A 57,671-nucleotide genomic window follows, 5' to 3' on the forward strand; every position below is an offset into this window, starting at 1 on the left:
AGACTTTGCGATGATCCGCGACCGGACTACCAGCCCATTTCAGAAAAAAATCTACGGTATCCTTAGTTTTGGATGGAGTGGCCGTGTAAAGGATTGGCAGCGTTTTGAAGAAGTTTCCCTTGTTTTGGCAGGTTTGGCAACGCCTTTGGTACTTTCGGTACACACAATTGTATCTTTTGACTTTGCTACCTCGGTAGTTCCTGGATGGCACAGTACCATTTATCCGCCGTATTTCGTTGCGGGAGCAATTTTCTCAGGATTCGCTATGGTGCAGACACTTTTGATTGTAATGCGGAAAGTATCAAACCTTGAAGCTTATATTACAATTGTTCACATAGAATATATGAACAAGGTAATCCTACTTACCGGCGGTATTGTTACCACAGCATACATTATTGAGTATTTTATCGCTTGGTATTCTGGGGTGCCTTATGAAAACTATGCCTATCTTTCTTTCGGTGCTGCAACAGGTCCATATTGGTGGGCATTCTGGGCATTGATTATCTGTAACCTTATAGTGCCGCTTACACTTTGGGTAAAAAAATTGAGAAGAAATATTATATGGACCTTCATCGTAGCTTTAATCATTAACATTGGGATGTGGTTTGAGCGTTTTGATATTATCGTTATCGACTTGAGTAAAGATCGATTGACTTCTTCCTGGACTATGTTTCAACCAACTTTCGTAGATATTGGAACATTTATGGGAACCATAGGCTTTTTCTTTGTGCTTTTCCTTCTGTATGCACGTACATTCCCAGTAATAGCACAGGCTGAAGTAAAAACAATTTTAAAATCTTCAGGAGAATCTTTTAAAAGATTGCGAGCGGAACATGGAGACGATTACAGTCATGTGCAAACGGTAGAGCAATATCCTGCTGATGCAGGCCCATCTGCTAATGTAGAAGATAAAGAGATTGACTCTTCATTTAATGAGCTTGATGAAGATGCAGAAAATACTGAAGTAGACTATCAAGCTAATAAAGGCAAAATAGACAGCTTGCTAAGTGGTATTGGTGCATTTGACCCTGCAACCCAGACGCAAGACGACCTTACAAAGATTAGCGGAGTTGGGCCAGTAATGGAACAAAAACTTCATCAGTTGGGAATCTTTACTTTTGAACAAGTAAGCCGAATGACTGATCGCGAATACGATTTACTGGACGAGATAATTAGTGAATTCCCTGGAAGAGCCAAACGTGATGATTGGGCTGGGCAGGCGCTAACACTAAAAAACAAAAACTAATTATGGCTTCAAAAAAGATACACGCTATTTATACTGATGACGATCTGTTATTGCAGGCCGTTAAGCAAACTCGGGCTGCAAACTATCACATTTCTGAGGTTTTTACCCCTTTTCCCGTGCACGGTCTTGACCATGCAGTAGGATTGGCTCCAACACGAATTGCAATAACCTCATTTTTATATGGACTAACGGGTTTGAGCGTTGCCGTGCTGATGATGAATTTCATAATGATTGAGGATTGGCCGCAAAATATTGGAGGTAAGCCTAGTTTTACCTACTATCAGAATATGCCTGCCTTTATCCCAATTATGTTTGAGCTAACCGTATTTTTTGCTGCGCATTTAATGGTTATAACGTTTTATATGAGAAGTAAAATTTGGCCATTTAAAAAAGCTGAAAATCCAGACGTGCGTACAACAGATGATCATTTTCTTATGGAAGTTGACGCAGACAATCATGACGTTGAAAAGTTGACCAAATTCTTGTATGATACAGGTGCATCGGAGATTAGTTTAATTGAAAACGAGCAAGACCATTAATATGAAAACATTAATAAACATAGGAATTGCCATTATTGCTTCTGCAAGTTTGGTATCGTGTTTTGAAAAAAGGGAACCCAATTACCAATATTTTCCTAATATGTATGAGCCAGTGGGCTATGAAGCTTATGGGGCTTATGAAATATTTCCGGACCAGCAAGAAGCTATGATTCCTCCTGATAATACAGTGCCTAGAGGGTATACTACTTATGACTATGAAAATAGTACAGCTGGTTTACAGTTGGCAAAGGCAGAATCAACAAGTCCTTATGATGTTACTCAAGAAAACCTTGCCACAGGAGCACAATTGTATACCATCTATTGTGCAGTATGTCATGGTGATAAAGGAGACGGGAAAGGAATTTTGGCAACCCGTGAAAAATTTCTAGGAATTCCTAGTTATGCAGATCCTGGACGTACCATAACAATGGGAGGTGTTTATCATGTTGAAACTTTCGGTTTAAATGCTATGGGCTCCTACGCAGCCCAGGTAAATGAAAAGGAACGTTGGCAAATAGCAATGCATGTCATGAATCTAAAAGCAGCCCTAAACGGCGAGCCTGGAATTTTAGAAACTGCGCAGTCTGCTAATGATTCAACAAGTGTTGCAGAAGATAAAAATATGGAAGCGGTTACTGCCTCCGAAGTAGAACAAGAGTAAAGAATTAAAGAGAATAGCTAAAGATATGTACACGCTACCTAGTAAATTAAAACTGTTTTCTATCATTATTATGGTTCTTGGCCTTGTAGGAATTGCCTATGGGTTTCTTACAGCACCAAAAACTATAGAGGATGTTAAAAAAATAATGGCTGAGCAAGAGGCCCATCACGGTGAAGGACATGCGGTTGAAACCCACGATCAGGAACACACGGCAAATTTTGTTGACGTGGCCCGTGGTGAAGAAGGTTATTCTGAAGCTGCAATGAAACAAGCCACAGACTTAAAACCGGAAGGCCACGGAGCAGCTTCACATGAAGAGCATGTGTTGCATCAGTTGCAAACCAGACCTTGGTCTGCAACATTTGTAGGAGCATTCTTCTTTTTAATGATTGCATTGGGAGTATTGGTTTTTTATGCCATTCAATATGTATCACAGGCAGGGTGGTCTCCCGTTCTTTATAGAATAATGGAAGGTATCACCGCTTATTTGCTTCCTGGTTCAATAATCGTTTTCTTGATTGTTGTTTTTGCGGGAACTCATTTCTTCCCTTGGCAGAATGAAGAATTGGTAGCTCACGATAAAATTTTACAAGTCAAATCGGGATATTTAAATTTTCCATTCTTTGTAATTCGTGCGGTCATCTATCTTCTAGGTTGGAACTTGTACAGATATTACTCAAGAAAAAATTCTCTAGCACAAGCTGAAACGAATAACTATGGCCCTTACAGAAAGAATTTTAAGGCTTCCGTATTATTTTTAATATTCTTTATAGTAACTGAAGCTACTATGTCTTGGGATTGGTTTATGTCCATGACCCCACACTGGTACAGCACCCTTTTCGCTTGGTATATTTTTGCAAGTATGTTTGTTTCGGCAATCACAGTTCTTGCCTTAACTACAATACACTTAAAAAGCCGTGGATTGATTCCTTTTGTGAGTGATAAACACCTTCACGATTTGGCAAAATTCATGTTTGCTTTCAGTATTTTCTGGACGTATTTATGGTTCGGGCAGTTCATGCTCATCTGGTACGCAAACATTCCGGAAGAAGTAACCTATTTCATTATAAGAATTCAGGAATATAAAGTATTGTTTTTCGGAATGCTTATCCTTAATTTTGTATTCCCTATTCTAGTACTTATGAATAGCGACTATAAGAGAGTGCCTTGGTTCGTTGTTATTGCTGCTGTATTCATCTTGATAGGCCACTATATAGATATTTTCCTTTTGGTGATGCCTTCAACCGTAGGCCACAATTGGAGTTTTGGTATTCCAGAGATTGCAGCATTATTATTCTTTATGGGGCTTTTCATTTTTGTTGTGGGCACAGGACTTGGCAAAGTTTCCTTAAGACCGAAAAATGATCCGTTTATTAAAGAAAGTGAAAACTACCATTTTTAATCATTTAGTTTAAAGAAGATATTTTAAGATGACCGCATTTTTAGTTGTATTAGTAATTATTCTTTTTGGAATTTCTGTTTGGCAAATGAGCAGAATATTTCAATTGGCACAGGGCAAGACTTCAATCCACTCCGAAATAGCTTCGGACAAGGACAATAACACGAACGGTTATTTGATGATGGGTTTTTTGGCCTTTATGTATATTTTGGCCATCCTTAGCTTTTGGCTATGGGGAGATGTTCTTTTGCCAGATTCAGGTTCGGAACACGGTTCCAAAATAGATAACCTGATGCTGATTTCCATGATTATCATTTTTCTGGTTGGAATACTTACACAATGGCTGCTCCATTATTTCGCTTTCATTTATAGAGGAAACAAAACTAAAAGAGCAACATTCTATGCAGATAATGATAAGCTGGAATTCATCTGGACCATCATTCCGGTAATTGTTTTGGCGGGGCTTATTATCTACGGTCTTTTTACTTGGACTGATATTATGAATGTAGATAAGGATGATGATCCATTGATTGTTGAACTATACGCTCAGCAATTTAACTGGAAAGCGCGTTATGGTGGAAATGACAATACCCTTGGAGAAGCAAATGTTCGTTTAATAGAAGGTGTTAACCAATTGGGTGTTGATCCTGCAGATCCAAACGGACAGGATGACAAAATAGTAACAGAATTGCATTTGCCAGTGGGTAGAAAGGTTTTGTTCAAAATGCGTTCGCAGGATGTATTACATTCGGCTTATATGCCACACTTCAGGGCGCAAATGAATTGCGTTCCCGGTATGATTACGCAATTTGCCTTTACACCTACCGTTACCACGGCGGAAATGAGACAAAACGATAAGATTGTAGATAAAGTAGCTCGCATTAATGAAATACGCAGAGAGAAAAGCGTAGCACTTACTGCTGTTGGTGATGAAGCCTTAGAGCCATATGAATTTGATTATATACTACTATGTAATAAAATTTGCGGTATAAGCCACTACAATATGCAGATGAAGATTATAGTAGAGTCTGAAGAAGATTATAAAACGTGGTTGGCAGAACAACCAACCGTTGGAGAACAACTTAGCAACGAAACTAAATAATATTAGCTTAAATAGATATGTCAGCACACGCACAGGTTCACGGAGTAGAAGATCACCACGACGATCACGGGCATCATCATAAAGAAACATTTATCACTAAATACATCTTTAGCCAAGATCATAAAATGATTTCTAAACAATACCTTATTACAGGATTGTTTATGGGAGTTATTGGTATATTGATGTCTTTATTGTTCAGATTACAATTAGCCTGGCCAGACCATAAATTCACAATTTTTGAAATATTCTTGGGCAAGTGGGGTACAGACGGAGTTATGGATCCCAGTATATATCTAGCTTTGGTTACCATTCATGGTACCATTATGGTTTTCTTCGTTTTAACAGCAGGATTGAGTGGAACCTTTAGTAACTTATTGATTCCCTTACAGATTGGAGCACGAGACATGGCTTCTGGATTCCTGAATATGGTATCATATTGGTTGTTTTTCCTTTCAAGTATTGTAATGTTGTTTTCGCTCTTTGTAGAAGCTGGCCCAGCTTCTGCCGGATGGACCATTTATCCGCCATTGAGTGCTTTGCCACAGGCCATTCCAGGTTCTGGTGCAGGGATGACACTTTGGTTGTCATCAATCGCAATCTTTATTGCTTCTTCATTATTAGGTTCATTAAATTATATTGTAACCGTAATTAATCTTCGTACTAAAGGAATGTCTATGACCAGACTACCCTTGACTATTTGGGCATTTTTTGTTACGGCAATTATTGGGGTGGTATCTTTCCCAGTTCTGTTCTCAGCAGCACTTATGTTGATTATGGATAGAAGTTTTGGTACTTCTTTCTTCCTTTCAGATATTTATATTGCTGGTGAAGTACTGCATCACCAAGGAGGTTCTCCAGTTCTGTTTGAACACTTATTTTGGTTCCTGGGGCACCCAGAGGTTTATATCGTAATTCTTCCGGCAATGGGTATTGTTTCAGAAGTAATGGCAACAAACTCGCGTAAACCTATTTTTGGTTATCGGGCGATGGTAGCATCTATTCTCGCTATTGCATTCCTTTCAACAATCGTTTGGGGTCACCACATGTTTATTTCGGGGATGAATCCATTCCTTGGCTCTGTATTCACCTTTACAACACTTTTGATTGCAATTCCTTCGGCAGTAAAAGCTTTTAACTGGATTACCACACTTTGGAAAGGAAACTTACAGATGAACACGGCTATGCTGTTTTCCATAGCGTTTGTTTCCACCTTTATTACAGGGGGGTTAACAGGTATTATCCTAGGGGATAGCGCTCTGGATATAAATGTTCACGATACCTACTTTGTGGTTGCCCACTTCCACTTGGTTATGGGTATTTCTGCATTATACGGTTTATTGGCAGGTGTGTACCATTGGTTCCCAAAAATGTTCCAAGGTAGAATGATGAGCAAAAAACTTGGTTATATCCACTTCTGGGTAACTTCTATTGGAGCGTACGGTATTTTCTTCCCCATGCACTTTGTAGGTATGGCTGGTTTACCGCGAAGATATTACAGTAATACAGCATTTCCATATTTTGATGATTTGGCAGATATTAACGTAGTAATGACAATCTTTGCAATCATCACTATTGCCGTTCAGGTTGTATTCCTATACAACTTCTTCCATTCTATTTTCTACGGAAAAATAGGACCAAAGAACCCTTGGAATGCTACAACCCTAGAATGGACTGCAGAAGTAAAACACATACACGGAAACTGGGACGGTCCTATTCCACACGTATATCGTTGGGCATATGACTACAGTAAGCTGAACAAAGACGAAACCGATTATGTGATTCCCGGTCAGGATTTTATTCCTCAAAACGTGCCACTTCAAGATAACGAAGATGAATTAGACCATTAATTATTTTAAGATATATTATTTTAAAAGCCTTTTCTTTTGAAAAGGCTTTTTTATTTATACGTAAAGAATGCGTACTACTACGTAGAGAAAATTTGATGGTTTTGACTTATCTTTACACTATTGAGTTAATAATATGTAGGAAGTGAGGAATCTACTGTTTATTTCACAAGCCATACTGAAAAGTATGGCTTTGTTTTTTAATATGGCTCCCAAAGGATTGCTATATTTGTGCTATGAATGAACACCTCGATCCTTCGGGAGAGAATCTTTCTCCTCAGGAACTGGATATTGAAAAAAAATTACGGCCCCTTAGCTTTGAGGATTTTACGGGCCAGGATCAAGCCTTGGAAAATCTTCAGATTTTTGTACAGGCTGCAAATTTACGTAGCGAAGCATTAGATCATACGCTTTTTCATGGTCCCCCGGGATTGGGAAAAACAACCCTTGCATATATTCTTGCAAATGAGTTAAATGTAAATATCCGTGTAACGTCCGGTCCCGTGTTGGACAAACCTGGTGACCTTGCAGGATTGTTGACCAATCTGGAAGAGCGCGATGTGTTGTTTATTGATGAAATCCATCGCCTTAGCCCCATTGTTGAAGAGTATCTTTATTCGGCCATGGAGGATTATAAAATTGATATTATGATTGAATCCGGACCCAATGCACGTTCAGTCCAAATCAATCTTAACCCTTTTACACTTGTCGGCGCTACTACGCGTTCCGGTTTACTGACAGCGCCTATGCGTGCTCGTTTCGGAATTTCTTCAAGATTACAATATTATACAACCGAATTGCTCACTACAATTTTACAACGAAGTGCGGGAATTTTACAAGTGCCCATAACTATGGAAGCCGCAATAGAAATTGCAGGCAGAAGCCGTGGCACACCACGTATTGCCAACGCACTTTTACGAAGAATCCGGGATTTTGCACAAATAAAAGGAAACGGAAAAATAGATGTTGAAATTGCAAAATATGGTTTGGATGCACTACACGTAGATGCGCACGGATTGGACGAAATGGACAATAAAATTCTTTCAACCATCATTGAGAAATTTAAAGGGGGCCCCGTAGGTATTACAACCATTGCTACTGCTGTTTCAGAAAGTCCCGAAACCATTGAGGAGGTTTATGAGCCGTTCTTGATTCAACAAGGGTTTATCATGCGCACTCCACGCGGCCGTGAAGTTACCGAAGCCGCCTATAAACATCTCGGCAAGCTAAAAGGTCCCACGCAGGGCGGATTATTTTAAAATCATACTATGGAAGCAAAGAGAATTCCATCAGTTTCTGCCTTCCAGTTTTTGGTTCATTCAGCCCAAATCCTTAAAAATCCATTGCCTTTTCACCATAAAAATTTTGAAACCAAAGGAGATACTTTTCGGTTAAAATTGGGTTTTGGAAATTCGGTTATTTTTTCGCGTGATGCAGGATTTGCGCAATATGCACTCCAAAAAAACCAAAGAAATTATAAAAAATCCCCAATCCAAACCCGCGATCTTTCAAAATATGTAGGCTTCGGATTGTTGACTTCTGAAGGAGAACTTTGGCAAAAACAACGCAAACTAATTCAGCCTGCTTTTCATAAAAAACAATTGATAAATCTATTGGGCACAATTGATGCCGCAATTAAAACGGAACTAGTAAAAATTGAAACAGATAAACCAATAGATATTTTTCCTGTTTTTAACGACCTTGCTTTTCAAACCGTTGTGAAATCACTTTTTAGTAGTGCGGTTGATCAAACGGAAATAAACAAACTTCAGCAAATAACGGAATCTGCGCAGCAAATGTTGGTGAAAGAGTTGCGTCAACCCTATTTGGGATGGTGGTTTAAGTTGAGCGGAAAAATAAAAAAGCATATTTCGGAAACGAACCAAGCGCGATCACTTTTAAAAAATCTCGTTAAAGAAAGAAGAAATTCTGAAAAACGGGAAGGTGATTTACTGAATATGCTTTTGGATGCACGATATGAAGATGGAAAAGCTATGGAAGATGAACAATTGATTGATGAAATATTAATTCTCTTCACGGCAGGTCACGAAACCACATCAAACGCGCTTACTTTCACTTGTGAATTGATGGCGAGAAATCCTCAAATTCAAGAAAGGCTTCATTTAGAGATAATTGAAGCAAAGGAGAAATCAGACAATTTAATGGAGTTTATTAAAAATTGTCCTTTCACTAAAAATGTAATTGAAGAATCCCTCCGGTTGTATCCCCCGGCATACTTTATTGATCGTGTGAATATTGAGGAAGATGAATTTAATGGAATGAAAATTCCAAAAAATTCAAGTTTGTTGTTTTCATTGTTGGAAATACATACAAATCCTAAATATTGGAACGAGCCGCAAAAGTTCATACCAGAACGTTTTTCAGAAGTTAATCCCAACCATTTTTCTGGACAATACTTTCCTTTCGGCGCAGGCCCTAGAATGTGCATTGGCAATAATTTTGCGATGTATGAAATGATTTTGGCCATCGCAGAGATTATGGGGAAATATAAAATTTCCGAAAAGAAAACGCCAATTGAAATTAAGCCATTGATTACCCTTAAACCAAAAAATGCCATTTTAAAATTCAACTTAAGATAATTGAGTGATTCAGAATTCTTCAAAATATTCACATTTAATAAAAGCTGAGGCCAAACGTCTGGGGTTTATTTCGTGCGGAATAAGCAAAGCAGAATTTCTTGAGGAAGAAGCGCCGCACCTCGAAAACTGGCTCAATAAAAATATGCACGGAGAAATGGCCTACATGGAAAACCATTTTGACAAAAGGTTGGATCCAACACTTTTGGTTCCCGATTCCAAAAGTGTTATTTCATTGTTGCTGAATTATTTTCCTTCAGAAACGCAAAATTCCGAAACCTATAAAATCTCAAAATACGCGTACGGCACCGATTATCATTTCGTCATAAAAGATAAACTGAGGCAGTTGATGGATTTTATTTCAGATGAAATAGGCGAAGTGCACGGTCGCGCCTTTGTTGATTCTGCGCCAGTGCTGGATAAAGCTTGGGCCGCAAAAAGTGGGTTGGGCTGGATTGGCAAACACAGCAATTTACTTACAAAACAATTGGGCTCGTTCTATTTTATTGCAGAATTGATTATCGATTTGGATTTGGAATATGACAGCCCGGTGACAGACCACTGCGGAAGTTGCACCGCCTGTATTGACGCTTGCCCAACAAACGCAATTGTTGCCGATAGGGTTGTGGATGGCAGCAAATGTATTTCCTATTACACGATTGAATTGAAAAATGAAATCCCAATTTCTGAAAAAGGAAAATTTGAGGATTGGATGTTTGGCTGCGATATTTGCCAGGATGTTTGCCCGTGGAACCGTTTCAGTAAGACGCACAGCGAACCACTTTTCAACCCGCACCCCGAACTTTTATCAATGACGAAAAAAGATTGGGAAGAAATAACCGAGGATGTTTTTCAGAAAATTTTTAAAAATAGCGCAGTAAAACGCACCAAATTTTCAGGATTAAAAAGAAACATCAACTTTTTGAAAGATTAACCTCCAAACTTTCGCCATTCCACCTAAGGTTATAACTTTGTAAGTTCTGTTGCTGAATTAAAATTACAACAGAATCAATAGTATAAGCCAACTATAGTATTCCAAATTATGAGCAAACAAAGCAGACGCAGAGAAGCCCTTTTATACCACGCCAAGCCGAAACCTGGGAAAATTCAGGTTGTTCCCACAAAAAAATATGCTACACAGCGGGATCTGTCCTTGGCGTATTCGCCCGGAGTGGCAGAGCCATGTTTGGAGATTGAAAAAAATGTGGACAATGTTTATAAATATACAAACAAAGGAAATCTGGTTGCCGTAATTTCTAATGGAACTGCGGTACTTGGCTTGGGAAATATCGGCCCCGAAGCCTCAAAACCGGTGATGGAAGGCAAAGGCTTGCTCTTCAAAATTTTTGCAGATATTGATGTTTTCGATATTGAAATAAATACTGAAAATATTGATGAATTTGTAGCCACCGTAAAAAATATTGCGCCAACCTTTGGCGGAATAAACCTGGAAGACATAAAAGCCCCAGAAGCTTTTGAGATAGAAAGAAGGCTGAAGAAAGAGCTAAACATTCCCGTAATGCACGACGATCAGCACGGTACTGCAATCATTTCTGCAGCTGCTTTGCTCAATGCCCTTGAAATAGCTGAAAAAAACATTGAAGAGGTTAAGATTGTAATCAGCGGTGCTGGTGCGGCAGCGGTTTCGTGCACGCGCCTCTATAAATCCTTTGGTGCAAGGGCTGAAAATGTTGTTATGCTTGACAGTAAGGGTGTAATTCGTAAAGACCGTGAAGATCTTTCTGAAGAAAAAGCTGAGTTTGCTTCACACCGTAAGATTGACACTTTGGAGGAGGCTATGATAGATGCCGATGTGTTTGTGGGCCTTTCCGTAAAAGATATTGTGTCGCCAGAAATGCTTCTTAGCATGGCGCAAAACCCAATTGTGTTTGCAATGGCAAATCCCGACCCAGAGATTGAATATGATTTGGCCATTAGAACAAGAGAAGATATTATCATGGCCACTGGCCGTAGCGACCACCCTAACCAAGTAAATAATGTACTTGGCTTTCCTTTTATTTTCCGCGGCGCACTTGACGTTCGTGCAACTAAAATTAATGAAGCCATGAAAATGGCCGCTGTAAAGGCTTTGGCAGAACTCGCCAAAGAACCCGTGCCAGAACAGGTGAATATTGCCTATGGCGAAACCAAGCTCAACTTTGGAAAGGATTACATTATTCCAAAACCCTTTGATCCACGATTGATAGCCACCGTGCCGCCCGCAGTAGCGAAAGCTGCTATGGAAAGCGGTGTCGCTACCACTGAAATTACAGATTGGGAAAAATATCAAGACGAACTCTATGAGCGCATGGGCAGCGATAACAAAATCATTAGATTGTTGGTGAACCGTGCAAAACTAAACCCAAAACGTATCGTGTTTGCCGAAGCCGATCATTTAGATGTTTTAAAAGCTGCGCAAATTGTTTTCGAAGAGGGCATCGGCACCCCTGTTCTATTGGGAAGGAAGGAAATTATTTTGGAACTGATGGAACAAATTGATTTTGATGCCGAACTTGAAATAATAGATCCAAAAAATGATGAAAACACAGGTAAGCTTCAACATTACGCCCAAAAACTTTGGGAAAAGCGAAGAAGAAGCGGCATTTCGCTCTATACTGCTGAAAAGCTGGTTCGCGAAAGAAACTATTTTGCTGGAATGATGCTTAGCGAAGGCGATGTGGATTGTATGATTTCTGGGTACGCCCGCTCTTATCCATCGGTAGTCGTTCCTGTTTTTGAAACGGTGGGGAGGTTTGAAGGTGTTACCAAAGTAGCAACAACAAACTTGATGCTTACCAAGCGGGGGCCTTTGTTTATTTCTGATACATCTATAAATATAGACCCCACAGCAAAGGAGCTTGCCAAAATTGCACAGATGACCAACTATACCATGAAAATGTTCGGTGTGCAACCTGTGATCGCTATGATTTCCTATGCCAACTTTGGCTCTTCTAAAGACCCGCATGCAACTAAAGTGCGGGAAGCTGTAGATTTACTCCACAAAAGCAATCCAGATATGATTGTGGATGGCGAGTTACAGACCGATTTTGCATTGAACCCCGAAATGCTTCAAAAGAAATTTCCATTCTCAAAGTTGGCGGGCAAAAAAGTGAACGCGCTTATCTTCCCCAACCTTGATTCTGCAAATAGCAATTACAAATTGTTGAAGGAATTGAACGGCGTGGAATCCATTGGCCCGATTATGTTGGGGATGCGCAAACCCGTTCATATATTACAACTGGGCGCTAGCGTGGAAGAAATTGTAAATATGAGCGCCGTAGCAGTTGTGGATGCGCAGCAAAAAGAGAAGCGAGGACGGGAGTTGGAATCCAAATAAAACAAAGCTTTTTGTATTCAATATTTTCCCAAAAACCCCAATGGATGTTGCAAATAATTATACTATATTTGAGCCTTTAAGTTTTCGTTAACACATGATAACCCATATACAGGGCAGACTGGTTGAAAAAAACCCGACCGACGTAGTGATAGAATGTAATGGAGTAGGGTACTTTATCAATATTTCCTTACACACATTTTCCGAACTCCCCACCAGTGAAAATGTTAAACTATATACGCATTTGCTTGTTAGGGAAGATGCCCATACACTTTACGGTTTTTCAGGTGTTGCTGAACGAGAAATTTTTAGATTGTTGATCAGTGTCTCAGGGGTTGGCGCAAGCATTGCTCGTACCATGTTATCCTCCTTGGCACCAGACCAAGTCCTAGATGCAGTTGCGCAAAATGACATAACAACAATACAATCAGTAAAAGGAATAGGGGCCAAAACTGCGCAACGTGTGGTTTTGGATTTAAAAGATAAAATTTTAAAAGTGTACGGTTTGTCGTCTATTTCTACCGGAACAAGCAATACTAACAAAAATGAAGCGTTATCTGCTTTGGAGACGTTGGGCTTTGTTCGCAAACAGTCTGAGAAAGTGGTGGATGCCATTGTTAAGGATAATCCGCAGGCATCGGCAGAAATGATTATTAAACAAGCTTTAAAAAATTTGTAAAATTTGAAGGCAAAAAATTACGTTTACAAGGGTGGCTTTTTCAAGCTTTTAGCAATAATAAGTTTCATATTTATCGGCAATGCTGCGCTGGCGCAAGACTCTACAGCCGTAGGCAACGAGATGGGCAGGATGGACCTTCCCACCCCCATTAGTATACAGGACCTTTATACCTATGACCCCATAACCGATAGATATATTTATACCCAGACCTTGGGCAGTTTTAACATTACTTACCCCATAATCCTTACTCCTCAGGAATATCAGCGACTTATTCAAGAGGAACAGATGAAGGCATATTTCAAAGAAAAAATTGATGCGGCCGATGGTAGAAAGGAAGGCTCTGAAGAACAACAGAAAAATTTATTGCCAACATTCTATGTAAACTCAAATTTCTTTGAATCTATTTTTGGCGGGAATACTATTGAAGTAATCCCTCAAGGTTCCGTGGAAATGGACCTCGGCTTATTATATACCAAACAGGACAACCCACAATATTCGCCGCGAAACCGAAGCAATTTTTCTTTTGATTTTGACCAGCGCATTAGCTTAAGTCTTTTGGCTAAGGTTGGAACAAGACTTCAGGTTACTGCCAATTACGATACCGAGAGCACTTTCGATTTTCAAAACCAGATAAAGCTGGAATACACCCCAACTGAAGATGACATCATCCAAAAAATAGAAGTGGGTAACGTAAGTATGCCTTTAAATAGTTCTTTGATACAAGGGGCGCAAAGTCTTTTTGGGGTAAAAACACAGCTTCAGTTTGGCAACACGACCATAACAGGGGTTTTCTCTGAACAAAAATCTGAAACACGTACCGTTACCGCAGAAGGCGGCGCGACCATTACAGATTTTGAACTTTTTGCATTGGATTATGACGACAACCGTCACTTCTTTTTGGCGCATTATTTTAGGGATAATTATGATCGTGCCTTAGAGCTTTACCCATTCATAAACAGCAATGTGCAAGTTACGCGAATGGAGGTTTGGATTACCAATCGCACCAGCCGTACAGAAAATGTTCGGAACATTGTAGCGCTGCAAGATATTGGGGAATCAGACCCAACAAATATTGGATTGACCGTACCTCCAGGTGGTTTTATAAATGCAACTCGAAGCGCCTATCCAGATAACGGAAATAACGATTTTAACCCTTTTGGGATCAATGGAGGGGCGCAAACATTGCTTAACCCTGCCATTCGTGACGTTGCAACCGTGAGACAAGGATTTACGGGAGTACAAGTAAGTGAAGGAACCGATTATGTAACCTTGGAAAACGCCCGAAGATTGGACCCGGGAGAATATACCTTAAATTCACAATTGGGATATATTTCGCTTAACCAGCGATTGACCAATGACGAAGTTTTAGCTGTATCATACCAGTTTACAGTGAATGGAAAAGTATACCAAGTAGGTGAGTTTTCTAACGATGGGGTGGAAGCCAATGGCGGAACCCCCGGTGGAGGGAACAACCCTCCGGGAGGAGAAGCAACGCTTGCGCAAAACCTTGTGGTAAAACTTCTGAAGAGCAGTATTACAAACGTACAAGAGCCAGTGTGGGATTTGATGATGAAAAACATTTACCCCATTGGAGCATACCAACTTGAAAAGGAAGATTTTAACCTAAATATATTCTATACCGATCCTTCTCCTCTCAACTATATTGAAAAGGTTCAGGGCGGTCCAGACCTTCCGGAAGATGTGGAGGATGAAATCCTTTTAAAGGTTTTCAACCTGGATAGATTGAATTTTAATAATGACCCGGTTCAAGGAGGAGATGGTTTTTTCGATTTTCTTCCAGGCATAACGGTAGATGCTCAGAACGGAAGAATTATCTTCACCACAGTAGAGCCTTTTGGAAAGCATTTATTTGATGAATTGAACGTGCCTGCCGCACCTGCTAATTATAACATTCCTGCAAGTTACAACGCCAATCAGGAGAAATACGTTTTCCGAACCCTTTATACTGGTACTAAAACACAGGCTGAGCAACAGGAAAGTGAAAAGAACAAATTTCAATTAAAAGGAAGTTACAAATCAACCGGCGCCGACGGTATTCCAATAGGTGCTTTCAACATTCCACAGGGGTCAGTTACGGTTACTGCAGGCGGAAGGACATTGGTTGAAGGTGTAGATTACACGGTAAACTATCAATTAGGAAGGGTTCAAATTTTAGATCCCGCTTTATTGAATAGTAACATTCCAATCTCGGTAAGTACGGAGAATAATTCACTTTTCGGACAGCAAAGCAAGCGTTTTACCGGATTGAACATAGAACATAAATTTAGCGATAAGTTTTTAATAGGGGCTACTTATTTAAACCTCAACGAGCGCCCATTGACCCAAAAGTCTTCCTATGGTGTTGAGCCTATCAACAACAGTATTTATGGTATTAATTTGAATTATTCAACCGAAGTGCCATTCTTAACTCGCTTGGTAAATAAGCTTCCAAATATAGATACCGATGTAGAATCAAACATTTCCCTGCGCGGTGAATTTGCTTACTTAAAGCCCGGAGCCCCTAAAGTTTCTGATTTTGATGGAAAAACAACCGTGTATGTAGATGATTTTGAAGCCTCACAAACGGGGAATGACATCAGCGCTCCATCCAGTTGGTTTTTAGCAAGTACTCCCATAGGTTTCGGAGGCCAAGTAGCAAATGATAATTTAAGCTATAATTACAATAGAGCAAAATTAGCATGGTACACCATCGACCCCATATTTTATAGTAGTCAGCGCCCCGGCGGAATTAACGATGAGGATCTTTCTTCGCCATTTGCACGTCGTGTGTTCAGGGATGAAATTTTCCCAAACCAAGATATTGTCCAGGGACAGACACAGGCGCTTTTCACACTAGATTTGGCGTACTATCCATCAACTCGTGGTGAATACAACTACAATCCTGCTGCAGCGGGAACAAACAATCTTCCCAACCCAGAAAATAATTTTGGGGGAATAATGAGACAACTAACTACAACTGATTTTGAACAATCAAATGTAGAATATATCCAATTTTGGGTTATGGACCCCTTCATCTATGAAGAAAACGACGGTAACCCTGGCGGAACTATCAATTTTAACCTTGGAAGTATTTCCGAAGACGTGCTAAAAGACGGTAGAAAGCAATATGAAAATGGACTTCCCGAAGATGGAGGTACGGCAAATACTACTACAACGGCATGGGGTAAAGTACCTACAAACCAATCGTTGGTCTATACTTTTGATACTCAAGGGCAAGAACGTATCAATCAGGATGTTGGTTATGATGGTTTAGACAATGCTTCTGAAAGTGCGCAGTTTCCCGCATTTGCTGGCCTTCCGGACCCTGCTAATGATGATTACCAATACTTCTTACAGGGCGAAGGAAATATTTTGGATCGTTATTTAAAATACAACGGTACCCAAGGAAACTCTCCAGTAGAAGTTACAAATACCAACAGAGGAAGCACTGCCCAGCCTGATGTGGAAGACATAAATCGTGATAACACCATGAACACGATTGACAGTTATTTTGAATATAATGTACCGGTTTATCCGGGAATGAGCCGTGAAAACAATGAGTTTATCACAGATGTTAAAGAACTGGAAGTAACTACACAAAATAACAATGTTATTCCGGTGCGTTGGGTGCAGTTTAAAATTCCTATCAGCAAACCCGACCAAGCAGTAAATGGAATTTCAGATTACAGATCCATTCGCTTTATGCGTTTGTTCCTTTCCCAATTTACCGAAAATACAGTTTTGCGTTTTGGAACCATGGAATTGGTACGTGGCGATTACAGAAGGTTTCAGCAAACATTGGATATTACAGGAGAAGACCCATCACAGGATGATACGGTTTTTGAAGTAGAAGCGGTAAGTATTGAAGAAAACGAAAACAGAGAGCCTATTCCATATAGATTGCCCCCCGGCCTGCAGCGCGAGGAATTGAACAACAACAATAATATTATCCGGGAAAATGAGCAATCAATCTCTTTAAGGGTGTGTGGATTGGAACCAAACGACGGCCGTTCAGTATATAAAAACTTTAATGTGGACATGCGCCAGTACAAAAACCTGGAAATGTTTATACACGCCGAATCACTTCAAAATGAAACGGGGCTTTCCGATGGACAATTGGTAGCGTTTATGCGTTTGGGGAATGACCTTACCAATAACTATTATGAAATTCAAATTCCTTTAAACCCAACAAATTTTGGGGCTACCAGCGCAGAGGAAATCTGGCCCCTTGCTAATAGGTTAAATTTACCTTTAGAGTTGCTTCAGCAAGTAAAAACAAGGGTTTTGGGAGATTCAGGCATTGATCCAACAGAAGTAACCTTCTTTAATCAATCTGAACTTGATGGCGGTGATACCGGCGGTGAAAATGAATTGCGAATAGGTATAAAAGGTAACCCAAGCTTTGGGAACGTTCGTACCATCATGTTAGGTCTTAGAAATGCCTCTTCTAATGATATATGTGGAGAAGTTTGGTTCAACGAGCTTAGAATGTCTGAACTCAATAATGAAGGCGGATGGGCTGCTGTGGTAAGTATGGATGCCAACCTAGCAGACTTTGCAACCATAAGCGCTACAGGCAAGAAAAGTACTATTGGTTTCGGTTCGCTTGAACAGGGTCCAAACCAAAGAAGCCGTGAGGATCTACAGCAATACGATGTGGTAACAAATGTAAATCTTGGGCAGTTAATGCCGAAGAAATGGGGCATTCAATTACCTTTCAATTATGGGCGATCAGAAGAATTGATCACACCGCAATACGATCCGGAATTCCAGGATATTGAGTTGGAGACCCGTCTAGACAATACAGAAGACCAAGATGAAAAGGACGCAATTAAAGAACAGGCCGTAGATTATACGAAACGACAAAGCGTAAATTTCATAGGAGTCCGAAAAGAGCGTACCGGTGAAGGCAAGCCGCAAGTATATGACGTGGAAAACTTTACGGGGTCTTTTTCTTATAACCAGACGGACCATCATGATTTTGAAGTTGAAGATGCACTGGAGCAAAATGTTCGGGCAGGAGCAACTTATAACTACAATTTTAATGCGAAACCTGTAGAACCATTCAAAAAGAACGATTCCCTTTTTAGAGGAAAATATTGGCAATTCCTAAAGGACATTAACTTTAATTATTTGCCAACAAACATTTCAGTAAGTTCAAATATTACACGTCAGTACAATGAGCAGAAATTTCGGGAGATAAATCTATTGCCAGGAAATATTGGCCTACCAACTCTATACCAACGTAATTTCCTTTTTGATTGGCAGTACACCATCAACCATAATTTAACTAAATCACTCCGTTTTAATTTCACTTCATCAAACAATAGGGTAGTAAATAACTATGTAGATGATGAGGGCTTTGTTAATAATGAAATAGGTGTATGGGATGGTTTTTTTGATGTAGGGGAGCCTAACCAGCATTTCCAGTCACTTCAGCTAAATTATGATTTGCCTTTCAGCAAGTTTCCTTTCTTAAAATTTGTTAGAGCAACCTATTCCTATACCGGAGATTACCAATGGCAGGCAAGTAGCGACTTATTTAACGAAATTCCAATTCAGCTGAGCGATGGAACCACAAACACCTATAATTTAGGAAATTCCATACAGAATGCCAGTACGCACCAAATTAATTCCAGTATTGATATGAACGGTTTCTACCGTTATATTGGTCTAACAAAAATTAAGAAGAGCAAGCCTAGAAATTCCGCAGGTGGCGAAAGTAGAAGCGGTAGCGGCACTGGAGATGAGAAATCTGGTGGTGAAGAGAAAAAATCAGCACGTGAGGGCAAGCTTGAAGAAAAGGAAAATGGCGAGCTTAGTGGCGGAAAAAACAATTCCCCGAACGTTTTGGGCAGAGGCGCAGGTGCAGGTGCTGAAGATGGATTGAACGCTGGCGATAAAGCTATAAATACGGTTATAGGTTTTGCTACCATGCTTAGAAAAATTCAATTCAACTATCAAGAAAATAACGGTATTTACCTTCCCGGTTACTTGCCTTCCATCGGTTTTATAGGAACGCTTAAACCAACTACAGGCTTTGTTTTCGGAAGTCAGGCAGAAGTGCGGGAATTAGCAGCCAGAAAAGGATGGCTAACGCTTTATCCAGAATTTAACGAACAATACACTGAAGTAGAAAGCCGCCAAATGGATATTCAAGCCAATCTGGAGCCTATAAATGATTTAACCATCGATATAAACGGAAGTAGAATTTATTCTGAAAACTACACAGAAAACTATATTGTAGAAAATGGATTATACAATTCATTAACGCCCACAACCTTTGGAAACTTTAATATTTCAACGGTTTTGATTAAAACGGCTTTTGCCACTAGCGATGAAAACAGTTCTGCGGCTTTTGATGATTTCCGAAGTAACCGTTTAACAATAGCAAACAGACTTGCTGAGGAATACTACCAGGGAAGACCATTTGAGCGAACCGCCGATGGTTATCCAGTTGGGTTCGGTAGAAATAGTCAAGATGTATTGTTGCCCTCATTTCTTGCTGCTTACAAAGGAAGCGATGCTTCAAAGGAAAAAACTGGTATTTTAAGGGATATTCCGCTTCCAAACTGGGATATAAAATACACTGGCCTTATGAACATCCCTTGGTTTAAGAAAAACTTCAAGCGTTTTTCACTTACCCATGGCTATAGAGCTTCCTATACGGTAAACCAATTCCAGTCAAATCTTGATTACGATCCAAATGATCCTGAAGCAGTGGATCAGGCAGGAAATTTTAAGGCAAAGACACTTCTTACAAATGTAAACTTGACCGAACAGTTTTCGCCTTTGCTACGTATGGATTTTGAGATGAACAATTCAGTAAAGATTTTGGCTGAAATGCGAAAGGACCGTGCGCTATCATTGAGTTTTGCTAACAACCTGCTAACGGAAATAAAAGGGAATGAATACATTATTGGTCTAGGATACCGCATAAAGGATCTTCGTATTGCTACTAATTTTGGTGGAAAAAAATCTGTTATTACAAGTGATTTGAACTTTAAGGTAGATCTTTCCCGAAGAGATAATATAACCATAATTAGGTATCTGGACATTGATAACAATCAGACTACAGCCGGCCAGACCATTTACGGGGCACAATTGTCTATTGATTATGCATTGAGCAAGAACCTTACAGCCCTGTTCTATTATGATCATACCTTCTCGGAATATGCTATTTCAACAGCATTTCCGCAAACAACAATTAGAAGTGGATTCACTCTTCGCTATAACTTTGGAAATTAAGAACCTTTATATTTATTGACTTATGAATGTACCATCAAATTTAAAATATACAAAAGACCACGAGTGGGTAAAAATTGACGGCGACATAGCCACCATTGGAGTAACTGACTTTGCTCAAAGTGAACTTGGAGACATCGTTTATGTAGAAGTAGAAACAGTGGGCGATACTTTGGAGAAAGAAGAAGTTTTTGGTACTGTTGAAGCCGTAAAAACAGTTTCTGATCTTTTTCTGCCACTTTCTGGAGAAATAATCGAATTCAATGACAGTTTGGAATCCGAACCTGAAAAAGTAAATACAGATGCCTATGGTGAAGGCTGGATGATAAAGATGAAAATATCCAACCCAGATGAAATAGCTGAACTCTTGGACGATGCCGCATATAAAGCGCTTATTGCGGGCTAAAAACCTGTTGATTCTTGCAGTACTGTACAGTTGCGTAATATCTGTTCTTTTTTTTGTTTCTAATCCAACATTGCCGAAAATAGAATTTTCGGGAATAGATAAAATTGTCCATAGCACCATACACTTTATTCTTATAAATCTGTGGCTGCTCTTTATATATTTTAAAAATGGGTTCTTAATAAAAACCAGATGGATATTAATCCTTCTATTTTCAATACTTCTTTATGGCATAGTAATTGAGATATTGCAAGACCAGTTTACGGTTTCTCGAAAGGCAGATATACTCGATGTAGCTGCAAACTTTACAGGGTCATTGCTCGGAATCTTTTTTTTCAAAAACATAAAAAAATATTTAAATGCTTAAAATTTCAATTAAGTTTTAAATTGAATGATAATTTCTATATTTTAGCAACACGTTAAACCCACTATTATGGAACCCAAAAAAAATCCAAAAGCAGATGTAAGCCGCAGGAGCATGCTTTTCTTCCAGCTCGGAATGGTTGTAATGCTTTTCTTGGCCTGGCAGGCAATTGAATGGAAAACCTATGATAAATCCGATAATGATTACGGAAAACTTGATGTAGGTGATGAACTTGAGGAAGAAATTCCAATCACCCAACAATTAACACCGCCACCGCCACCGCCACCGCCGCCACCAGCGCCTGAAGTTATTGAGGTAATGGAAGATGAAGTGGAAGAGGAAGAAACCGTAATAAAATCTACCGAAACCAATCAAGAAGAAAAGATTGTAGAGGTTAAGGAAATTAAAGAAGAAGTAGTTGAAGAAGAAATTGCTGATGTTCCCTTTGCTGTAATTGAAAACGTGCCTATCTATCCCGGCTGTGAAAAAGAAAATGGGAACGATGCCAAAAAGAAATGCATGTCTTCTAAAATTAGCGAATTCATCAATAAAAAATTTAATAGTGACCTTGCCTCAGATTTAGGTCTGGAAGGAAGACAACGGATTGCGGTTCAATTTAAGATTGACAAAAACGGAAGAGTTACGGATGTTCGTGCGCGTGCGCCACACCCAAGACTTGAAAAAGAAGCAATGGAGGTTGTAAGCTCATTGCCAAATATGACCCCAGGAAAACAACGTGGAAAACCAGTGGGTGTACTTTATTCGCTTCCAATAGTGTTTGATATCCAATAAAAAAATATTTTAAATTTTAAAACCCCGTCCTTACCACAGTAAAGACGGGGTTTTGTGCGTTTTGGCATAACAGTTGTGTTTTATAAAGTGTTAACCTTTTAAAACACATACATTATGAAAACAACTGTAGAGAATACCCGAAACAAAAGAGCTGAAAAAAAACAAACAAACATTAATTGGAATTCACGTTTGTTTTTTCAAATAGGCGTTATCGTTAGTTTGCTTATCGTTTTTTTCATAATGCAAGCTGATTTTAAAATTAGAACCTATCAAACCGCTGCAAATGAAACTTTTGTAATGCAGGAGCTTCCATTTCATGATTATGAAATTGATTTAGAAAAACCGAAGCAGGTTGAGCCCAAAAAAGAACTTCCGCAAAAAAGAGAGCCTATAGCAAAAGTGAAAAGTAATACTTTCGATGTAAAACCAAATACCGATCCAATAATAGAAAATTCTATTGCATCTACTGAAATCCCTACTGTAGATCCACCCATTGCGCCTACGGTTAGTGCTCCAACTACAGATTCAAATAAACCAAGAACAGTTGCAAACGTTGAATTCGTTCCTATCTTTCCGGGTTGTGAAAATGAGGGTTCTAATTCGGAAAAAATAGCGTGTATGTCTTCAAAAATCAATTCGTTCATACAGAAAAATTTCAGACAACAAGTACTCGAAGATTTAAAAACAAATGAAGCGCACAGAATCTATGTAAATTTTAAAATTGACGCCAATGGTTATGTTACTGATGTAGTTGCTACTTCACGAGACGTAAACCTAAAAAAAGAGGGGCAGCGTGTAATAAATATGTTGCCCCCAATGAAACCGGGCAGACAGGGCAATAAAAATGTAGAAGTGCTCTACACCGTGCCAATTGTTTTCAATATCAAGTAATGTCCCATTTTTTAAAATTCAAAGCTCCCTTTAAAATGGGGGCTTTTTTTGATTTCGGTCATTATAAAAAAACTGTATCTTTCGGAATTAAACAAGCAGACGTGATGAAGCAGTTTCTATTTCTTTTTATTTTCGGTTTCTCCATAGTTTCTTTAGCACAAACTCCTTCAGCGCAATATGAGAAATATCCGGTTTTTGACCAATGCAAAAGTGTTGATCTTGATGCGCTGGAAAATTGTTTTAAAAATACTCTGCAACAATTCATATTTGAAAATTTTAAGGTGCCCGAAATAGTTTTTTCTGAAAACTATAAAGGAAATGTTAATGTACTTTTTGAGGTTACCAAAGAAGGAAAATTCAAGGTGCTATATGTAGATGGAATATATAAAGAATTAAAAACCGAAGCTAGAAGGGTTTTTGAATTGCTTCCTGAGATAGTACCCGCAACCTATAATGGCATACCGGCCTACGTACAGTTTACCTTTCCTATTGCCATTCCATTAGTTCCTCCCGGCGAAACAATTATGCAAGCTACTGAGGTTAGCAAGGAAAATGACAGGGAACTGTTAGCCACAGAATATGATGCTATTGAAAATCTGCCTTATAAAAATGAAGAATACCGAAGCAATATCAATATTCCACTTTCACATCATAATTACAGCTTATTTGATCCAGCACTAAACCGCGTAGGTCTAAATAACCATACGGCTCAAAAGCCATATATCTATTCTGAAGTCAATAAATATTACGATTTTGAGAATGCCAATAAAGAAATTTTAAAAAACAAAAACTCATGGTTTGGGCGCAAGCTTTGGAACGAGCATTTCATAACCATTAAGGGGAAGGATTATTGGTTAACGCTGGACCCGGGGGTGGATCTTCAAGCGGGAAAGGATTTTGACGCAGATATAGATACCTATAATAATACACGCTTAGTGTATACGCAAGGAGGAATCGGCAAGCAGATTGGTTTTTTTGGGGTTATTTATGAAAGCCAAGGCCGTTTTGCAGGTTACTTTAACCGGTATGCAGAATCTATACGTCCAGACGGTGGGAATCCCGCTATAATCCCCGGGCGAGGGATTGCAAAAGGTTTTAAGTCAGATTCCTATGACTATCCTATAGCTACAGGCCACATTTCTTATACACCTTCAAACTATTTCAATATCCAATTCGGCCACGGTAAAACATTTTTGGGAGATGGTTACCGCTCATTATTAACAAGTGATAATGCAAGCCCATATCCATTCTTCAAAATAAATACTACTTTTTGGAAACTGAAATACACAAACACATGGATGTCCCTGCGCGATGTGCGCCCCGAGGTTACCGAAGATGGCTCCTTCCGAACAAAGTATATTGCCAATCATTATTTAAGCTATAACATCACTAAAAGACTGAATATCGGACTTTTCGAATCCGTTATTTGGCAGAACGATAACGGCCGCGGTTTTGATGTAAATTACCTAAACCCAATTATTTTTTATCGCGCCATAGAATTTTCTACCGGCTCCCGTGGTGGAAATGCATTGATTGGCCTAAGTACTAAATACAAAGTAAATGATAGGATTAATCTTTATGGACAGCTTATTGTCGATGAATTTTCTTCCAGTGATATTTTTGGAGGAAATGGGAGCTATAAAAACAAGATTGGGTATCAATTGGGCTTAAAATATTACAATGCCTTTGGATTAAAAAATCTGTATTTACAAACAGAGTACAATAGAGTGCGCCCCTATACATATTCCCACAATACTGTCGTGCTAAATTATGGTCACAACAATCAGTCTATGGCACATACACTGGGGGCTAATTTTTCTGAATTTATAGGAATAGCACGTTACCAAAAGGGAAGAATTTATGGCGACGCAAAGTTTATTGTCGCAAAACGGGGGTTTGAATTCAATACACCGGAAGATTCTTTTTTTTACGGAGGGGATATTTATGGAACTGAGGACGATCGCATTTCAGATAACGGAAACGAATTGGCCCAAGGAAATACTACCGATTTCTTTCACGCTGAAATTCAAGCAGGTTATGTAATAAATCCTGCAACAAATTTAAAAATTTACGGAAGTTTTATATTCAGAAGCTTTGATCCCAAAATTAATACGCAAACGGTATTTGAAAACCAAACAACCTGGATTAATTTTGGAATAAGAACAGATTTATTTAATTGGTATTATGATTTTTAGATTGTAATACGGGCTTTGTATTAGTTTTTTTGTTTCTCGTTTCGTTCTCTTTTCATTTGTTCTATCTTTTCTAGGGCTTTTCGGTTCTTTTCGTCATTGTCCTCAATATAGCTTCGCTCTTTGGCTACTTCATTATAAAGCATTTTTAAATAGGCTTCCGTAGTTATAAAGCCATTGCCGTAACCTTCGTTATCGTAGAGTTGGGTGATATCCTTCATTTGTGATATCTCTTCCTCCGTCTTTTTATTGATGTATTGTACAGTTACCTTTTTGTAAGTGTTGGTTAGCATATCTATCGTCTTTTGAAGATCGCTATAACTGCCAATCTCTCCGTGGCCGGGAATAATTTTTGTTTCTTCATTAATAAGTAACTTGGCCTTTTCAAGCGCATTGATTACGCCCATGATGCTGCCTCCATTTGCAGTGTCGATGTATGGGTATTTTCCATTAAAGAAAACATCGCCTGTATGCAATACGTTACTTTTGGTAAAATAGACCAATGCATCGCCATCAGTATGTGCATTATGGACATGAAAAACATAAATTTTCTCGCCATTGTAATAAAATGTCATGTCTTCGGAAAAGGTAACCATGGGGAGTATCTCTTGAGGAATCTTTTTCTTTTCATTTTCTATCATCTCTTGCAGCCTAACCCGTACATTATCATGTGAGAAAATTACAGTGCCCGCCTCGGCCAAAACGGCATTTGCTCCAGTATGGTCAGCATGAAAATGTGTGTTCACTAAAAACTGGACAGGTTTTTCGCTAACGGTTTTAATTTCTTCCTGGATTTGCTCAATATGTTCTGCAAACTGATCATCTATCATAAATATACCATCATTGCCAAAACTTAAGCCAATATTACCCCCCTTGCCCTGCAGCATGTAGATTTTGTTGTTTACTTTAATGAGTTTTGTATTTATCTTTTGCCCAGTATCACTTTGAGAAAAGGCCATTGAAAACGAAAATAATAAGACCGCTGCTGTAAATAATTTTGAAAACATGTTTTTTTGAATTTTAAAAGAGGTTGAAATTACTAAAAATGCTGAAATAATGCTATAAGATTATTGATAATATATTGCGGAAAAAATACAGGAAGCGTATCTTTGCGCAGCCTAAAAAAAAGAGCTTGTCCGTTTCTCAATCACAGTCTGTTGCCCAATCCCTTCTCAGGAATTTTACCGAAATCACGAAGCTTCGGCTTTCGGTGAGCGTTGTTTTTTCTTCGGTCGCTGGGTATTTGCTGGGGACAGATTCCATTGATTTTTATATACTTTTTTTATTGTGCGTAGGTGGGTACTGTATGGTTGGCGCATCAAATGTTTACAATCAAATCATCGAAAAAGACCTGGATGCGCTTATGGAGCGTACTAAAAACAGACCTTTGCCTGCTAACCACATGACCGTCCGTACGGCATTTATACTAGCTAGTTTGTTGACGGCAGTTGGTGTGGTTGTTCTTTATGCCATCAATCCCGTTACGGCAATGTTCGGGGCCATTTCAATCTTTATGTACGTGAGCCTGTACACGCCTTTAAAAACCAAAACGCCGCTTTCTGTATTTGTGGGCGCGTTTCCGGGGGCCATTCCATTTATGTTGGGGTGGGTGGCCGCTACAGGAGAATTTGGTATTGAACCAGGAACATTATTTATGATCCAGTTTTTTTGGCAGTTCCCGCACTTTTGGGCCATTGGCTGGTTTCTTTTTGATGATTACAAAAAAGCAGGATTTTATATGCTCCCAAACGGAAAACGCGATAAAGGTACTGCCATACAAGTTGTTCTTTATACAATCTGGACCGTACTTGTTTCCTTAATTCCTGTTTTGGGAATTACCGGAAAACTTTATTTAACCCCGCTTTCGGGAACGTTAATCGGAATATTAGGCATCGGACTTTTGTATTATGCCTTAAGACTTTACAAAGAAAAAACTTCAAAAGCCGCTAAACAACTTATGCTGGCTAGCGTAAGCTATATTACATTACTGCAAATAATTTACGTTGCAGATAAATTTTTGCGATAACCGAAACGCTAAGTATTCGGAAAACATATAATGAACTATAACGATGGATTTGACCCAAGGAAGTGAAGAAAAAAAAATAGCAAGAGCAAAGAAAAACATGCTCTGGTTTGGAATTATAAGCTTAACAATGAGTTTTGCCGGCCTCACTAGTGCTTACGTAGTGAGCAAGGAAAGACCTGACTGGATTTCTAGCTTTGAAATTCCACAGGCATTCTATACAAGCCTTTTCTTGATAATTATTAGTAGCATTACCATTCATTTTGCGCTTAGGGCTATTAAAAAACAACAAAACAAACGTGGAATGCTTCTCTTGGCGGCAACCTTTTTATTGGGCACTTTGTTTGTGTTTTTTCAGTTTAAGGGTTTTGCGGAAATAATCCAAAAAGGTTATAATTTTACGGGCCCAACCAGTAGCATCACTACCTCATTTATCTATTTGGTAGTATTATTGCACGTTGCGCACGTTTTTGTGGGGTTGATATCGCTTTTGGTTGTAATTTATAATCATTATAAACAAAAGTATAAAAACGGTAAAACCCTTGGTGTTGAACTAGCTGCAACTTTTTGGCATTTTGTGGATATTGTATGGATTTACCTGTTTTTATTTTTATATTTCGTTAAATAAAAATTAAACGTATTTTTGAACCTTTATTTAAAACCAAATTCTTTTTATGGAAGCTACTGTTGTTAAAACAGGTACCGAAGGAAAAACCTGGGGTGGCGGAAATCAACCGTTGAAAGCTAGTTATGGCAAAATGATGATGTGGTTTTTCATCGTTTCTGATGCCTTGACGTTTTCAGGATTTCTTGCCTCGTATGGATTTTCAAGATTCAAATTTGTAGATGCCTGGCCTATCGCCGATGAAGTATTTACCCACTTTCCTTTTCTGCATGGAGTAGAAGCGCCTATGTATTATGTGGCGTTTATGACCTTTATTTTGATCTTTTCATCCGTAACCATGGTTTTGGCCGTGGATGCTGGGCACAAAATGAAACAAAATAAAGTAATTCTATATTTGTTCCTTACTATTATTGGTGGACTTATTTTCTTGGGTTCACAGGCTTGGGAATGGGCTACTTTCATTAAAGGAGATTATGGAGCAATTGAAACCAAAGGAGGGCAGATCATCCAATTTCTTGATAAAGAGGGTGAGCGTGTAGCGATAAGGGATTTTGCAGCTATTAATGATGGAGATCGCATTCCACAAACCCGTGAAAACGGCCTTTGGTTCGCGGAAGATACAGAGTATCTGCCAACAGTTTCCTTTGAGCAGGTGAAGGCTGGTTTCTTGGCAAATGACAACCTTTTAGTTAGGCTGCAGCATAAAGACGAACACGGCCACCATATTATTTTATCAAGGCAAGAATCCATTGCTAAAGTTGTAAATGATGGACAACTCGTTGTAGAAGGCGCAAACCTTCGCCACAACGAATATGGGCATCCATTGTTTGCTAACTTTTTCTTCTTCATTACAGGTTTCCACGGGTTCCACGTAGCAACGGGAGTTTTGATAAACATTATCATATTTTTTAATGTCATATTAGGCACCTATGAACGCCGAAATAACTATGAAATGGTCGAAAAAGTAGGTCTTTATTGGCACTTTGTAGATTTGGTATGGGTATTTGTTTTCACATTCTTTTATCTTGTATAGATTTCAAAAAAATTAAAAAATGGCACACGAACATAAATTAGCAATCTTTAGGGGCGCTGTTAAATTCAAGTCAAACGTTAGTAAAATTTGGGGTGTATTTGCATTTCTTTCCATAGTTACCATCGTGGAGGTGGCACTGGGTATCATCCGCCCGGAGTTTTTAATCGATACTCGTTTTCTGGCTTTAAAGCTACTTAACTGGATTTTCATCATTCTTACTATTGTTAAGGCATACTACATTACTTGGGACTTTATGCACATGCGCGATGAAACAAGCGGCCTGCGCAGGGCGATAATCTGGACCTCAATTTTCCTAATAGCCTATTTGGTGGTACTAGTTCTAATAGAAGGTGATTATATTTTTGAGGTATATAAATCTGGATTTATAAAATTCGATTTTTAATCAAAATATAAAACAATAAACAAAGCCCTCCTTGTGAGGGTTTTTTATTGTTTGAAATTTTAAAATTAACACCCAAAACATTGTCCAGCCCCCTTTTACACTTTATTTTTGCAAACCTACTTTTTGCAGTTTTATAAAGTAGTTTAAAATGCAGACAATGAAAAAATATTTGGTGCTCGGCATCCTGTTTTTACTGCCCATTACGGCCTATGTTTTTTTTGCTTCCGGAGAAAACAATTTTGCCACCCTGCCCACACTCACCCCTTCCATTGCGGAACTGCATGATTTTGAAACATTGGAAGGAAAGCCTGTGCAGCTTGAAAAACATATAACGGTTCTGGGTTTCTTTGGAAGTGACTTGGAGGCGCACAGAGCCTATGCTTATAATCTGGCGCATAAAATTTACAGTAAAAACCATCAGTTTAATGAATTTCAATTTGTTATACTGTTACCAAAGGGTACAGAGGCGCAAGCCCGAAGCATTGAAGAAAAGCTAAAACAGATTGCCCCTACAGATGCGTGGTTTTTCGCTTTTGGAAGTGAAGAAAGTATCAGAGAAGTATTTCAATCCTTAAAGTCTAATATAACACTGGATAAGAATGTCTCCACTCCTTATGTTTTTATAATTGATAAAGAGCGAAGCCTACGTGGCCGCGATGACGATGATGATGAAGGCATTATGTACGGTTTTGATTCCAGTAACATTGCTGAAATAAACAATAAAATGAGCGACGATGTTAAGGTATTGCTTGCCGAATATAGAAGGGCGCTAAAAAAGTATAATACAGACCGAGAAATATAGAATTGCAACAGTAATATCTGAAAAATGAAAAAAAATTATTCCTATATCGGTATTTCGTTTATCATCTTGGTTTTTGGAATTTGGGCGGTGCCTAAAATCATCAACTCCTTTTCAAAACCCAACCTTGAAACAATAGGTTCCGTGCCACAATTCAATTTTACGGACCAAAACGGAAAAACCATCACCAACGATGATTTTAAGGACAAGATATATGTAGTGGAATTTTTCTTCACCACCTGTCCGTCCATCTGTCCTATTATGACGGAGAATATGTTGAAAATCCAAAATGAGTTTTTAGGAAATCCCAAAGTGGGCATTGTTTCATTTTCAATCGACCCAGAGTATGACACGCCCCAAGTTTTAAAGGAATATGCCCAAAATAAAGGGATTACCAAACCCCAATGGCATCTGCTCACTGGACCAAAAGAAGAAATTTTCAAACTTGCCAACGAAGGCTTTAATCTATATGTAGGCGAAGCCCCCGAAATAGAGGGAGGCTTTGAACATTCCGGTTTCTTTGCCCTTGTGGATCAACAAGGAAACATTCGCTCCCGTAAGGATGAAAACGGAAACCCCATCATATACTATGACGGGTTGGAAGATAGAGGAATACAAATGTTGAAAGAAGACATAAAAAAACTTTTATAACCTATGCAAACTTCTCCCCAAACGACAAAAAATTACAATGTGTGGATATGGATACTCTCCATTGCCATTCCCCTAGCTGTTGCCGTTCTTTTTACCGTACGGATTCCCGGAGTGGAACGATTGGGGTTTTTGCCTCCTATTTATGCAACTATTAATGGCCTTACTGCCATCATTTTAGTGGTTGCAGTTTATCAAATAAAAAAAGGAAACCGAAAACTTCACGAACGCCTTATGAAAACCGCTATTGTTTGTTCGGTTTTGTTTTTGGGTATGTATGTGGCCTATCATATGACTTCTGATTCCACCGCCTTTGGTGGTGAAGGAATCATCAAATATGTGTACTATTTTATTCTTTTAACGCATATATTATTGTCCATTGCCGTTATTCCTTTTGTATTGATTACCTATGTTAGGGGCATTTCGGGACAATTTTATAAGCATCGAAAAATTGCACGCATCACCTATCCGCTTTGGTTGTATGTGGCGGTTACAGGGGTAATTGTTTATTTAATGATTTCTCCTTATTATTAATAGACTATGAAACTTAAAATTGCTTATATAATAATTCTTCTTTTTTTGGTGTTCGTACTTCCCGCTGAGGCCCAATGCGCCATGTGCCGGGCCGTTCTTGAAAGTGAGGAAGGTGGTCAAGCCGCCAAAGGCATCAATAACGGAATTGTTTATTTAATGATCTTTCCTTACCTATTAATCGGCGGCATTGGCTATGCTATTTACAGAAGCCGCAAAAAGGCCCGAGAAGAAAAAAAATTATAGTTTTTCGGAAGGAGGTGTAACACCTGTCGCCTATAATAGTCTTATAAATACTTGAGGCCATTAAAGTTTTCCAAGTCTTAACAAGAATTTCACATTTGGAGGGGAATTTCCCCTTTATTTTGTAAATCAACAATTTTCAGGATGATAGAGATTAAAAACCTTCACAAGTCATACCACATGGGTAAAAATTCGCTCCATGTTTTAAAAGGAATAAATTTCACGGTTTCTGAAGGCGAAATGGTTTCAATCATGGGTTCCTCCGGTTCCGGAAAATCTACTTTGCTCAATATTCTCGGTATTCTTGACGAAGCAGATGAAGGCACCTACAACCTGGACGGTACCTTGATTAAAAACTTAAACGAAAAGGTAGCGGCCCGATACCGTAATAAGTTTCTCGGCTTTATCTTTCAATCCTTCAATCTTATCAACTACAAGTCTGCTTTGGAAAACGTGGCGATGCCACTTTATTATCAAGGCGTAAAAAGAAATGTTCGCGTTGAGAAAGCAATGCACTATTTGGAAAAAGTAGGTCTTGCAGACTGGGCTTCCCATCTTCCCAACGAGCTTTCCGGAGGCCAGAAGCAACGTGTGGCAATAGCCCGCGCTTTGGCCAGCGATCCAAAAGTTCTACTGGCAGATGAGCCTACGGGAGCGCTCGACACCAAAACTTCATACGAAGTAATGGAACTCATACAAGGCATTAATGACGAAGGCAAAACAATCTTGATCGTTACCCACGAAGATGATATTGCACATATGACCAAACGTATCGTAAACTTAAAGGATGGAATTATTATTGACGATTCCGTTGTAAACCAAGTTCGGGCAAAAAGCGAAGCCTATGTTTAATATTGAACGCTGGCAGGAAATCTTTGAAGCAATTCAAAAAAACAAGTTGCGAACCTTTTTAACAGGTCTTTCTGTGGCTTCGGGAATTTTTATTTTGGTAATTCTGCTTGCAATCGGTCAAGGAATGTCCAATGGGGTGGCAAAGGAATTTGAAAACGATGCCACTAACCGCATCAGTGTCTGGACAAACGTTACATCTGTAGAATATAAAGGGTTGAATCCCGGTAGAATTATAGAAATGGACAACCGCGACTATGAAATGGCGGTGAACAAAAATAGCGACAAGATTGAACTTAAATCTGGAGTTTATAGCAGATGGGGACAATTGACCACCTATAAAAAGGAAAGCGGCAGCTATAGGGTAGAGGGCGTGCGTGGCGATTACCAGTTTTTGGAAAATGAAACCTTGGTCGTGGGAAGGTACATCAATCAAAACGACTTGAATTCTTTTGAAAAAAATGCCGTGATCGGTAATCAAGTGTATCTCGATCTTTTTAAAGGAAAGGAAGCGCTTGGTGAGTATATAGACATTACAGGAATAAAATTTAAGGTAGTAGGAGTTTATACCGATCCTGGCGGCGAACGTGAAGAAACGCGCATATTCATTCCCCTTACCACAGCACAGCGTGTTTATAATGCTGGCGATAAACTTCGGTCCCTTGCATTTACACTGGAAAAACACGACAAATATGAAGACGCCCTAGCGGCATCTGAAGCCTTTTCGGCAGAATTGGAAGCAGATTTAAAAACAAAGCATTCCATAGCGCCTAACGACGAAAGAGCAGTTAACGTGAACAATACTTTAGAGCACGCAAAACGATTTTACGATCTTAACAATATGATTCGCTGGTTCTTTTGGGGTGTGGGAATATGTACCATTATTGCGGGCGTAGTGGGCGTTAGCAATATCATGCTCATCATTGTAAAAGAGCGTACCAAAGAAATTGGCGTGCGCAAAGCAATTGGTGCTCAACCGTGGTCAATAATTGTAATGATTTTGCACGAATCTATTTTTGTTACCGCAATTGCTGGTTTTGTGGGATTGATTTTCAGTTTGATACTACTTCAACTTGTAGGTCCATTTATTGAAACCGATTATATACGAAACCCATCCGTAGATTTTTCAGTTGCAATTACAACGGTTATTATTCTCGTAGTGGCAGGAGCCATTGCTGGATTTTTCCCTGCATACAGAGCCGCAAATATCAAACCTATAGAAGCTTTGCGTGATGAGTAAACTTTTTAGTAGAGACAGTTGGGCAGAAATAATTGAAGCTCTTAGCAGCAATTGGTTTAGGACCGTTATGACTGCTTTCGGAGTGCTTTGGGGAATTTTCATTCTGGTAATTTTACTCGCTGCTGGCAACGGTTTGGAAAACGGCATTAAACAAGGTTTTAACGGCATGGCCACAAACTCTATGTTTATGTGGGCCCAAACGGCTTCACAGCCTTATAAAGGTTTGCCCAAAGGACGTAGATACAATTTTAAGACAGATGATGTTGATGCCATAAAACAGCAAGTGCCAGGCTTGCGCTTCGTTTCGCCAAGAAATCAATTAGGTGGGTTTCGAGGAAGCAATAATGTAGTCCGTGGACTTCAAACAGGTGCTTTTAATGTTTATGGTGATTATCCCGAAATTATTCAACAACAGCCTATGGATATTACTTCCGGGCGCTTTATAAATTATTCAGATATAAATGAAAAGCGAAAAGTAGCCATTATAGGTAGTGGGGTGCAAAGTGCGCTTTACAACCCAGGAGAAGAAGTAATAGGCTCTTATATTAAAATCAACGGTGTTAATTTTTTAGTCATTGGTACCTATAAAAAGAAAGGGAACAATGGTGATCCCGAAGAAATGCAAAAAGAAATCTACGTGCCGTTCACATCATTTTCGCAAGCGTTCAATATGGGCGATATTGTGGGTTGGATGGCAATAACTGCGCAGGATGATTTTTCCATAACCAATTTAAAAAACCAGATTTTTGATGTTATAAAAACACGTCATTCCATAAATCCAAATGACGATAGGGCTGTTGGTAATTTTGATCTTTATCAAGAATACAGCAAAATAAACGGTCTGTTTACAGCGCTTAACTTTGTAGCATATTTTGTTGGGATTTTGGTACTGCTTTCGGGAATTATTGGTATCAGTAATATTATGTTGATCGTCGTAAAAGAACGAACCAAAGAAATTGGAATTCGCCGTGCTTTGGGTGCAACTCCTTGGAGCATTCGCGCCCAGGTATTGCTTGAATCCATATTTTTGACCATCATTTCAGGGATGGCGGGTATCGTTCTGGCCAGTGGGGTTTTATGGTTAGTTAATTACAAACTCAGCGGAATGGATACAAGTGAAATGATGTTTATAAATCCTTCCGTGAACATAGGTGTAGTATTCATAGCGCTCACAATATTGATAGTTTCAGGCCTTTTGGCGGGATTAATTCCTGCGCAAAACGCAATAAAGGTAAAACCTGTGGAAGCATTAAGAACGGAATAAAGAATACTAAAGTGGAATTAATAAGCGATCCAAAAGTTAAATCAGTTTTTGAGAACTATCCCTCAAAAGTAAAAGCGCAAATGCTTCAACTGCGGCAAATGGTTTTAAAAACTGCTTCTGAAATTGACGGACTTCAAAAACTTGAAGAAACACTGAAATGGGGTGAACCGAGTTATTTAACAAAAAATGGAAGTACAGTGCGGATGGATTGGAAAGAAAAAAATCCCGAGCAGATTGCGGTATATTTCAAATGTACATCCAATTTAGTTCCAACATTTAGAGCAATTTATAAAGATAAATTCAATTTTGAAGGCAATCGGGCTATCGTTTTCAAACTAAAAGATAAAATACCCGTAACAGAATTAAAACATTGCATCGCTTTGGCACTCACATATCATAAAGTAAAACATTTGCCATTGTTGGGTGCATAAAACAAATTAAAGAATCATCAATTTAAGACCATAATTTCAACAATCAAAAAAAATGAAAAAATCAAAAACCATAATCATTCTTGTAACAATAGCAGTATTGTTTGCAGTTTCTATGTATTGGCTCTATTCAAAAAACATTGAAGACCCGGTTGTTTATGAAACTGAAAAACCGGCAATGGGTTCAATTGTGAAAAAAACGGTTGCTACGGGAAGCATTGTTCCGAAGGAAGAAGTATTAATAAAACCGAATATTTCAGGAATTATTGACGAAATTTTTGTGGAAGCTGGTGAAATTGTAAAAGCTGGCGACTTGATTGCAAAAGTGAAAGTAGTTCCAAACGTTTCTTCATTAAATAGTGCCAAAAACAATATAAACAGCGTTCGTACGCAAGTGGAAACTGCACGATTAGCTTTTGAAAATCAAAAGAGCATTTACAATCGCCAAAAAGAATTGTTTGAAAAAGGCGTAATCTCTGCCAATGAATTTGACAATGCCCAATTGGCGTATGACCAAGCACAGCAAAGGCTTAAACAAGAGCAAGTAGGGCTTACTGCGGCAAGTCAAAATTACGATATAGTAAGAACTGGAACCACAAGCGGTATGGGTGCTTCGGCAAATACGGAGATTCGCGCAACGGTTTCAGGCATGGTGCTGGATGTTCCCGTTAAAACAGGAAACCAAGTAATAGAAGCCAACAATTTTAATGATGGAACGACAATCGCTACTTTAGCCGATGTGGACAAAATGATATTTGAAGGAAAAGTTGACGAAAGTGAAGTAGGAAAAATTAAGGAAGGGCTTCCTTTGGAAATAACTGTAGGGGCACTTCCCGACAAGACTTTTGATGCCGTGCTAGATTACATCGCCCCAAAAGGAGTGGACGAAAACGGCGCAATTCAATTTGAAATAAAAGGAACAATGAAAAATTTGGACACTACTTCCACTTTTATTCGCGCAGGCCTGAGCGCAAACGCTTCTATTATTTTGGCCAAGGCAGATGATGTTCTTACCATTAAGGAAGCCTTAGTTCAGTATGACCCCAAAACACAAAAGCCTTTTGTTGAAGTAATGGTGGGCGATCAAAAATTTGAACGCAGAGAGATTGAGTTGGGTGTGAGCGATGGAATAGACGTAGAAATCAAAAGTGGTATTTCCAAAGATGAAAATATTAAGGTTTGGAATCAATTGAAACCAGCTACCGGACCAACCGGTAGGGGTTAATAGTTTAATTTTTTAAAAATTTTGTAACGCAATGGCAATGCAAAAGACTTATTCATCAACAGAAAAACATATGAAGAAGATAGCAATCCCTTTCTTTTTTTTGATACTCAGTATTTCAATTCAAGCCCAGACCAAACAATGGACGTTGCAGGAATGCGTAAACCATGCTTTGGAAAATAATATTTCTGTCAAACAAAGCGAGCTAGATTTAGAGCTTACGGAAGCCGATAAACTTGAGGCAGTTGGTAATTTTTTACCATCTCTAAACGCAAATGCAAGTGCCTCAAAAAATACCGGACTAAGTTTAAATCCCACTAACAATCAATTGGAGAATACTACATTTGGTTCCGCTTCGGCCGCTATAAATGTTGGGCTTACACTATTTGATGGATTGAGAAATGTGCGCCAATTGCAGCGTTCCAAGCTCTCTGAACTTGCAGCACAATACCGTTTGGACAAAATGAAAGACGATATTGCCCTAGCGGTTGCAAATTCCTATTTACAGGTTTTGTTGAACAAGGCAAATTTGGAAGTGGCAAAGTCTCAAAATATTGTAACCTTGGAACAATTGGATAGAACCAATAATCTTGTGGATGCTGGCGTACTTCCTCGTGGAGATCTTTTGGAGATAAAGGCTACAGATGCCGCTGAAAAGCAACGTATTGCTGTTGCCGAAAATACCGTAAAGGTTTCATTAATAAGTCTTGCGCAGTTACTTCTTATTAAGGACTATTCAAATTTTGATATAGCCGATGAAGAGTATGAAATTATTGATGGCGGAATTGCAGATAAGGACGTTTCAGAAATTATTGAAAGTGCAAAACAAACACGTTCAGAAGTAAAAATTGCACAAAAAAATGTGGATTTGGCTAAAAAGGACCTACAGATTTCCCGCGGGGCTTATTATCCAACGCTTTCAGCGTTTTTTGGATATAATACCCGTTATGCTGACAACGATCCCCTAAATCGTGAATTTATAGAGCAACTTTACCTTAATGATGGTATTGGCTATGGGCTTCAACTGAATGTGCCTATTTTTAATGGTTTTACCGCACGCAGTAATGTAAAACGAAATAAAATCAATTTAAAAAACACTGAGTATCAATTGGAGCAAGCCCAACTCGATTTGGAGTCCAATGTCTATCAGGCCTATGTAGATGCAAATGGTGCATTAAAAGCTTACGAAGCGGCAACTGTTGCATTGGAGTCACAGGAGTTGGCGTATCAATATGCCAAAGACAGATATGATGTGGGCCTAACCAACGCATTTGATTTTAGTCAATCAAAATTGCGCTACGATAATGCAAAAATTGAAGAAAACAGAACTAAATTTGAATATATATTTAAATTAAAGGTTTTGGAACTTTATTTTGGAGTTCCGGCCAGCGAATTAAAATTTTAAATATGAAGAAAAAAACACTCATTTGGGTTATTGTTGGAGTCGTATTGCTCATAATTTTTTTGCTGGCGGGTAAAAAGGCTGGTTGGTTCGGAAAATCAGGTGATTTTAAAGAAGTAGAAGTTGCCCAGATTTCTGCAATTGATATTGTTGAAACCGTAGCTGCAACCGGAAAAATACAGCCTGAGATTGAAGTGGCTCTTTCTTCAGAAGTTTCGGGAGAGATTATAGAGCTCCCTGTTAAAGAAGGCCAAACTGTTGAAAAAGGCGATTTATTAGTAAAAATAAACCCAGATCTTATACAGGCTGCCGTGAGTCAATCGCAAGCGGGACTTCAAAACGTTCGTGCACAATATGCACAAGCCCAGGCAAGTGAAAAAAATGCCCGGTTGAATTATGAAAGAAATAAGTCGCTTTTTGAAAAAGGGGTTATCTCAAAATCTGAATGGGACAAATCTGTTGCAGATTACGATATGGCCCAAGCCAATGCAAAGGCTGCTTACTACAACGTTCAAAGTGCTTCGGCAAATGTGAAACAGTCTGTAGATAACCTTTCTAGAACTACTATTTATGCGCCTATGAGCGGAACCATTTCAAAACTTTCTGTTGAATTGGGCGAGAGGGTAGTGGGAACCGCACAAATGGCAGGAACTGAAATTGTGCGCGTTGCAAACCTTCAAAATATGGAGGTAGAAGTAGATGTAAATGAAAATGACATCGTAAAAGTTTCCGTAGGCGATTCTACAATTGTTGAGGTAGATGCTTATTTAAAGCGTGAATTTAGAGGAATTGTGACTGAAATTGCAAACAGTGCCGAGAGCGCCCTTACTGCAGATCAGGTTACTAATTTTAAGGTAAAAGTTCGTATTCTTCCTGAATCATACAAAGATCTTACCGAAGGAAAACCTGAAAGCTTTTCTCCTTTCCGTCCGGGAATGACCGCAACCGTTGATATAATTACGAATAAAAAGAAAAATATAATTGGAGTGCCTATTAGTTCGGTAGTTATAAAAACAGATACTACTGACTCTAAAAAATCCTACATATCCAACGAATCTTCCAGCGCGACAGCTGAAAAATTTGAGGCTGTATATGTTAAAGAAGGGAATGAGGCAAAACTACGCGTTGTAAAGACGGGAATTCAAGACGATTCAAATATTGAAATTATCTCAGGTTTAAAAGAAGGTGAAACTGTAATCACTGGGCCTTACAACACAGTTACAAAATCATTAAAACAGGGAGATAAAGTAGAAATTTCTTCATCTGATAAGGATAAAAAGGATAAATAATGGCAGTTATTTTATGTCTTGAAACTGCAACTACCAATTGCTCCGTAGCAGTCGCGGTTGATGGTGAGGTAAAAGCCATTCGCGAAGAGAACAATCAAAAATTCTCCCACGCCGAAAAACTTCACGTCTTTATTGAAGAAGTTTTGGGCAAAGCTAATATTGATAAAAAAAAGCTTGAAGCAGTTGCCGTAAGTAAGGGGCCGGGCTCTTACACAGGTCTTCGTATTGGCGTCTCGGCCGCAAAGGGATTGTGTTTTGCATTGGATGTTCCCCTGATTTCAACGCCCACCTTAGAGGTTTTGGCACAGCAAGTAAAAACATCTAATAGCCATATTATTCCACTGCTTGATGCCCGAAGGATGGAAGTTTATTCTGCCGTATATAATTCAGATAAAAAGCAAGTACGAGAAACCAAAGCTGAAATTTTAAAGGAAGATTCATTTGCTGACTTTTTGGAAAAAGGGAAAACCATTTTTATTGGTGACGGCGCAGTAAAATTTGAAGCAATTTGCAAACATACAAACGCAGTCTTTCAAAATGATTTGTTTCCTTCTTCAGCCGATATGGCACGATTGGCAGAGGCCAAACACAAAATAAGCGACTTTGAAAATGTCGCTTATTTTGAACCTTTTTATTTAAAGGAATTTATGTTGGGTTAACCCTTTAGCTATAAAAGGGAATCGAAATAGGCAATAGTCTTAATCAAATCTGCTTCTTCATCTAGGTCAATATTGTTCTCTTTTATAAACCTTTTCATTTCGCTTTTTTTGCGGTCCATCATTTTTAAGATTTTCGATTTGCTGTTAGGCATTTCTAAAAAGGTGCCGTTTTGAACCAAATAATAGGTTACTGTCTTTGGGAAAGAAGGAGGCATATCTCTTTCATAACTGGTCTGGGCTTTTTGCGGTTCCCTAAAGGTAGCTTTGGTCTTCTTGTATAAATCGTATGTTTTACCATCGCTTAGCACGTTAAAATATCCGCCCTTATCATTGCTTCCTTCGTAAGGAACAAAAACATAAATATCCCTAAAGATTTTCACAAAAATATCTGGGGACTTAATTAAAGCTCCATAACTTTCATCTGATGGATTGTTTTTGATTTCAATCTCATCAGCATAAGCATTATAGCGCATCGGGACATCATCCTTTATTAGTTGGTCTTCTTGAAAAATTTTTCCCTGCACAAAGTTTGGATTTGCATAAGCTTCATCCTTAATTGCGTCAAATTGCGCTTCTGTAAGGCCAAAGGCTAATGATTTTTGGTTTATATCAATAGTTCGGTCATACACACTGACGTAGTTGCTTTGTCTGGATTGTGAAAACAGTGAAATTGTCATTAAGACAAACGCTGCCGTAAATATTATTCTTTTCATTTTGAATTTTTTAAGTTGTTTTTATAAAAATATGAATTTTTCCTGCAAGTTTAATGCTTTATTTCTTTAAAGTTTCCAAATTAAAATGGTGTACATCGCGCTGTGGAAAAGGTATTGTAATTCCTGCAGCTTCAAGTCGTGCTTTCCCTTCCTCTAAAATTACCCACCGAAGGTTCCAGAAATCTTCATTTTTAGACCAATAACGAACGGTAAGGTTTACAGAGCTATCGCCAAGTTCAGCAACTGCCACCATAGGCATTTTGTCTTCAAGTTTTAAAACAGTTTCCTGCTCCGAAACTAAATTTAAAAGAATGTCCTTGGCTTGTTTTATATTATCATCATAACCTATGCCAAACGTTAGATTTTCACGTCTTATTCCTTCCTCGGTATAATTTATTATGTTGTCGTTGCTCAACTTTCCGTTGGGGATAATAGCGAGTTGGTTCCCAAAGGTGGTCAATTTTGTATTGAAAATAGAGATTTCCTTTACGGTTCCATCTACGCCTTGGGCGCTAATGAAATCGCCCACCCTAAATGGTTTTATTAATAAAATAAGAACGCCGCCCGCAAAATTTGCAAGCGAGCCCTGAAGTGCTAGACCTACGGCAAGGCCCGCCGCACCAATAATAGCAACCAATGAAGCCGACTCGACGCCAAGCTGAGTGATTACCAAGACAAAAAGGACAATTTTAAGCCCCCAATTTAATAGACTCGCAATAAAATTTTCGAGGGTGGGGTCATAATCCTTTTTGTCAAAAAACTTTTTAATGAATCCATTAATGATTTTTATTAGCCAAAGACCAAGAACCAACATTAAAATGGCCCCAATTACACTTGGTAAAAAATCGATTAATTTTTGTCCATACTCTTCTATGTAAATATCCAAGTCTTGAAATTTGTCCATAAAATTTATTCTTTTTTGTTTAATGATTTAATTGCAATTTGTGTATTCTTAACGGGCAGATTGCAAGTGTTGTTTTTGCAAACATAAATAAGTGTTTCGCCGGGAACAAATCTATTTTTAAACAGCGGCCCTTCATTTTCCGCTGTGCTGCCCGCTATAATTGTGTTTGGCAGATAATGGGTATTTAGTTCCTTTATAATTGCTGAAGTATTTTCACCTACAATCACTACTTCATAAAAATCGTTTTTAAAATTCAGCAGCAAGTCCAGCCAGTTTGAAAACCCGCTGGGATACTGCGTGATTTCCCCTGAAACATTTTTGAGCATTTGATGCGCTATTTCTTCAAAATTTGAAACTTCAAAATATTTTGAAAGTTTGAAAAGATTTTTTGCCATTACGGAATTTGATGCTGGAATCACGTTGTCGCGATATTCAAAATTTCGCGAAACAATGGCGGGGTCTTCTTTTGAGGTGAAATAAAACATATTCTTTTTCATATCAAAGAAATTGGCGATGGTATAATCGGCCATTTTTTTTGAAAAATCGAGCCATTTTTCATCCAGGGTTATTTGGTACAAGGCTATAAAGGCTTCAATTGTAAAAGCATAATCTTCTAAAAAACCGTTAATGCTGCTTTTTCCGTCTTTATAGTTGTGAAATAATGCACCATTATCCTCAAGTTGCTTTTGAGAAATAAATTCAGCATTTTTCAGGGCAGCGTCAAAATACTCCTGATTTCCAAAAGCTTTGTAGGCATCTATATAGCCCTTCAGCATCAAAGCGTTCCAAGAAGTTAGGGTTTTATCGTCCAAACGTGGTTTTGGCCTTTTGTTACGGTAATCGAGAATTATTTCTTTCCAACTTTTCTTTTTCTGCTGAAATGCGTCGGAAGTAAGCCCGAATTCCGTTTCAATTTCGGGATCGCTCTTTTTTCTGATAAGTACATAATGGTTATTTTCCCACTTTCCGTAACTGTTTACATTGTAATATTCTTTAAAAATTTTGAAGTCATCTTTTAGTAATTCCTGCAATTCTTCCGAAGTGAAAATATAAAAAGCCCCTTCTTTCAGATTGCCTTTTTCGTCTTTGCTGTCTGCATCGAGAGAGGAATAAAATCCGCCTTCGTTGTTGGTTAATTCTGTTTTGATAAATGCTAATGTTTCTTTAACTATTTCAGCATATAATGGGGTCTTGGTTGCTGCAAAAGCATTGCTATAAAGGCTTACTAATTGGGCATTGTCGTAGAGCATTTTTTCAAAATGGGGCACATGCCATTTTTCATCTGTGCTGTATCTGGAAAAGCCGCCGCCTATTTGATCGTACAGGCCGCCGTAGGCCATTTTATCTAGTGTAAGTGTTACATAATCCAGTAGTTTTTTGTCATCTTCAGTAACAGCCTGCCTTAACAGAAACTCAAGATTGTTGGGTATCATGAATTTTGGCGCTCCATTAAAACCGCCATTTTCTTCATCAAACTGTTGTGACCAATTGGCGACTATTTTTTGTGTGGGAAAATTTTTAAAATCAACTGCATTTTGATTTAGATGGATGAGGTCCATGCTTTTAATTCCCTGTTCCAATCGGTTCGCATAGGCAATTAGTTTTTCGGGCTCTTTTCTGTAAAGCTCTTGAATATGTTCCAAAGCGTTTATCCAGTCATTTTTTCTGAAATAGGTTCCGCCCCAAACGGGTCTTCCATCTGGTAGCGTCACTACGTTTAAGGGCCAACCGGCACTGCCCGTCATTAACTGCACTGCATTAATGTAGGTTTGGTCTACATCAGGCCGTTCTTCACGATCTACTTTTACCGAAATGAAATTATTGTTCATTGCAGCAGCTACCGTACTGTCCTCAAAACTTTCGTTTTCCATCACATGGCACCAGTGGCAGGCCGCATAACCAATACTTACAATCATCAATTTCCTTTCTTCTTTGGCTTGTTGTAGGGTTGTTTCATTCCAAGCTTTCCAATTTACCGGATTGTGTGCATGCTGTAGCAAATAGGGACTGGATTCGTTTATTAATTCGTTGGTGTAACTGTATTTTTTCAAGGGTTTGTTTGTTGAAGAATTGCAACCTAGCAGAATTTGTAAAGCCAAAATCGCAAATACAAGTCGCATAACATAGTTTTCAGAAAAACAAAAATACGCTTTTGAAATGCCAAAAGCGTATTTTTAAAAGTCTTACGTTTCTAATTCACCTCAAAAGTGATTTTTACATTTACGCGAAACTGGGTTATATTATCCCCATTAACCACGCAGGTTTGTTCGTTTATATATGCCGAACGTATGTTTTTCACACTTTTGGAAGCTTCCTTTACTGCATTTCTTGCCGCATCCTCCCAACTTTGGTTGGAATTTGCGAGAACTTCAATTACTTTTAGTACTGCCATAATTTTCTGGTTTTTAGGTTAAAAAAATAGTGAACCTACAAATTACAATTATTAAGTGCTAATTATCAGAAAATTAAGTTAAAACAGCAGTTGCAAAAGTTGTTAAAAATTGCTATCCATTAATGGCGACTACTTGGTTTACTTGGCCGTGGAGCATTTCTTTCAGCATGGTTTCAATCCCGTTTTTTAAAGTAATAGTTGAAGATGGGCATCCACTGCAAGCTCCCTGAAGTATTACTTTCACTGTTTTTGTGTCTTCCTGGAATGAATCGAATAAAATATGCCCGCCATCGCTTGCCACTGCTGGCTTTATATATTCTTCAAGGATGGAAATTATTTCCTTTTCCAGCGCAGAATATTCTTTTTCTGTTTTTTGGGAAGATTTTTTTTCTGAAATACCATGTTCCGTAACATTTGTGGCATTGAGAATTTCATCATTAAGAACAGGTTTGCCGTCCTCAATGAATTTTCTGATGAACTCGCGTAATTCCATAGAAATTTCTTGCCATTCCGCTACATTATATTTCATTACCGAAACATAATTTGCACTGATAAAAATTTCTTTTACAAAAGGAAAACTGAACAGTGCTTTTGCTAATGGCGAATGAACGGCATCATCGATATTTTTAAACTCAAAACTGCCGGTTGCCAAAGGCTTATTTGCCACAAATTTCATCACAGATGGATTAGGGGTGCTTTCAGCGTATATGCTCACGGGGACTTTCTTTGTGGCATTTTGCTCCAAAATTGCGGGCTTGCCCGCATTTAGATATTCCATAATGGAGTCGGCCACTTCTTGCTGCACATCTTCCCAGGCTACAATGTTGTATTTTTCAATGGCGATAAAATTCTGTGAAATATAAACGGTTTTTACAAAGGGAAGATAAAAGAGTTGTTGGGCAAGCGGACTTGGTTTTGCCTCGTCAATATTTTTAAATTCGTAACTAGAAGCGCGGGTTAAAAAGGAATTTGCTGTGAATTTAACAATATTTGGGTTGGAAGTTTTTGAGATTTCTATGTTAAATTGGGACATTTATAAGTTTTTTTTGCAAAAATATAAAAAGAAAAACAATGTATTCAATATATTTGAAACCTTAACAAAACCTTTGACTATATATAAGGTGAAATAAAGTGATTTTAGACTGGGAATGCAAAAATGATTAATTTAAATAATTTTAAATTGTTTTACACGTTAAAGGATTTGATTGGCTTTTTATAGGAATTGTTCCGAATCTATTCATAAAATTTTCTTAATTTCCCCCGATTTTTATGTACTTCGTATTATGATAAACTTTTACTCCTCCCACAAGTTATTTGTCTTATTGGTTTTAATCTTTGGCATTACAAGGGTCAATGCCCAGCTTGCCTGTGCTACCTTGGATGCAGGCCCTGATGTGACTATAGATTGCTCTACGCCCTGTACCGATTTAACAGCTTCTATTATTGGGCTTCCGAATACCAATACAGCTTCATACATAATTGCCGAGCCTGCGTGCCCTTTGCCTCCCATAACCGGGGGCAATCCCTCTAATATTACTATAGATGATAGATGGAGTAATGTTATAAACCTTCCGTTTCAGTTTACCTATTTTCAAAATACCTATAACCAAGTGGTTGTTGCGGCAAATGGGCAGGTAAGTTTTAACCTAGGCCTTGCCGGAAGCTTTAATGGATGGAGTATTGACCCAGGCGATTTGATTCCCAACAATCAACCAAATTTTCCCTTAAATACTATATATGGTGCTTTCCATGATTTAGACCCCTCTATTAATCCTACGGCAGATAAGATTAATTACTTAACTACGGGTACAGCTCCTTACCGTCAGTTTGTAGTCAATTTTAATAATGTTAGTCATTTTGGTTCTTCCTGCACCGGCTTTTTTACAACTCAACAAATAATTCTCTATGAATCCTTAAATGTAATAGAAGTAAATTTAATTGACAAGCCAGCTTGCACCGCATGGAATGATGGCTTAGCTGTGGTGGGTATAATGGGTAATAATTTATCTGAATTTGCAGTACCGCCCGGGCGTAATACAGGAGTTTGGACAGCTACAAATGAAACGTGGCGATTTCTTCCAAATGGTCCTCAAGATCCCAATACAGTATTTGAATGGACCGATCAATTGGGAAATGTAATTGGAAATAACCTAACTGTAAATGTTTGTCCCGCTGCCGGAACGAGCACTTATACTGCTTCAATTTCTTTTCAATTGCCCAATGGAACAACGCATGTTCTTGATGACGATGTGGTTGTTACTAAAACTGGCACCGGAAATATTGTTATCGATTTAGGTCCAGATATAGATAGTTGTAGCACCGCACCTATTCTTCTCGATGCAGATACGGGTGATCCTAATGTAGTATATGAATGGTTTTTAAATGGAAATCCTCTTGGGGCTTTCGGCCCCACTTACACAGTTACTTTTCCTAACTCAGGTATCTATTCCGTTGATGCTTATGACCCGGCTGACCCTGCTTGTGTTGTAAGCGATAGTATTGAAGTAAATTACTACCCCCAACCAATTATAGACAGTCCGCCATTAGATTTATGTGATAATGGTGCTTTAGGAGGAGTTTTCGATCTTACCGTGAATGATGCCATAGTTAGAGGCGCGCAGGATCCAAATTTCCAAATTTCTTATTATAACACTCAACTAGATGCTGAAGGCGGAATTAGCCCAATTGTACCTGCAAATGCTTACCCTATAGTGGGTAGTTGGGAAACTATTTGGGTGCGCATTCAAGAGCCCTCTGGGCTATGTTATGCAGTTGATTCATTTATAATAGGTACCGTAGCGGCTACACAGCCAGCAACACCAACCTATATTTGCGATCAGGATGGTGACGGTCAGGTTACACTAAATTTAAACGCTACGTATAGTGCCAGTATTTTAAATGGCCAAAATCCATTAGATTTTACTGTTACTTATCACGATAATCCAGCAGATGCAGGTACAGGAAATAATCCTTTGCCCACACCTTATACAATTACGGTTAGTCCTATGGCTATGTACGCAAGAGTAGTAAACAACCACATCGCTAACTGTTTTGCTGTTACACAATTTGATATCATCATAGAATCTATTCCTGGTGCTAACACCCCTCCGGATCCTTTGGTTTCGTGCGATCCTGACAGTGACGGGTATACGGAGTTCACCCTCCATGACGCTGATCTTGCCATTACGGGCGGCGATCCTGCCCTCACGGTGACCTACCACTACACGTACCTTGACGCGCAGACGGACGAGAACGAGCTTTTGGACCCGTTCGTGAACATCAACCCTTACGACGACCGTGTCTGGGCGCGCGTGGAGAGCACTACCACCAGCTGCTATGCCATCGTTGAGCTTTTGCTCGAGGTCCGTGACAGCCCTGTCCTGACCGAGCCCACGCCTTACCGTCTCTGCGACGGTGACGGTGACGGTTTCGAGGTTTTCGATCTCAACGCCAAGCGCTCGGAGGTTCTCAACGGTCTGGACCCCCTGCGCTACGACCTTTACTTCTACCAGCAGGAGCAGGACGCGATCGATGCGGGTATGGCTGCCCTTACGGCGCCGGATTTTTCGCTTGCCATCGGCAATCCGGGCTCTTATACCAATGCCACGCCCAATTCCCAGACCATTTACGTGCTGGGGGTGGGCACGGCTGCCAACACCACTCCCAACAACGGTGCCAGCGGCTGCTACGATATCGTGCCGCTTCAGCTTATCGTGGACCCTGCGCCCACGGCCGTCGAGCCGGCGGACTACCGTCTTTGCGACGACGAGCTCAACGGTAGCACGCCCACGGACCAGATAAGCACCTTCGACCTTACCACGCGTGACCTTGAGGTCTCGGGCGGGGTTCCCGGTCTTTTGGTTACGTGGTTCGAGACCCCTGCCGACGAGGCGGCGGACCTCCCCATCGCGGTCCCGGGCGCCTACCAGAACATATCCAATGCCCAGACGGTGGTGGCCCGTCTCTCGAACGGTTTCGGCTGCAGGGATCTCGTGACCCTGACCCTGGTAGTGGAATCGTTGCCCACCCCGGCGCAGCCGGAGCCCTTGGAGCTTTGCGACCAGGGGGGCGGTTTTGCCGAGTTCGACCTTAGCCTGCGTACCGCTGAGATCATCAACGGGGAGCCCGGGGTAGTGGTCCGGTACTTTCCGGAGCGTGCGCTGGCGGAGGCCGGTGGCCCCGGTGAGATCATCGCGCCCTTCCTCTACACGAACGACGACCCCTTCAGCGACTCCGTATGGGCACGCGTGGAGAACGTGAGCACGGACTGCTATGCCCTCGTGGAGCTGCAGCTCATCGTGGTCCCGTTGCCCGATGCCCCGGACGCGACCTTTATGGACCCGTACCTGGTGTGCGACCTTGACGGCGACGGCCAGGCCATCTTCGATCTGACGGCCCAGGACGCATCGGTCTATGGGGCCCAGGATCCCGGGGACTTTCTTCCCGTTACCTATTATACGGACCTTGTGGCCGCCCAGGCCGGGGCCAACCCTATCGATCCCGCCGGTGCCTTCCCGAGCGCGGGCCAGCCCATCTGGGTGCGCCTGGAGAGCGCGGTCACGGGCTGCGTGCGCATCACGGAGTTCCAGCTCGAGGTAGGCGCCTTCCCCGTCCACGGGAGCCCGCTCGACCTGGAGGCCTGCGACGACGAGCTCAACGGGAGCACCGGTGACGACGGCGTCTCGACCTTCGACCTTACGCAGAACACCCCGCTGATATTGGGCGGCGACCCGACCCTTACGGTGCTGTACTATGCCAGCCAGGGTGACCTGGACAACGATATCCCGATCGCGGCCCCGGGCGCCTACCAGAACGTGGTGGTCCCGCAGCAGGAGATCTTCGTGTCGATCGCCGGTCAGAACAGCTGCCGGGCGGCCGAGAGCTTTTTTATTACCGTCCTTCCCAACCCGGAGCCCGTGCAGCCCTCGCCCCTGTTCGGCTGCGATGTGGACAATGACGGCATTACCCAGTTTGATCTCGACAGCAAGATTGCCGAGATACAGGGCGGGGACCCGACCCTGGCGGTCACCTTCCACGAGACGCGTCTGGACGCTGTGAACGGCCAGTACGCCTTGACGAGCCCCTACCAGAACATCGTGCTCTTCAACCAGACATTGTATGTACGGGCTGCCTTTGCCGCACCGCCGGCGGGCACGGGCTGCTACACGGTCCTTGAGATGGAGCTTGTGGTGGCGCAGAGCCCCGAGCTGCCGCAGGACCTGCCGGACCTTACCGCCTGTGACCAGGGCGGCTTCCATGAGTTCAACCTCCGCGAGAACGAGGACCTGGTCCTGGGCGGCCAGGACCCGGACGATTTTACGGTTACCTACCACTTGAGCCGGGCTGACGCCGAGGCCGGCACGCCGTTCATCGCGCAGCCCGAGAGCTATACCAACACCTCCAACCCGCAGACCATCTGGGTGCGGCTGGCCGATACCGCCTCGGGCTGCTACAAGGTGGGCAGTTTTGACCTGGTGGTCACCGAGGGCCTCCCGATAACCGATCCCGAGCCCTGGGCCAAGTGCGATGACCTGGGCGTTCCCTTTGACGGCACCGCCCTTTTCGACCTTACCTCGCGCAATGCGGAGATCACCAACGGGGTGCTCACCCAGGGCGTGCACTACTTTGAGACGGAGCAGGACGCGCAGGAGGGCCAGAACCCGATCGACCCCGATACGGCCTATGCGAACACCTCGAACCCGCAGGTGCTCTACGTGCGCGTGGAGGACAGCAACAGCGGCTGTATCGCCTATACCACCCTTACCATCAGCGTGGTGGCCAACCCGAGCCCCGTCGCCCCGGACCCGATCGAACTGTGCGACGTGACGGTGATCGTGCCCCCGGGCCCCTACGATGAGACCGAGCTTTTCGACCTGACGGTTCGGGAGGCGCAGATACTCAACGGGAACGGCTGGACGCTTGGCTACTATGAGAGCTACGACGACGCCGTCAACCAGAACGCGGAGATTGTCGCGCCGGAGCTCACCGCGTACCAGAACACCTCCAATCCCCAGACCATTTATGTGCGGACCACCAATGCCGCCTCGCTCTGTTTTGAGATCGTGGAGCTGGAGCTGATCGTCAACCCCTTGCCCGACGATACCGCCGTGGTGTCGCCGTACATACTCTGCGCGCCGGACGATAGCGAGATCGGGGTCTTCAACCTGGAGACCAAGGTCGGGGAGATCCTGGGCGGACAGCCGCAGCCGCCTTTCGCGGTAAGCTTCTACCTGGACCCGGCGGATGCGGAGAGCGGGGATAATGCGATCGTGAATACGACCGCCCACCAGAACAAGGACGCCAACAATGACCCGATCAACCCGCAGCTTATCTATACGGGCATATTGAACACTGAGACGGGCTGCTACATCGGTGGGCTCCAGAGCTTTGAGCTCATTGTCCAGCGGGGTGCGGTCGCGGTCGCGCCGGCGGAGCCCTTCGTGATCTGTGACAACGTGGCCCCCAGCGACGGTTTTGCCGAGTTCGACCTTGGCGATCTCTCCAGCCAGCAGGTATCGGACCTTCGCGCCGGGATCCTGGCGGGCCAGGATCCGGCGGTCTATGAGATCACCTTCCATGAGACGGTGGGGTCTGCAGAGGCGGGGGCTCCCGCCATCGCTTTCCCCTATACGAACATCATCAACCCGCAGCGCATCTATGCGCGGGTGACCAATACGGCCAACCCCTTCTCGCCCCAGTGCTATGCGGTGGCGGAGGTCATCCTTAAGGTGGAGCAGCTGCCCGAGGTCCTGCTTGAGGGCGAATACCGCCTTTGCGTGGACGAGAACGGGAACCCCATTGCCGAGGAAGAGGGGAGCCCGTCCCCCCCCGTGATCGATACGGGCCTTGACCCGGCCCTGTATTCCTTCGTTTGGGAGCTCGACGGTATGATCCTCGTGGGCGAGAACGGCCCTTCCATCATAGCGCTGCAGGGAGGTGCCTATACGGTTTCCTATACCGAGCTGGCGACGGGCTGTGAGGGCACTGCCGGTACGACCGTCACCGTTTCCTCGCCGCCGTTCACCTACGGGGCGAGCCTGTTGAACGGCGCCTTTGCGGGGAACCATATCATTGAGGCCACGGCCACGGGCGACGGCACCTATGTGTACCAACTGGACGACGGGCCCTTCCAGGACAGCAACATCTTTGAGAACGTGGACCCCGGGGCGCACACCATAACGATCAAGGACATCTATGGCTGCGGCAGCGTTACCCTGGAGGTCGGCGTGATAGATTACCCGCCCTATTTTACCCCGAACGCGGACGGCTATCACGACACCTGGAACATAATCGGCATCGCCACGGGCGATCCCGCCGCCAGGATCTATATCTTTGACCGTTTCGGGAAACTGCTGAAACAGCTGAGCCCGCTGGGCCCGGGATGGGACGGCACCTATGGCGGCAGCTTGATGCCCTCGAGCGATTACTGGTTCCGTGTGGAATACACCGAGGATGGCGCCGCCAAGGAATTCAAAGGACACTTTACCCTAAAACGATAACAGTAATTATGAGCATAAAACGAATCCCCCTTATCCTACTTTTGTTAACCTCGCTTTATGGATTTTCCCAGGATGGCATTCCGGTATATTCCGACTATCTTTCGGATAATTTGTATCTGCTGCATCCGTCAATGGCTGGTGCCGCAACGCACAATCAGTTGCGCTTAACGGCTAGGCAGCAGTGGTTCGATCAAGATGAAGCCCCAAACCTGCAGACGGTGAGCTTTAACGCAAGGCTTGGGCAACGGTCGGGCGTAGGGGCTATATTCTATAATGACCAAAACGGTTATCATTCACAGACTGGGGGTTACCTAACGTATGCCCACCATATTATGTTTTCAAGAAGCGAGGCGGACCTTAACCAATTGTCGTTCGGCCTGAGCGCCGGGCTCACCCAATCGCGCTTGGACGAGACCAATTTTGACCTTTCGGATTTCGACCCGGTGATCGGCGGCATCATACAGAGCACCTCCTATTTTAATGTGGACGCGGGCCTTTCGTACAACTTCCTGGATTTTTCGGGGCATTTTACGGTGAAGAACATCATATTCCAGAATAGGTCGATCTATACTGAAAAATATGAGCCAAACAACCAGCGCAAATACTTGGTTTCCGCTGCATACGCAATCGGCGGATACGGCGCGGACTGGAGCTACGAGCCCTCGTTCCTCTTCCAGTGGGCGGAGCGTACCGGCGAGCAGGCCGTGGACGTGAACTTCAAGGCCTATAGGGCGATGGACTTCGGCCAGCTGTGGGGGGGCTTATCGTACAGAAGAAGCTTGGATGGCGCCGAGTACCTAAACGGCGAAGAGGTAAAGGCGCAGAAGCTGCAGTGGTTCACGCCCATCCTGGGGGTGAACTACAAGAACTTTATGTTCGCCTATACCTATTCGTACCAGGCTGGAAACGTAAGGTTCGAGAGCGGCGGCTTCCACCAGATCACCCTGGGGTACGACTTCCTGGGGGGAAGGCCCGAGCCATACGATTGCAACTGTCCCGCCATTAATTAAGAAAAACATAATTAAAATTGAAATGCCTGAAACTTAATTAAAAGTATCAGGCATTTTTTATTTCTAAGAAAACTATTCCCAGGTATATTTCTTTTTTTTGGCTTGCTTTTTAATAGCTTGCACCATTGCACTTTCCAAACCGTTGTTTGTTTCTTTTGTGGTTTCGGCAATGTATTTTCGGCGTTGCTCGTTCAGTTTCATTATTTTATTTTGAATTTTTTCTCTTTCCAAACGTTTTGCTTCAAGATATTTTTTTATTTCGGATGAAGTTTTCCCTTTTAATTCCTGCGGTAATTCTTCTTTCTTTAATTTTTCATAGCTGAAGTCGGCTTCCTTTTCAGCGTCTACCAAATCCCAAGTGCTGTTGGTATATAAATGGCTTCCTTTTGATACTGTCCTGCTCACTGCATTTTCCTTGCTATATTCTGCGGCATTGGCATCTTGTTCTTCCTGGATTCGGCTTTTGTCTTTTCCTTTACTTCCATAAGGCACATAGGTGTTGTTGAGCTTTAAATTTAGTTGAATAATAATGTCGTCGTATGGCGAAGGTACATATACTGTATGCTGGTTTTGGTTTATCGCCATATAATCTCCGTAAGTAAGTTGAGCCCCATCTTTCCAATGGCTATCAATTCCGTGTGTGTAATCGCCACAAAAAATAGTATTAACAATTACCCCCTTCTCCTTGGCAATCGTAGCGGCATCTTTATAATTTATATTTCCTTGTGTAAAGGGCTCATTTCCGGCTATAAAAACCATTTTTAAATCGTCGTCTTCATTGCCCCAATCAAGTTTGCTCAACGATTCTTGGATTACGGCCCCACAATATTCGCTACCGCCATTGGTGGTTAAAGAAAAAAGTTCTTTTGAAACATCATCCAAGTCTTCCGTAAAACTTAAAATTTTGCGAATGTAATTGTCCCGCGAACTCAAATTATCGTTGCCGTATTCGTACAACGCTATCAGAAGTTTGGGACGCTCGTTTCGGCATTTGGCATAGCTCAACTCGTTTACAATTTCCCAAAGCTGTGCCTTGGCTTGGTCTATCAATCCGTCCATGCTATTGCTGGTATCCAAGAGTAAGGCCACTTTAATATAATGTTCTTTTTTAACGGGTTGTGTTTCTACGGTTGCCAAAAGTTGCTGTTCCGGCTTTTTGTTTTCGGCTTTGCAAGAAATGTTCATCGTAAAGGCCGCGAAGATTAAAATGATCTGTAACATTTTCATAATTGTTTTTTTAATGATTTTATAACGATATAAACCTAGAGCAAACTTTTACCACAAAAAAGCAACTATTAGGAAGCGGCTATTCTTATTTGGTGAAAAGTAGTTATGGGTGAGTGAAGTATTCTTTTTTATGTTGTGCGGAAGCTATTTCAGAAAAACGTAATTTTAGGCATTGCCGCAAAGTGCGTATGTTTACCGTTTTAATACTGAAATGAAAAACCTTCTTTTTCTTCTTTTGATTGCTATTTTTTGTTCCACTGAAAGCTTTTCACAGGTTAAGCGGCAATCGGAAAACAGGCCTTTTATGTTAAAAGGCGAAGTGATTGACGGCGAAACAAATATGCCAATTTCAAAAGTAAATGTGGAAATTTTAGGGGGGCAATATACCACAACAAACATGTCGGGACGGTTTTCTATTTCAGCAAAAATTGGTGACGAGTTGGTAATAAAAAGTGATGATTTTGTCACCGTTTATTACACTGTCTTAAAAGATGATTTTATAACCGTACGGGTAGAAAAAGCAAAAGGCGAGAGCGAACCGGTGGTGGCTAAAAGCCCCAAATCTACTACACAGGCAGATTTCAGCGTGTATTTGGACTCTGCAAAATTCTTTCTAAAAAAAGATGCACAGAAAAGTATTGAGTACGTAACCCGCGCCTTGGAACCCAGACGTAATAAAACAATCACAAAAAAGGAAAACAGCCAGGCTTTTGAAACGCTGGGCGATATAAATCTTTTTTGGAACCAACCCGATCTGGCGGTTGATAATTACAAAAGAAGCTTACAAAATCTGCCGAGTACGGACGTTTCAATTAAATTGGCAAAAGCATTTGCGCAGAATAAAAATTATCAGGAAAGCATTTCAGCATTTCAGAATTTATTGAAAGGCAATCTTTCGGCTTATCAAAAAGTGGAAGTTTACGAAGGTCTGGGCGATACCTATAAAGCCATTGGCGATGGCGTGAAAAGTGTTTTCAATTATCAAAAAGCATTGGACGCAGCTAAAGAAAACAATATCAGCCCGAAAATTACAAACCTGAATTCCAAAATAGGTGAAGCCTATGCACAAAGCGGGGCATTGAACGAAGCGGAAGAATATTTTGATAATTCCCTGAAACTTGCAAAAAGAGAAAACAAACAACGCGCGGTTTCCGAAAAAAACAAAGTTGCTGATTTTTACAACCAAAACCGGGAATATGAGAAGGAAATCCAACTGCGTGAAGAAACCCTGCAAGAATTAAATACCATGGGAAACGGTGCTTCAACTGAGGACGAAGCGCTCACTCCACAACGCCAAAACTATAAAATTGCAAATGCTTTTGTAGCTCAGGAAAAATATCAACAGGCTATTCCATATCTTGAAAAAAGTATTGCAGAAGCGGATAAACAAGAAGATTTGGTAGTTCAAAAAGATGCGACCCGAAAGCTTTCTGAAATCTATCGGGATATTGGCGAGTTTGACAAAGCCACAGAAAGTTATCAGCGTTACGTAGAAGTAGTAGATGAACTCTACGTTAAAAAGGAACAGGAAATTAGCCAAGCGGCACGTTTCAGTAAAGAAATTACACAAAAACAGAATCGTATTGCCAGCCTCGAAAACGATCGTAAACTAAACGAAAGCCGCTATAAACTAGCTTTTGAAAACCAAGAATTGATTGAAAGAAATAGCCAAATTCAAAAATGGGTTATCGGATCTTTGATTGTTATCGTTCTTCTTTTAATTTTTGCTGCCTACGCACAGTATAAAAATGTGAAACAGCAAAAATTTGCCAATAATATTTTGGCACTGAAATCACTCAGATCACAAATGAACCCGCATTTTATCTTTAATGCGCTTAATTCCGTGAACAGCTTTATTTCGGTAAATGACGAGCGTACCGCCAATAAATATTTGACCGATTTTTCACTATTGATGCGTTCGGTTTTGGAAAACAGCGAAGAGGATTTTATTCCGTTGGAAAAGGAAATTGAACTGCTGGAGCTTTATGTGAAGCTGGAACATTTTAGGTTTAAGGATAAATTTGACTATAAAATTTCTGTGGACGAAAACATACAAATGAATGAATTTGTAATTCCGCCCATGTTGCTTCAGCCATACGTAGAAAATGCCGTGTGGCACGGACTTCGCTACAAGGAGGAGAAAGGTTTGTTGGAAATAAACTTTCAGCAAATAGATTCCGAAACCATAAAAATATCCATTATTGATGATGGTATCGGCCGCACGAAATCTGGAGCGTTTAAAACCGAAAACCAAAAGAAGCAAAAATCAAAAGGAATGGGAAATACCCAAAAACGGATTGCTATTTTGAATGAAATGTACAAAGACAAAGTAGATGTGAAAGTTGAAAATGTTTTTGAAAATAATGAAGGAACCAGAGTGGAACTTATATTAAAGAAAGATTGATGAAACTGAACGCAATAATCGTAGAAGACGAAGAAACAAGCCGAGAAATCCTAAGGAATTATTTGGCAAAATACTGCCCTAATATTGTCTTGAAAGGTGAGGCTGCAAACGTAGATGATGCTTTGGTTTTAATTCGAAACAACAACTTGGATGTTGTTTTCCTCGATGTGGAAATGCCCTACGGAAATGCGTTTGATTTGCTGGACAAAGTTGGCGACCGCCAGTTTGAAACAGTTTTTGTAACCGCCTACAATCATTATGCAATGGATGCGCTTAATGCCCATGCGTCTTATTATCTGTTGAAACCAATTTCCATCGATAAGTTAATTGAAGCAGTTGATTATGTACAGGAAATTAAAGAAAGGGAAAACACGCTTCAGAATTCAATTTTAAAGCCGCTACAAACGCAAATAGCCGGAAAGATGACCATTCCACTACAAAACGGTTTTGAAGTGCTGCAAATGGAAGATATACTCTACTGCCAGGCAGATGACAATTATACACAGATCTATTTGAAGAAAGGAAAGCGATTGGTGAGCAAAACATTGAAGTATTTTGAAGATTCACTTTCGGAAAGCGGTTTTGCCCGCGTTCATAAATCCTATCTGGTGAATGTGAACGAAATTACCGAATACAAAAAAGGAAAGGGTGGGAGCGTGGTGCTTTCCAGTGGAAAGGAAATAATGGTGAGCCCTTCCCGAAAGAAGGATTTGCTGGCTTATTTCGGATAGAAGTTAAAAGCTAAAAGTTGAAAGAATTTAATTGTTACTATTTTTGAAATTTGAAAACTCAAACCTAAAATCTGAAACCAGAAAGAAACAATGATACTAAAACCCGTAAACGGAAAACAGCCACAAATCCCCGAAGATTGCTTTATCGCTGAAAACGCCACAATTGTAGGAGATGTGGTGATGGGCAATGAATGCAGCGTTTGGTTTAATGCCGTAATTCGTGGCGATGTGCATTTTATCAAAATGGGAAATAAAGTGAACGTGCAGGACGGCGCAGTAATTCACTCAACGTACAAAACTTCACCGACAACGATTGGAAATAATGTGTCCATCGGGCATAATGCTATTGTGCATGGCTGTACCATTCACGACAATGTATTGATTGGTATGGGAAGCATTGTTATGGACGATTGCGTTGTGGAAATCAACACTATTATTGCGGCGGGTGCGGTTGTTTCAAAAAGTACCCGAGTGGAAAGCGGAAGTATTTATGCGGGGATTCCGGCAAGGAAAATTAAAGACATAAGTCCAGAACTTACCAAAGGGGAGATAGAACGAATAGCCAATAATTATGTAATGTATTCTTCTTGGTTTAAGGAATAAATTAAAAGTCTTTTTTTTCTACGGAAATTTTTTCGGCATGCTCTTTCAACAGAAATTTTAAAGTGTCAGTTTCGGCATTTGTAAAAAATTGAAGATTGGGTGGAGTGTTTTCTTTTCGAAGCATATCGAGGCTTTGAAGTACTGTTTTGGTTTGTCGGGCAACTGCCTCGCCAGAATCTATAATCTTTACATTGGGGGGGAGAATATCTTTCAGCTTTGGGATAATATAAGGGTAGTGGCTG

Annotated in this window: 47 protein-coding genes (2 of these 47 only partly in view); 38 read left to right on the forward strand and 9 right to left on the reverse strand. The window is 40.7% G+C overall.

The genetic code is table 11. From position 1 onward, the window contains the following. The 17 genes from nrfD to JK629_RS06510 all read left to right on the forward strand — a co-directional run. Nucleotides 1-1,246, forward strand: partial view of an NrfD/PsrC family molybdoenzyme membrane anchor subunit gene (nrfD, locus tag JK629_RS06430; protein WP_202337783.1) — the 3' portion only. 554 nt of this gene lie to the left of the window's left edge; the window shows 1,246 of its 1,800 coding nt (coding positions 555-1,800); its start codon lies off the left edge, out of view; the stop codon is at nt 1,244-1,246. Between the two features lie 2 nt (nt 1,247-1,248). Next, the gene (locus JK629_RS06435) at nt 1,249-1,785 is read left to right on the forward strand and encodes a DUF3341 domain-containing protein (RefSeq protein ID WP_202337784.1); all 537 of its coding nucleotides are present in this window, start codon (nt 1,249-1,251) and stop codon (nt 1,783-1,785) included. Further along, on the forward strand, nt 1,763-2,446 hold the full coding sequence (locus JK629_RS06440; protein ID WP_225626164.1) for a c-type cytochrome: 684 nt from the start codon (nt 1,763-1,765) through the stop codon (nt 2,444-2,446). The genes JK629_RS06435 and JK629_RS06440 overlap by 23 nt, the downstream gene beginning before the upstream one ends. A gap of 25 nt (nt 2,447-2,471) precedes the next feature. Then, a complete protein-coding gene (locus JK629_RS06445) occupies nt 2,472-3,848 on the forward strand; it encodes a quinol:cytochrome C oxidoreductase (RefSeq protein WP_202337785.1) in 1,377 nt (458 codons plus the stop codon). Nucleotides 3,849-3,876: 28 nt separating this feature from the next. Beyond that, a complete protein-coding gene (locus tag JK629_RS06450) occupies nt 3,877-4,947 on the forward strand; it encodes a cytochrome c oxidase subunit II (protein ID WP_202337786.1) in 1,071 nt (356 codons plus the stop codon). Nucleotides 4,948-4,964: 17 nt separating this feature from the next. Beyond that, nucleotides 4,965-6,794: a cytochrome c oxidase subunit I gene (locus JK629_RS06455; protein WP_202337787.1), complete on the forward strand. Its 1,830-nt coding sequence runs from the start codon at nt 4,965-4,967 to the stop codon at nt 6,792-6,794. 233 nt (nt 6,795-7,027) lie between these two features. Beyond that, nucleotides 7,028-8,050 carry a Holliday junction branch migration DNA helicase RuvB gene (gene ruvB / locus JK629_RS06460; RefSeq protein WP_202337788.1) on the forward strand — a complete coding sequence of 341 codons (1,023 nt, stop codon included), beginning with the start codon at nt 7,028-7,030 and terminating at the stop codon, nt 8,048-8,050. 9 nt (nt 8,051-8,059) lie between these two features. Further along, nucleotides 8,060-9,391 (forward strand): cytochrome P450, encoded by a 1,332-nt coding sequence (locus JK629_RS06465; RefSeq protein WP_202337789.1) that lies wholly within the window; start codon nt 8,060-8,062, stop codon nt 9,389-9,391. 4 nt (nt 9,392-9,395) lie between these two features. Continuing rightward, complete coding sequence (gene queG, locus JK629_RS06470) at nt 9,396-10,322, forward strand: tRNA epoxyqueuosine(34) reductase QueG (protein WP_202337790.1); 927 nt, start codon at nt 9,396-9,398, stop codon at nt 10,320-10,322. 108 nt (nt 10,323-10,430) lie between these two features. Then, entirely contained in the window at nt 10,431-12,725 is a 2,295-nt protein-coding gene (locus JK629_RS06475) for an NADP-dependent malic enzyme (protein WP_202337791.1), read from the forward strand. Nucleotides 12,726-12,819: 94 nt separating this feature from the next. Continuing rightward, entirely contained in the window at nt 12,820-13,401 is a 582-nt protein-coding gene (gene ruvA / locus JK629_RS06480) for a Holliday junction branch migration protein RuvA (protein WP_202337792.1), read from the forward strand. 3 nt (nt 13,402-13,404) lie between these two features. Next, complete coding sequence (gene sov / locus JK629_RS06485) at nt 13,405-20,649, forward strand: T9SS outer membrane translocon Sov/SprA (protein WP_202337793.1); 7,245 nt, start codon at nt 13,405-13,407, stop codon at nt 20,647-20,649. Nucleotides 20,650-20,671: 22 nt separating this feature from the next. After that, nucleotides 20,672-21,052 (forward strand): glycine cleavage system protein GcvH, encoded by a 381-nt coding sequence (gene gcvH, locus JK629_RS06490; protein ID WP_202337794.1) that lies wholly within the window; start codon nt 20,672-20,674, stop codon nt 21,050-21,052. Between the two features lie 70 nt (nt 21,053-21,122). After that, nucleotides 21,123-21,416, forward strand: coding sequence for a VanZ family protein (locus JK629_RS06495; protein WP_202337795.1), 294 nt, complete (start codon nt 21,123-21,125; stop codon nt 21,414-21,416). Nucleotides 21,417-21,482: 66 nt separating this feature from the next. Beyond that, nucleotides 21,483-22,205: an energy transducer TonB gene (locus tag JK629_RS06500; protein WP_202337796.1), complete on the forward strand. Its 723-nt coding sequence runs from the start codon at nt 21,483-21,485 to the stop codon at nt 22,203-22,205. A gap of 114 nt (nt 22,206-22,319) precedes the next feature. Continuing rightward, nucleotides 22,320-23,096: an energy transducer TonB gene (locus JK629_RS06505; RefSeq protein WP_202337797.1), complete on the forward strand. Its 777-nt coding sequence runs from the start codon at nt 22,320-22,322 to the stop codon at nt 23,094-23,096. Nucleotides 23,097-23,200: 104 nt separating this feature from the next. Beyond that, nucleotides 23,201-25,291 carry a gliding motility protein RemB gene (locus JK629_RS06510; RefSeq protein WP_202338009.1) on the forward strand — a complete coding sequence of 697 codons (2,091 nt, stop codon included), beginning with the start codon at nt 23,201-23,203 and terminating at the stop codon, nt 25,289-25,291. A 20-nt stretch (nt 25,292-25,311) separates the two neighbouring features. On the opposite strand, the gene JK629_RS06515 is transcribed toward JK629_RS06510, so the two are convergent. Beyond that, nucleotides 25,312-26,295: an MBL fold metallo-hydrolase gene (locus JK629_RS06515; RefSeq protein ID WP_202337798.1), complete on the reverse strand. Its 984-nt coding sequence runs from the start codon at nt 26,293-26,295 to the stop codon at nt 25,312-25,314. Nucleotides 26,296-26,420: 125 nt separating this feature from the next. Between JK629_RS06515 and cyoE the strand changes: the two genes are divergently transcribed. From cyoE to tsaB, 16 genes are all read left to right on the forward strand, one after another. Continuing rightward, nucleotides 26,421-27,314 (forward strand): heme o synthase, encoded by an 894-nt coding sequence (gene cyoE / locus JK629_RS06520; protein WP_202337799.1) that lies wholly within the window; start codon nt 26,421-26,423, stop codon nt 27,312-27,314. A 43-nt stretch (nt 27,315-27,357) separates the two neighbouring features. Then, complete coding sequence (locus JK629_RS06525; RefSeq protein ID WP_202337800.1) at nt 27,358-27,939, forward strand: cytochrome c oxidase subunit 3; 582 nt, start codon at nt 27,358-27,360, stop codon at nt 27,937-27,939. Between the two features lie 46 nt (nt 27,940-27,985). Continuing rightward, nucleotides 27,986-28,969 carry a cytochrome c oxidase subunit 3 gene (locus JK629_RS06530; RefSeq protein WP_202337801.1) on the forward strand — a complete coding sequence of 328 codons (984 nt, stop codon included), beginning with the start codon at nt 27,986-27,988 and terminating at the stop codon, nt 28,967-28,969. A gap of 19 nt (nt 28,970-28,988) precedes the next feature. Next, nucleotides 28,989-29,372: a cytochrome C oxidase subunit IV family protein gene (locus JK629_RS06535; protein WP_202337802.1), complete on the forward strand. Its 384-nt coding sequence runs from the start codon at nt 28,989-28,991 to the stop codon at nt 29,370-29,372. Between the two features lie 157 nt (nt 29,373-29,529). Beyond that, nucleotides 29,530-30,174: a hypothetical protein gene (locus JK629_RS06540; protein ID WP_202337803.1), complete on the forward strand. Its 645-nt coding sequence runs from the start codon at nt 29,530-29,532 to the stop codon at nt 30,172-30,174. 24 nt (nt 30,175-30,198) lie between these two features. Continuing rightward, on the forward strand, nt 30,199-30,822 hold the full coding sequence (locus JK629_RS06545) for an SCO family protein (RefSeq protein ID WP_202337804.1): 624 nt from the start codon (nt 30,199-30,201) through the stop codon (nt 30,820-30,822). A gap of 3 nt (nt 30,823-30,825) precedes the next feature. Beyond that, the gene (locus JK629_RS06550; RefSeq protein WP_202337805.1) at nt 30,826-31,353 is read left to right on the forward strand and encodes a DUF420 domain-containing protein; all 528 of its coding nucleotides are present in this window, start codon (nt 30,826-30,828) and stop codon (nt 31,351-31,353) included. Between the two features lie 6 nt (nt 31,354-31,359). Continuing rightward, nucleotides 31,360-31,596 carry a hypothetical protein gene (locus JK629_RS06555; protein WP_202337806.1) on the forward strand — a complete coding sequence of 79 codons (237 nt, stop codon included), beginning with the start codon at nt 31,360-31,362 and terminating at the stop codon, nt 31,594-31,596. 141 nt (nt 31,597-31,737) lie between these two features. Next, complete coding sequence (locus JK629_RS06560; protein ID WP_202337807.1) at nt 31,738-32,445, forward strand: ABC transporter ATP-binding protein; 708 nt, start codon at nt 31,738-31,740, stop codon at nt 32,443-32,445. After that, the gene (locus JK629_RS06565; RefSeq protein WP_202337808.1) at nt 32,438-33,682 is read left to right on the forward strand and encodes an ABC transporter permease; all 1,245 of its coding nucleotides are present in this window, start codon (nt 32,438-32,440) and stop codon (nt 33,680-33,682) included. Before JK629_RS06560 ends, JK629_RS06565 begins: the two co-directional genes overlap by 8 nt. Then, nucleotides 33,675-34,946: an ABC transporter permease gene (locus tag JK629_RS06570; protein ID WP_202337809.1), complete on the forward strand. Its 1,272-nt coding sequence runs from the start codon at nt 33,675-33,677 to the stop codon at nt 34,944-34,946. Before JK629_RS06565 ends, JK629_RS06570 begins: the two co-directional genes overlap by 8 nt. Nucleotides 34,947-34,957: 11 nt before the next feature. Beyond that, the gene (locus JK629_RS06575; protein ID WP_225626166.1) at nt 34,958-35,377 is read left to right on the forward strand and encodes a DUF1801 domain-containing protein; all 420 of its coding nucleotides are present in this window, start codon (nt 34,958-34,960) and stop codon (nt 35,375-35,377) included. Between the two features lie 52 nt (nt 35,378-35,429). After that, on the forward strand, nt 35,430-36,599 hold the full coding sequence (locus JK629_RS06580) for an efflux RND transporter periplasmic adaptor subunit (protein ID WP_202337810.1): 1,170 nt from the start codon (nt 35,430-35,432) through the stop codon (nt 36,597-36,599). A gap of 70 nt (nt 36,600-36,669) precedes the next feature. Next, nucleotides 36,670-38,001 carry a TolC family protein gene (locus JK629_RS06585; protein ID WP_202337811.1) on the forward strand — a complete coding sequence of 444 codons (1,332 nt, stop codon included), beginning with the start codon at nt 36,670-36,672 and terminating at the stop codon, nt 37,999-38,001. A gap of 2 nt (nt 38,002-38,003) precedes the next feature. Further along, nucleotides 38,004-39,287: an efflux RND transporter periplasmic adaptor subunit gene (locus JK629_RS06590; RefSeq protein WP_202337812.1), complete on the forward strand. Its 1,284-nt coding sequence runs from the start codon at nt 38,004-38,006 to the stop codon at nt 39,285-39,287. Beyond that, nucleotides 39,287-39,946, forward strand: coding sequence for a tRNA (adenosine(37)-N6)-threonylcarbamoyltransferase complex dimerization subunit type 1 TsaB (gene tsaB / locus JK629_RS06595; protein WP_202337813.1), 660 nt, complete (start codon nt 39,287-39,289; stop codon nt 39,944-39,946). Before JK629_RS06590 ends, tsaB begins: the two co-directional genes overlap by 1 nt. An 8-nt stretch (nt 39,947-39,954) precedes the next feature. Here tsaB and JK629_RS06600 read toward each other — a convergent pair whose 3' ends face one another. From JK629_RS06600 to JK629_RS06625, 6 genes are all read right to left on the reverse strand, one after another. Continuing rightward, nucleotides 39,955-40,659, reverse strand: coding sequence for a hypothetical protein (locus JK629_RS06600; RefSeq protein WP_202337814.1), 705 nt, complete (start codon nt 40,657-40,659; stop codon nt 39,955-39,957). Between the two features lie 58 nt (nt 40,660-40,717). Beyond that, entirely contained in the window at nt 40,718-41,563 is an 846-nt protein-coding gene (locus JK629_RS06605; RefSeq protein ID WP_202337815.1) for a mechanosensitive ion channel family protein, read from the reverse strand. A gap of 5 nt (nt 41,564-41,568) precedes the next feature. Continuing rightward, complete coding sequence (locus tag JK629_RS06610; protein WP_202337816.1) at nt 41,569-43,683, reverse strand: thioredoxin domain-containing protein; 2,115 nt, start codon at nt 43,681-43,683, stop codon at nt 41,569-41,571. Nucleotides 43,684-43,754: 71 nt separating this feature from the next. Continuing rightward, nucleotides 43,755-43,955: a dodecin family protein gene (locus JK629_RS06615; RefSeq protein WP_202337817.1), complete on the reverse strand. Its 201-nt coding sequence runs from the start codon at nt 43,953-43,955 to the stop codon at nt 43,755-43,757. A 112-nt stretch (nt 43,956-44,067) separates the two neighbouring features. Next, on the reverse strand, nt 44,068-44,988 hold the full coding sequence (locus tag JK629_RS06620) for a NifU family protein (protein WP_202337818.1): 921 nt from the start codon (nt 44,986-44,988) through the stop codon (nt 44,068-44,070). 261 nt (nt 44,989-45,249) lie between these two features. Next, entirely contained in the window at nt 45,250-45,465 is a 216-nt protein-coding gene (locus JK629_RS06625; protein WP_202337819.1) for a hypothetical protein, read from the reverse strand. 1,606 nt (nt 45,466-47,071) lie between these two features. Here JK629_RS06625 and JK629_RS06630 point away from each other — a divergent pair. Continuing rightward, nucleotides 47,072-51,454, forward strand: coding sequence for a T9SS type B sorting domain-containing protein (locus tag JK629_RS06630; protein WP_202337820.1), 4,383 nt, complete (start codon nt 47,072-47,074; stop codon nt 51,452-51,454). 8 nt (nt 51,455-51,462) lie between these two features. Next, complete coding sequence (locus JK629_RS06635) at nt 51,463-52,464, forward strand: PorP/SprF family type IX secretion system membrane protein (protein WP_202337212.1); 1,002 nt, start codon at nt 51,463-51,465, stop codon at nt 52,462-52,464. 72 nt (nt 52,465-52,536) lie between these two features. Here JK629_RS06635 and JK629_RS06640 read toward each other — a convergent pair whose 3' ends face one another. Continuing rightward, nucleotides 52,537-53,691, reverse strand: coding sequence for a vWA domain-containing protein (locus JK629_RS06640; protein ID WP_202337821.1), 1,155 nt, complete (start codon nt 53,689-53,691; stop codon nt 52,537-52,539). 304 nt (nt 53,692-53,995) lie between these two features. Here JK629_RS06640 and JK629_RS06645 point away from each other — a divergent pair, with 304 nt between their 5' ends. The 3 genes from JK629_RS06645 to JK629_RS06655 all read left to right on the forward strand — a co-directional run bounded on the left by JK629_RS06645 (nt 53,996) and on the right by JK629_RS06655 (nt 57,429). Next, nucleotides 53,996-56,095, forward strand: a complete 2,100-nt coding sequence (locus JK629_RS06645; RefSeq protein ID WP_225626170.1) for a tetratricopeptide repeat-containing sensor histidine kinase — start codon at nt 53,996-53,998, stop codon at nt 56,093-56,095. Then, entirely contained in the window at nt 56,095-56,826 is a 732-nt protein-coding gene (locus JK629_RS06650; RefSeq protein ID WP_202337823.1) for a LytR/AlgR family response regulator transcription factor, read from the forward strand. The genes JK629_RS06645 and JK629_RS06650 overlap by 1 nt, the downstream gene beginning before the upstream one ends. Nucleotides 56,827-56,916: 90 nt before the next feature. Next, nucleotides 56,917-57,429, forward strand: coding sequence for a gamma carbonic anhydrase family protein (locus JK629_RS06655; protein WP_202337824.1), 513 nt, complete (start codon nt 56,917-56,919; stop codon nt 57,427-57,429). A gap of 1 nt (nt 57,430) precedes the next feature. Here the strand turns inward: JK629_RS06655 and murI are convergent, their stop codons facing one another. Then, nucleotides 57,431-57,671 carry the 3' end of a glutamate racemase gene (gene murI, locus JK629_RS06660; protein ID WP_202337825.1) on the reverse strand. The gene runs 551 nt beyond the window's last position, so only the last 241 of its 792 coding nucleotides appear in the window; the start codon falls outside the window, past its right edge; it ends in the stop codon at nt 57,431-57,433.

Origin of the sequence: Aequorivita iocasae (assembly GCF_016757735.1) — a bacterium.
In the GTDB taxonomy this organism is placed as follows: domain Bacteria; phylum Bacteroidota; class Bacteroidia; order Flavobacteriales; family Flavobacteriaceae; genus Aequorivita; species Aequorivita iocasae.

What these genes read in the sequence shown, in the direction of transcription:
- JK629_RS06550 (WP_202337805.1), top strand. Translation starts at nt 30,826, where the DNA reads ATGCAAACTTCTCCCCAAACGACAAAAAATTACAATGTGTGGATATGG.
- JK629_RS06525 (WP_202337800.1), top strand. Translation starts at nt 27,358, where the DNA reads ATGGATTTGACCCAAGGAAGTGAAGAAAAAAAAATAGCAAGAGCAAAG.
- ruvA (WP_202337792.1), top strand. Translation starts at nt 12,820, where the DNA reads ATGATAACCCATATACAGGGCAGACTGGTTGAAAAAAACCCGACCGAC.
- JK629_RS06560 (WP_202337807.1), top strand. Translation starts at nt 31,738, where the DNA reads ATGATAGAGATTAAAAACCTTCACAAGTCATACCACATGGGTAAAAAT.
- JK629_RS06640 (WP_202337821.1), bottom strand. Translation starts at nt 53,691, where the DNA reads ATGAAAATGTTACAGATCATTTTAATCTTCGCGGCCTTTACGATGAAC.
- JK629_RS06450 (WP_202337786.1), top strand. Translation starts at nt 3,877, where the DNA reads ATGACCGCATTTTTAGTTGTATTAGTAATTATTCTTTTTGGAATTTCT.
- JK629_RS06645 (WP_225626170.1), top strand. Translation starts at nt 53,996, where the DNA reads ATGTTAAAAGGCGAAGTGATTGACGGCGAAACAAATATGCCAATTTCA.
- JK629_RS06515 (WP_202337798.1), bottom strand. Translation starts at nt 26,295, where the DNA reads ATGTTTTCAAAATTATTTACAGCAGCGGTCTTATTATTTTCGTTTTCA.
- JK629_RS06435 (WP_202337784.1), top strand. Translation starts at nt 1,249, where the DNA reads ATGGCTTCAAAAAAGATACACGCTATTTATACTGATGACGATCTGTTA.
- JK629_RS06655 (WP_202337824.1), top strand. Translation starts at nt 56,917, where the DNA reads ATGATACTAAAACCCGTAAACGGAAAACAGCCACAAATCCCCGAAGAT.
- JK629_RS06535 (WP_202337802.1), top strand. Translation starts at nt 28,989, where the DNA reads ATGGCACACGAACATAAATTAGCAATCTTTAGGGGCGCTGTTAAATTC.
- ruvB (WP_202337788.1), top strand. Translation starts at nt 7,028, where the DNA reads ATGAATGAACACCTCGATCCTTCGGGAGAGAATCTTTCTCCTCAGGAA.
- JK629_RS06610 (WP_202337816.1), bottom strand. Translation starts at nt 43,683, where the DNA reads ATGCGACTTGTATTTGCGATTTTGGCTTTACAAATTCTGCTAGGTTGC.
- JK629_RS06530 (WP_202337801.1), top strand. Translation starts at nt 27,986, where the DNA reads ATGGAAGCTACTGTTGTTAAAACAGGTACCGAAGGAAAAACCTGGGGT.
- JK629_RS06510 (WP_202338009.1), top strand. Translation starts at nt 23,201, where the DNA reads ATGAAGCAGTTTCTATTTCTTTTTATTTTCGGTTTCTCCATAGTTTCT.
- JK629_RS06465 (WP_202337789.1), top strand. Translation starts at nt 8,060, where the DNA reads ATGGAAGCAAAGAGAATTCCATCAGTTTCTGCCTTCCAGTTTTTGGTT.
- JK629_RS06455 (WP_202337787.1), top strand. Translation starts at nt 4,965, where the DNA reads ATGTCAGCACACGCACAGGTTCACGGAGTAGAAGATCACCACGACGAT.
- JK629_RS06445 (WP_202337785.1), top strand. Translation starts at nt 2,472, where the DNA reads ATGTACACGCTACCTAGTAAATTAAAACTGTTTTCTATCATTATTATG.
- JK629_RS06605 (WP_202337815.1), bottom strand. Translation starts at nt 41,563, where the DNA reads ATGGACAAATTTCAAGACTTGGATATTTACATAGAAGAGTATGGACAA.
- JK629_RS06570 (WP_202337809.1), top strand. Translation starts at nt 33,675, where the DNA reads ATGAGTAAACTTTTTAGTAGAGACAGTTGGGCAGAAATAATTGAAGCT.
- gcvH (WP_202337794.1), top strand. Translation starts at nt 20,672, where the DNA reads ATGAATGTACCATCAAATTTAAAATATACAAAAGACCACGAGTGGGTA.
- JK629_RS06545 (WP_202337804.1), top strand. Translation starts at nt 30,199, where the DNA reads ATGAAAAAAAATTATTCCTATATCGGTATTTCGTTTATCATCTTGGTT.
- tsaB (WP_202337813.1), top strand. Translation starts at nt 39,287, where the DNA reads ATGGCAGTTATTTTATGTCTTGAAACTGCAACTACCAATTGCTCCGTA.
- JK629_RS06600 (WP_202337814.1), bottom strand. Translation starts at nt 40,659, where the DNA reads ATGAAAAGAATAATATTTACGGCAGCGTTTGTCTTAATGACAATTTCA.
- JK629_RS06620 (WP_202337818.1), bottom strand. Translation starts at nt 44,988, where the DNA reads ATGTCCCAATTTAACATAGAAATCTCAAAAACTTCCAACCCAAATATT.
- JK629_RS06565 (WP_202337808.1), top strand. Translation starts at nt 32,438, where the DNA reads ATGTTTAATATTGAACGCTGGCAGGAAATCTTTGAAGCAATTCAAAAA.
- JK629_RS06475 (WP_202337791.1), top strand. Translation starts at nt 10,431, where the DNA reads ATGAGCAAACAAAGCAGACGCAGAGAAGCCCTTTTATACCACGCCAAG.
- JK629_RS06650 (WP_202337823.1), top strand. Translation starts at nt 56,095, where the DNA reads ATGAAACTGAACGCAATAATCGTAGAAGACGAAGAAACAAGCCGAGAA.
- JK629_RS06555 (WP_202337806.1), top strand. Translation starts at nt 31,360, where the DNA reads ATGAAACTTAAAATTGCTTATATAATAATTCTTCTTTTTTTGGTGTTC.
- JK629_RS06500 (WP_202337796.1), top strand. Translation starts at nt 21,483, where the DNA reads ATGGAACCCAAAAAAAATCCAAAAGCAGATGTAAGCCGCAGGAGCATG.
- JK629_RS06505 (WP_202337797.1), top strand. Translation starts at nt 22,320, where the DNA reads ATGAAAACAACTGTAGAGAATACCCGAAACAAAAGAGCTGAAAAAAAA.
- JK629_RS06590 (WP_202337812.1), top strand. Translation starts at nt 38,004, where the DNA reads ATGAAGAAAAAAACACTCATTTGGGTTATTGTTGGAGTCGTATTGCTC.
- JK629_RS06585 (WP_202337811.1), top strand. Translation starts at nt 36,670, where the DNA reads ATGAAGAAGATAGCAATCCCTTTCTTTTTTTTGATACTCAGTATTTCA.
- JK629_RS06540 (WP_202337803.1), top strand. Translation starts at nt 29,530, where the DNA reads ATGAAAAAATATTTGGTGCTCGGCATCCTGTTTTTACTGCCCATTACG.
- JK629_RS06580 (WP_202337810.1), top strand. Translation starts at nt 35,430, where the DNA reads ATGAAAAAATCAAAAACCATAATCATTCTTGTAACAATAGCAGTATTG.
- JK629_RS06625 (WP_202337819.1), bottom strand. Translation starts at nt 45,465, where the DNA reads ATGGGAGGCAAAGGGCACGCAGGCTCGGCAATTATGTATGAAGCTGTA.
- JK629_RS06635 (WP_202337212.1), top strand. Translation starts at nt 51,463, where the DNA reads ATGAGCATAAAACGAATCCCCCTTATCCTACTTTTGTTAACCTCGCTT.
- JK629_RS06615 (WP_202337817.1), bottom strand. Translation starts at nt 43,955, where the DNA reads ATGGCAGTACTAAAAGTAATTGAAGTTCTCGCAAATTCCAACCAAAGT.